Origin of the sequence: Paenibacillus sp. 32O-W (assembly GCF_007679495.1) — a bacterium.
In the GTDB taxonomy this organism is placed as follows: domain Bacteria; phylum Bacillota; class Bacilli; order Paenibacillales; family NBRC-103111; genus Paenibacillus_L; species Paenibacillus_L residui.
This window is the reverse complement of the sequence record NZ_VEGP01000050.1, coordinates 1-42,374: the sequence shown is the minus strand read 5'-3', so window position 1 is coordinate 42,374 and position 42,374 is coordinate 1. Positions and strand designations below refer to the sequence as shown.

Annotated in this window: 37 protein-coding genes; 8 read left to right on the top strand and 29 right to left on the bottom strand. The window is 50.0% G+C overall.

Features of this window, described 5'->3' with window-relative positions:
- Positions 1 to 138 precede the first annotated feature (138 nt).
- Positions 139 to 501, top strand: a complete 363-nt coding sequence (locus tag FS806_RS18010; RefSeq protein WP_144939404.1) for a hypothetical protein — start codon at positions 139 to 141, stop codon at positions 499 to 501.
- A gap of 45 nt (positions 502 to 546) precedes the next feature.
- Positions 547 to 705: a hypothetical protein gene (locus FS806_RS25835; RefSeq protein ID WP_186328418.1), complete on the top strand. Its 159-nt coding sequence runs from the start codon at positions 547 to 549 to the stop codon at positions 703 to 705.
- Between the two features lie 491 nt (positions 706 to 1,196).
- On the opposite strand, the gene FS806_RS18005 is transcribed toward FS806_RS25835, so the two are convergent.
- The 11 genes from FS806_RS18005 to FS806_RS17960 all read right to left on the bottom strand — a co-directional run bounded on the left by FS806_RS18005 (position 1,197) and on the right by FS806_RS17960 (position 16,358).
- On the bottom strand, positions 1,197 to 2,405 hold the full coding sequence (locus tag FS806_RS18005; RefSeq protein ID WP_144939402.1) for an MFS transporter: 1,209 nt from the start codon (positions 2,403 to 2,405) through the stop codon (positions 1,197 to 1,199).
- A 327-nt stretch (positions 2,406 to 2,732) separates the two neighbouring features.
- Complete coding sequence (locus FS806_RS18000; RefSeq protein WP_144939410.1) at positions 2,733 to 3,590, bottom strand: MurR/RpiR family transcriptional regulator; 858 nt, start codon at positions 3,588 to 3,590, stop codon at positions 2,733 to 2,735.
- 152 nt (positions 3,591 to 3,742) lie between these two features.
- Complete coding sequence (locus FS806_RS17995; RefSeq protein WP_144939401.1) at positions 3,743 to 5,482, bottom strand: hypothetical protein; 1,740 nt, start codon at positions 5,480 to 5,482, stop codon at positions 3,743 to 3,745.
- 43 nt (positions 5,483 to 5,525) lie between these two features.
- Complete coding sequence (locus FS806_RS17990; protein ID WP_144939399.1) at positions 5,526 to 6,782, bottom strand: efflux RND transporter periplasmic adaptor subunit; 1,257 nt, start codon at positions 6,780 to 6,782, stop codon at positions 5,526 to 5,528.
- A 28-nt stretch (positions 6,783 to 6,810) separates the two neighbouring features.
- A complete protein-coding gene (locus tag FS806_RS17985; protein WP_144939397.1) occupies positions 6,811 to 9,912 on the bottom strand; it encodes an efflux RND transporter permease subunit in 3,102 nt (1,033 codons plus the stop codon).
- Between the two features lie 273 nt (positions 9,913 to 10,185).
- Entirely contained in the window at positions 10,186 to 10,917 is a 732-nt protein-coding gene (locus FS806_RS17980; RefSeq protein WP_144939395.1) for a glycerophosphodiester phosphodiesterase, read from the bottom strand.
- 257 nt (positions 10,918 to 11,174) lie between these two features.
- A complete protein-coding gene (locus FS806_RS26285; protein ID WP_222126708.1) occupies positions 11,175 to 11,384 on the bottom strand; it encodes a hypothetical protein in 210 nt (69 codons plus the stop codon).
- Positions 11,385 to 11,763: 379 nt separating this feature from the next.
- Positions 11,764 to 13,689, bottom strand: coding sequence for an FtsX-like permease family protein (locus FS806_RS17975; RefSeq protein WP_144939393.1), 1,926 nt, complete (start codon positions 13,687 to 13,689; stop codon positions 11,764 to 11,766).
- Positions 13,664 to 14,443 (bottom strand): ABC transporter ATP-binding protein, encoded by a 780-nt coding sequence (locus FS806_RS17970; protein WP_144939391.1) that lies wholly within the window; start codon positions 14,441 to 14,443, stop codon positions 13,664 to 13,666. Before FS806_RS17970 ends, FS806_RS17975 begins: the two co-directional genes overlap by 26 nt.
- 102 nt (positions 14,444 to 14,545) lie before the next feature.
- Entirely contained in the window at positions 14,546 to 15,649 is a 1,104-nt protein-coding gene (locus FS806_RS17965) for a sensor histidine kinase (RefSeq protein WP_144939389.1), read from the bottom strand.
- The gene (locus FS806_RS17960; protein ID WP_144939387.1) at positions 15,642 to 16,358 is read right to left on the bottom strand and encodes a response regulator transcription factor; all 717 of its coding nucleotides are present in this window, start codon (positions 16,356 to 16,358) and stop codon (positions 15,642 to 15,644) included. Before FS806_RS17960 ends, FS806_RS17965 begins: the two co-directional genes overlap by 8 nt.
- A gap of 170 nt (positions 16,359 to 16,528) precedes the next feature.
- Between FS806_RS17960 and FS806_RS17955 the strand changes: the two genes are divergently transcribed.
- A complete protein-coding gene (locus tag FS806_RS17955; protein WP_144939385.1) occupies positions 16,529 to 16,846 on the top strand; it encodes a hypothetical protein in 318 nt (105 codons plus the stop codon).
- Between the two features lie 227 nt (positions 16,847 to 17,073).
- Here the strand turns inward: FS806_RS17955 and FS806_RS17950 are convergent, their stop codons facing one another.
- Positions 17,074 to 17,643: a DNA-3-methyladenine glycosylase I gene (locus tag FS806_RS17950; protein ID WP_144939383.1), complete on the bottom strand. Its 570-nt coding sequence runs from the start codon at positions 17,641 to 17,643 to the stop codon at positions 17,074 to 17,076.
- A 116-nt stretch (positions 17,644 to 17,759) separates the two neighbouring features.
- Here FS806_RS17950 and FS806_RS17945 point away from each other — a divergent pair, with 116 nt between their 5' ends.
- Positions 17,760 to 18,329, top strand: a complete 570-nt coding sequence (locus FS806_RS17945) for a Gmad2 immunoglobulin-like domain-containing protein (RefSeq protein WP_186328417.1) — start codon at positions 17,760 to 17,762, stop codon at positions 18,327 to 18,329.
- 154 nt (positions 18,330 to 18,483) lie between these two features.
- Here the strand turns inward: FS806_RS17945 and FS806_RS26280 are convergent, their stop codons facing one another.
- The 6 genes from FS806_RS26280 to FS806_RS17915 form a co-directional block, all read right to left on the bottom strand.
- Entirely contained in the window at positions 18,484 to 18,639 is a 156-nt protein-coding gene (locus FS806_RS26280) for a hypothetical protein (protein WP_397347762.1), read from the bottom strand.
- Between the two features lie 158 nt (positions 18,640 to 18,797).
- Positions 18,798 to 19,100, bottom strand: a complete 303-nt coding sequence (locus FS806_RS17935; protein WP_144939380.1) for a hypothetical protein — start codon at positions 19,098 to 19,100, stop codon at positions 18,798 to 18,800.
- Between the two features lie 79 nt (positions 19,101 to 19,179).
- Entirely contained in the window at positions 19,180 to 20,622 is a 1,443-nt protein-coding gene (locus FS806_RS17930; RefSeq protein ID WP_144939378.1) for an MATE family efflux transporter, read from the bottom strand.
- 335 nt (positions 20,623 to 20,957) lie between these two features.
- The gene (locus FS806_RS17925; protein WP_260982154.1) at positions 20,958 to 22,280 is read right to left on the bottom strand and encodes a DUF4129 domain-containing protein; all 1,323 of its coding nucleotides are present in this window, start codon (positions 22,278 to 22,280) and stop codon (positions 20,958 to 20,960) included.
- Position 22,281: 1 nt separating this feature from the next.
- The gene (locus FS806_RS17920; protein ID WP_144939373.1) at positions 22,282 to 23,385 is read right to left on the bottom strand and encodes a DUF58 domain-containing protein; all 1,104 of its coding nucleotides are present in this window, start codon (positions 23,383 to 23,385) and stop codon (positions 22,282 to 22,284) included.
- Positions 23,386 to 23,388: 3 nt separating this feature from the next.
- On the bottom strand, positions 23,389 to 24,351 hold the full coding sequence (locus FS806_RS17915; protein WP_144939371.1) for an AAA family ATPase: 963 nt from the start codon (positions 24,349 to 24,351) through the stop codon (positions 23,389 to 23,391).
- Between the two features lie 304 nt (positions 24,352 to 24,655).
- Here FS806_RS17915 and FS806_RS17910 point away from each other — a divergent pair, with 304 nt between their 5' ends.
- Together FS806_RS17910 and FS806_RS17905 are read left to right on the top strand one after the other, a co-directional pair.
- A complete protein-coding gene (locus FS806_RS17910; RefSeq protein ID WP_144939369.1) occupies positions 24,656 to 25,192 on the top strand; it encodes an FxLYD domain-containing protein in 537 nt (178 codons plus the stop codon).
- Positions 25,193 to 25,306: 114 nt separating this feature from the next.
- Entirely contained in the window at positions 25,307 to 26,653 is a 1,347-nt protein-coding gene (locus FS806_RS17905) for a hypothetical protein (RefSeq protein ID WP_144939367.1), read from the top strand.
- Between the two features lie 170 nt (positions 26,654 to 26,823).
- Here FS806_RS17905 and FS806_RS17900 read toward each other — a convergent pair whose 3' ends face one another.
- From FS806_RS17900 to FS806_RS17885, 4 genes are all read right to left on the bottom strand, one after another.
- Positions 26,824 to 29,985: an MMPL family transporter gene (locus tag FS806_RS17900; RefSeq protein ID WP_144939408.1), complete on the bottom strand. Its 3,162-nt coding sequence runs from the start codon at positions 29,983 to 29,985 to the stop codon at positions 26,824 to 26,826.
- On the bottom strand, positions 29,985 to 30,449 hold the full coding sequence (locus FS806_RS17895) for a MarR family winged helix-turn-helix transcriptional regulator (RefSeq protein WP_144939365.1): 465 nt from the start codon (positions 30,447 to 30,449) through the stop codon (positions 29,985 to 29,987). The genes FS806_RS17900 and FS806_RS17895 overlap by 1 nt, the downstream gene beginning before the upstream one ends.
- A 442-nt stretch (positions 30,450 to 30,891) precedes the next feature.
- Positions 30,892 to 31,719, bottom strand: a complete 828-nt coding sequence (locus FS806_RS17890) for an aldo/keto reductase (RefSeq protein WP_144939363.1) — start codon at positions 31,717 to 31,719, stop codon at positions 30,892 to 30,894.
- Positions 31,720 to 31,874: 155 nt separating this feature from the next.
- On the bottom strand, positions 31,875 to 32,573 hold the full coding sequence (locus FS806_RS17885) for a hypothetical protein (protein ID WP_144939361.1): 699 nt from the start codon (positions 32,571 to 32,573) through the stop codon (positions 31,875 to 31,877).
- A gap of 356 nt (positions 32,574 to 32,929) precedes the next feature.
- Here FS806_RS17885 and FS806_RS17880 point away from each other — a divergent pair, with 356 nt between their 5' ends.
- Entirely contained in the window at positions 32,930 to 33,985 is a 1,056-nt protein-coding gene (locus FS806_RS17880; protein WP_313960600.1) for a CotH kinase family protein, read from the top strand.
- Positions 33,986 to 34,049: 64 nt separating this feature from the next.
- On the opposite strand, the gene FS806_RS17875 is transcribed toward FS806_RS17880, so the two are convergent.
- Together FS806_RS17875 and FS806_RS25830 are read right to left on the bottom strand one after the other, a co-directional pair.
- A complete protein-coding gene (locus FS806_RS17875) occupies positions 34,050 to 34,487 on the bottom strand; it encodes a hypothetical protein (RefSeq protein WP_144939357.1) in 438 nt (145 codons plus the stop codon).
- Positions 34,488 to 34,720: 233 nt separating this feature from the next.
- Entirely contained in the window at positions 34,721 to 34,894 is a 174-nt protein-coding gene (locus FS806_RS25830; RefSeq protein ID WP_186328416.1) for a hypothetical protein, read from the bottom strand.
- A gap of 340 nt (positions 34,895 to 35,234) precedes the next feature.
- Here FS806_RS25830 and FS806_RS17870 point away from each other — a divergent pair, with 340 nt between their 5' ends.
- Positions 35,235 to 35,909 (top strand): DUF2642 domain-containing protein, encoded by a 675-nt coding sequence (locus tag FS806_RS17870; RefSeq protein ID WP_144939355.1) that lies wholly within the window; start codon positions 35,235 to 35,237, stop codon positions 35,907 to 35,909.
- A gap of 65 nt (positions 35,910 to 35,974) precedes the next feature.
- On the opposite strand, the gene FS806_RS17865 is transcribed toward FS806_RS17870, so the two are convergent.
- From FS806_RS17865 to FS806_RS17845, 5 genes are all read right to left on the bottom strand, one after another.
- Positions 35,975 to 37,351 carry an ABC transporter substrate-binding protein gene (locus FS806_RS17865; RefSeq protein ID WP_222126707.1) on the bottom strand — a complete coding sequence of 459 codons (1,377 nt, stop codon included), beginning with the start codon at positions 37,349 to 37,351 and terminating at the stop codon, positions 35,975 to 35,977.
- A 116-nt stretch (positions 37,352 to 37,467) separates the two neighbouring features.
- Entirely contained in the window at positions 37,468 to 39,405 is a 1,938-nt protein-coding gene (locus tag FS806_RS17860) for an FAD-dependent oxidoreductase (RefSeq protein ID WP_144939351.1), read from the bottom strand.
- 78 nt (positions 39,406 to 39,483) lie between these two features.
- On the bottom strand, positions 39,484 to 39,867 hold the full coding sequence (locus FS806_RS17855; RefSeq protein ID WP_144939349.1) for a DUF2304 domain-containing protein: 384 nt from the start codon (positions 39,865 to 39,867) through the stop codon (positions 39,484 to 39,486).
- Complete coding sequence (locus tag FS806_RS17850) at positions 39,864 to 40,595, bottom strand: glycosyltransferase family 2 protein (protein ID WP_222126706.1); 732 nt, start codon at positions 40,593 to 40,595, stop codon at positions 39,864 to 39,866. The genes FS806_RS17855 and FS806_RS17850 overlap by 4 nt, the downstream gene beginning before the upstream one ends.
- Before the next feature lie 15 nt (positions 40,596 to 40,610).
- Entirely contained in the window at positions 40,611 to 41,825 is a 1,215-nt protein-coding gene (locus tag FS806_RS17845; protein WP_144939347.1) for an ArnT family glycosyltransferase, read from the bottom strand.
- Positions 41,826 to 42,374: the final 549 nt, after the last annotated feature.

The window sequence follows — 42,374 nt, the reverse complement described above, 5'->3', positions numbered from 1 at the left end:
CAACTCCAACAATGGTTTGCTGGTTTACCCAGCTACATCAAGGCCTATCTGCCGAATTTAAGCTGCGAAAGTTGAGTTATAAAGCATTACAAAAAAAGGAGACTTTTAATCATACTATGTCTAACACTTGCCCCCATATTGCTATTCAAAGCATATATATATTTATTTGTTCATGATGTACGCGCTTTATACTACAATCAAAAAAATAGTTTTTGTGAAATAGGTGTAAATAAAAAGGACGGCCATACTGGATATTGTCAATTTCAAATTACAAATCGCTCAAACAAAGAGATTCGTTTCAAAATCACTATAAGCGACAAGAATTTTATTGATAAAGATTTGAGAGAAATAGTGAGAGAAAGAGAAGAAGAAATCCATACCGCTGGTGCCAATACCACAAAAGTTTTTGAATTAGTATTTCGGAAAGAAGCTGGCTCCGCATCGGATGTATTATCTAAGAAATATTCGGGGATTAACATTGATGTCACAAACGCCCCTTAGAGAGAGATAGATTCAGGTACTTTAACATTTTGACATGGAAGCTAAATGAACTCAACAAGAAAAAGCGTGCTGGTTAAAATTACGGTTTGCTTGTCGATTATCCTGCTGGCTGTGGCCGCTTTTGTGTCGTTCTATAACTTCCCCAAGACGATAGAACTTGAATATCCTGCAGTTTATGTGTTTTACCGGAAATCTCCTCCATAAACAATCTTTTCATTTCCGCACCGGCAACACTTACGAAGAAGCCAGAATTGTGGAATCGAAAACCAACAAATTTACACAACACTTATTCCAAGGATTTTCCTTATTCCATACCACTACATTTCTCCCCAACGTAGTGTTTTGGAATTTTTTTATTCTTTCGCACGCTCCCCGGTCGGCTCGTTAACTCTCCAATATATGCGAATGTATTCCTTTTGTGGACATCCGACATCCTATATAGGTGTTGCTTTCAAAACGAGCAAAAGTGCACGTCTTTTTGCGAATATTCGGTAAATCTCGCAGAAGACGTGCGAATCCGCAGGTCTATCCCCACCCCATTCGGAAAAAACTGTACTTTCGCTGGTCATTCGCCGACTTTGGCTAAAATCCTTCTGAAGACCTGCATTTCTGTCGGTCCTTACGTGGTAACGAGCAACGGTTCACCGGCCTTTTAACCGCCGATCTTACGGCAAATTCGTCCACAGCCTAACAAGCTATACTTTTGCAACGGAGGTCTCCTGCGGCGGAAGCTCCGGGGTCATCTCCAGCTTTTTCTGAAAGTATGGAATGGAAAACAAGGTGCCTATAGCAACGGAGATCAATAGGACAAAGACTACTCCCGAGAAATCTTTAACGAACAAGATAAGTACCAGCATTACACAGCGCGTTAAGCAGATCAAGCATTCCCGCCATACCAGCAGTGAGGACTGCCTCTCGGGAGGATGGTGGCTGATGGCTCTGAACTGCTGGGCATTCCAGGTCGTACCGAAGTAGAACAAGCCAACGGTCGTCATGACATTAGACAATATGAGCACCACGGGCACCGGGTACAGCATCAGCAGAAAACCGCCGGCCAGCAGCAGAATGGCCGCATGGAGCCAGTTCCGTTCTCCAAGCTTGAGCTTGCGATACAGAAACAGGGCAAATAATGAGGAAGAGGTGTACAGCGTATTCAACAGAGCTATGATCGTCTTGTCTTCCGTTATGCTGAATGTAAAGAGGAGAGCAAACAAGCCTTGAAACTGCAGGAACAGTCCAGCGGCCAGACAGGACGGAATAAGCCATTTCAGCCTGGGCTCCATGAAGACCTGCCGGTATTTCATCGTTTCCCCCCAGTTCTGCTGGCGGAGGTCCTTGGACTTTAATGATATTCGGGGAAGCGTTAGCGCGGTTATAAGCATGCCGGTCACAAACAGCAGCATCAAGGTGAAGGAGCCGGAATAGCCGAACCAGCCGATCACTTGAGCCGCAACGATAGGAACCGACATATTGGTAATCTGGGAAATAGTGTTCGAGGCGGCAAAAAAATTGCCGAATTCCTGCCCTTTGCCGGAAGTGGAGATACTTAAATTTTGGGCACAGGAAAAGAAGCCCCACATTATGCCTACCGGCATTCCGATGATGGATATCCACAGCATCCGATTATCGAGATGCAGAAAGGAAAGCAGGAGGAAGGCGGTCCCACCGGATAAAGCGGACAGCCCGAATAACAGCCGGATCGACCAGCGCTTCAAGAGCCATGCTCCAAGCGAAAAGGATAGCGCCCAAGTAAGAAACAGGAATAAATTAAACCAGGCTACATCAGCGATTCGATGCCCCTGCTCCCAAATATAAAGGTTCACAAAAATCCCGATGTAGATAAAAATAATGAATGACATGGCATTCATTAAGAGCAGCCTGCGGAACTCTTTGGGCAATCCCACGGACGATCCTCTACTTTCATTGATGTCATTAACCGCGTTACCCTTAACTTAGCACGTCCGTTATCTTTTTCCGAGGCTCAAATATCGTCTAAAATCGCCGCTTGGAGGCAAATTGGAAGGATTCAGCCAATAAATGCCGCGTCCTCGAATCGTGTAGTTTTATTTAGCGTCTTTTAAGCTGTTTTGGAGTTGCGATGAATACAGCCCTTATTTAAGACCGGTTTCCTCAAACTTGAAAAAATAGCTGCACTATTACTTTTAATCGGCACATTTTTCCATAAACGTGCAAAATTAAGTGTACTTATGCTCTTATTATCGGCAGGAAGCTTAGCCGTTTCTTTTGGAAAACCGAACGGCATTCCTTGTTTTCTCAAGAGCGAGAATATTCTCGTCGTAATTCTGGCTGGCAATGCCGACATATAAAATGTCAATGACATTAAGCTGCGCAATTCGGGAAGCCATCGCTCCGCTGCGGATGCTTTTTTCCAAGGAGCTGGTAAAAAGCCTTATTCCCGCCAATTCCATGACCGGGTTATTGCCGAATTTGGTCAAGGAGATGATCGAGGCCCCGCTCTCCCGGGCTACCGTCAACGCCTGGATGATATCCTCAGTCTGACCGGAATAGGATATCCCGAAGGCGACATCGGTTTCCATCAGATTAGCGGCAAGAGTTGCCATCGAATTGAAATCGTAGGCCGCCTCGCACCAGCGGTTAATTCGGGTCAGCTTCTGCTTGAAATCCTCGGCGATAACTGCGGACGCACCGACTCCGAATACCGTGATCTTACGGGCCGAGCTCATCGTTTGGATCGCGTTCTCCACATCGGCTACCCTCAGCACCGACATCGTATCCTGAATCGACTGAATATTGTTATGGGATATCGATTCGATGAGGGAGCTGGTCGAACCGTCCATCTGTATTTCTTGATAGGAATTGATTTCCCGTGTGTTCTGTGCCAAATCGGCAGCTATCTTGATCTTGAGCTCCTGAAACCCTTTGAGCTGCAGGGACCGGGATAACCGGACAATCGTAGCCACGCTCACGCCGGCCAGTTCGGCCAGCTTCTGTACGGACAAATTGACCACCTTGTCCGGGTGCTCCAGGATGTACTTGGCCGCCTTCTGCTCCATCGGCTTCAACGAGCTTAACGCTTCCCGCAAACTTACTAATCCGCCACTTATCATATTCAATCACTCTTTCCCCACAGTCTACTCCTATATCCTCTCAAAAACCGTTACTCAAATTATAATGAATATAATTTCCCTAATCAAATATTACCTTGAAATTTTATTCCTTAACAAAAAAAGCCCCCGCCGAAAAGACAGGGGCCTTGGGATTAATGCTGTTTCAATGTTTTGACAAGCCGTTTGGCTTCTCCCTGCGGAGTTTCAATCGCTTCGTAGATTCGAATGGTTAATGGGTATTCGTACTGATCCGTTCGCAAATCTTTAAACTCTACCGTTTGCACCCCACTGATCAACCGGTTCATTCCCGTGAACGAGAAATGCTCTTGAGCAATAGTCCGTCCGAGTGTATCGATCAGTTCGACCTTCATGGTGGAGAAGCTCTGATCGAGAACCACTCTGTCCTTCCGTTGAATGTCCAGATCCAATTGAAGTTTATACGAGTAAGTGACATAGCCCGGCATCGGGTTCGTGCTGGTCAGGAGCGTCCAATCCTTCAGTTCGACATCGAACGGATAGAAGGACAAGCGCGAGCTCGTTTCGTCCTGCTTCATGATCTCCGTCTGATAGGCGCTGATCGTCGTACGATAAGGCTTTGCAGTCTGGCTGTCCACCAGGAATAACCCCAGCTTCTCCTCGTTCTCCGATTCCGGGATGGCAAATGAATAGCTGACGGTATAGCTTAAATTGGGCATCAGCTTCTCCGTGGAAGAGATTTGGCGGACCCCGCTGTACGTATATCCTCCGCTATTCTTCAAATCGACATCGAATACGGGCACGGGCACGGGCTGCTCGCCCTTGTTGCGAAGCTTGAATTTGGCAATCGCCGTCTTATAGCCTTCCCCTTGGTTCTCATGCATGTAAAGCTCGACCAGCGATACGTCCACATCCGGATGAATTAACGAATTCACGTCGTCCACCTTCATCGGGGTGTCCATCACATACCGGTTTAACCCGTGCAAGGAAAAGCCCGTCTTTCCCGGCAGAACCACGTTCAATCGTCCTATCTCGTACGGAATGGGAGTCAGCTTGCCGGTCGGATCGGCGACCATGAAATTTTCCTGAGTGAGCAGGTTGAAGCTTTCCAGGTCCACATTATTTTTGACCGGGATGGCGTAATGGATATACTCCCGTTCCCCCGGCTCCAGCGTAATGGGCTCCGTCTCTGCCCGTTGTCCCTTGAACACGGACTTCCCCGACTTGCCTTCCAGCATAAAGTCGGGAACGGTCTCCATCGTCGTGCCCGGATTCTCGACAAGCAGCGTTATCAGCTTAACCGGACCGGTTGGCGTATTCTCTTCCTCCACTTTGGAAGGGGTATACCGCAGCGGGGAAGTCAGCGATGGAATCGTGAACGATTCTCCCCATTTCAGTACCGCGCCCTGCCGGTTAATTTCATCCCCGCTGCCCGTCCATTCCAACTGCTGAACCGGTACGGTCAGCATTTCGGTCTCCACCTTGGGGTATACATACATATCAATATCGACCCAACTGATTTCCGAAACGTTGAACCCGGTACGGTCGACCGAGGTCATATAACTGAGCTCAATCTTCTCCTTGGGCTGCACCGTCCTTGCATTCGTTGCGCTTGGCTGCAGCGTATATTGCAAGCCGTCCGACGTGCGCACCCTGACTTCATAATCCGGCACCCGCGCGTTGCGGCCGCTGTTATTCTCCATCTTGACCACAATTCCTATGCGCGAACCGGTATCGTTACGTTCGTTAAGGACGCTCTTCACTTCGACGGACAGAGCTTCCGTCAATGAATAGACCGCGCTCGTCTGCTCGGCTGCAACCGGAAGGTCACCCGCCGCATAAGCACTGTATCCGGAAGACAGCAGGGAGGCGGTCAGAACGACCGCCGACAATGTTTTTTTCCAACGTACTACCATAGTTTCTCCTCCCCAGGACGTTCTTCTTGCTATTTCAACGTTTTTAGTCGGCTACTTTAACGGTTTCCTGATCCACCAGTTGATGCTGTCCCGATATGACCAGCCGCTCCCCTTCTTCAACGCCCGACAGAATTTCTTGATTCAATCCGTCCAGCCGGCCCAATTCCACTTTCCGTCTCTCCACATGGTCCTGCTTGAGGATAAAGACGTAGCTGTCGGAGCCTTCCCGAACAATGCTGGAGGTCGGCACGGCTAAGACAAGCTGCTCCTCCTCGGTAAGCATCAGTTGAACACGAGTTCCCGGCTTCAATTTATGCTCCTCGTTGGGCACCTCCACATTCAACTCGTAGGTTTTCGTATCTACATTCATGACATCCGCCAGGTAGGTTATGGTTCCCTGCATCTTCTCTCCGCTGTCCGGCACATAGAAGGATACCTGTTCTTGGCCACGCAGGTAGGAAGCCGCCTCCTCCGTAAGTCTGGCCGTTATTTTGGCGGGATTCAATTGCTCGATTCTTCCAACCTGTACCCCTGGAGACAGGGTGGTCTTCTCGACAACGGACAATTCGGTCAGAATGCCGCTCACCGGCGCTTTAACTTCATAATACTGCAGGCTCCGGTCAATCTCCTGCAAGTTTAGCTGCGAGGACTCCAATTGAACCTCCAGGGCAGCCATCGAATTGGACGATTCCATCGTGGCAAGCTTCTTGCGCATAATATCCAGGTCCATTCGCTGGTTGTTCAGTTGGGTTTCCATCTGCTCCAGCTCCATCTTGGTGGCCTGCCCGAGATCATAATCGTTGCGCAGCTTGTTGTAGTTTTTCTCCATTTCGGCAATGGCCTGCTCCTGCTTCTGAATCGAATTCTTCATCTCGGTCAAGCCGTTGACGTAGTCTCGCTGCGCACGCTCCAGCTCAGCCTGGGCGCTCTTCACGCTGAGCAGCCCTTTCTGCCGCTGTACCTGGACATCATGCTTATCGATCTTAAGGATGACATCCCCTTCGTTGACATAGTCCCCGCGTTTCTTTACCAACTGAACCACATCGCCGTTTGCTTTGGCAAAGACGTCCATCCTAAGAGACGGAACGACTTCAGCGACTTGCTCCAGCGGCTCTCCGATTTTCTGTTTTTCTATATTTATCGTCTTAACCGTCTTCACCTGCTGTTCTTGCTCCACAGACGGGTTTGCAGAGGTCACCGGATCGGCACTGCAGCCGGAGATTAGGGCCGCGCTGATAACAACCGCTCCAAGCACTGCGGAAACCTTAGTCCGTTTGTTCATTCGTTCCATGTGCTTCATTATGCCTGATTCTCCTTTACTCTTACGATTATTGGGCTGCGGAAGTTGCCGTTGCTTGGGACGCTTTCGGCGATCTGCGGAAGATCCGTGCCAGCCTTCTATTCACAGAATGAATTAAGTCATAGACGATCGGTACAATAACCAGCGTCAATATAGTGGAGGTAATTAATCCTCCAATGACGACGACGGCCAACCCTTTGGAAATCAAGGCTCCTTTGGAGAAGCCCATCGCCAGTGGCATGAGAGCAAATATGGTGGCTCCTGCGGTCATCAGAATGGGGCGCAAGCGCTCCATAGCTCCTTCGATAAGCGCGTCGCGAACCGGAAGGTTCTCTTCCCGCAGCTGCTGCACGCGGTCTATCATGACGATCGCGTTCGTTACCACAATCCCGATTAACATCATGAATCCGATCAAGGAAGTGACGTTCAGTGATTCCGAGGTAATCAACAAGCCCAGCAATCCGCCGATTACAGCCAATGGCAGAGAGAACAGAATGGCGAATGGCGCACTGGCATTTCCGAAGGTGAGAACCATGATCAAATAAACAATGAAGATGGCAGCTCCCATCGCGACGAACAAGTCACCAAATCCTTCGCTGATGTTATCCGATACACCGGACACTTCCCGGGTGACACCGGACGGAAGCTCCAATTGATCCAGGGCGGCAGCCACTCTGGCGCTTACTCCGCCTTTGTCCTTGCTGTCGATAGCAGCCGTTACCCGAAGCGTCTGACTCTGATTATCTCTGGCGATGGACACCGGAGCGTCAATCTGCCGGAGCTTGGCGATTTCGTTCAGCTGCACCTTGGCACCGGTAGGTGAAGTCAATTGGATTTTTCCTAATGCCTCCAATGAATCTTTGTATTTATCGTCTAGTTCAACTACAGTTTTGTACAGGACATTGTCAAATTTCAGATCTCCCAGCTTTTCCTTGCCGATCCAACCGGCCACCGTCTGCATGACTTCCGCTGAAGTCAGACCGTATACTCTCGCCTTGTTCTGGTCCACCATCACTTCAACTTCGGTCTTCAATTCACTCAGACTGTCCTTGATCGACGTCATCTCCGGGAATTCCTTCAGCTTCTCCTTAACAAGAGCAGCCGCCTGCTGCAGGACCAATGTATCCTCGCCTTTAAGCAGATAGGAGAAGTCCACTCCCCCGCCGCCGTCTCCGCCGAACGAAATCAATGAGCCGGAAACCTGAGAGCCTTTGGGAAGCTCGTACAAGACTTGCTCTTTCAATTCATTCAATGCCTTCTTGGCATTCGTAGCTTCAGAGGCCGCGGTAAACAGGGTGGCCTTATAAGGAACCACATCTTCACTGAAATCATAGCCTACCAGCGATTCGATATAAGTGAATTTAGGCTGTCCGTTAACGTCCTTCTGTTCCCGAATCATATCTTCGATTTCCTTCATCTTCGCATCCATCATTTCCATGGACGTTTCCCTCGGCATGTTAACCGACAGATACATGTGCTTGTCTGATTCACTCTCCGGCATGAAGGAGATGGCCAGGTTGGGAACGATCAGAACAATGGACAGGATGAACATCAGCCCGGACAACAGCAAAGTTTTGATCCGATGCTTTAAGCTCCACTCCAAAGCGCTCTTGTAACGCAGAGTAACTTTGCCTACGGTATGTTCCTTCGCTATACTCTTGCTTCTCATGACCATCAATTTGGCCAGCATCGGAATGACCGTAAGTGCGACCAACAGAGAAGACATCAGCGCTACACCTAACGTAATGGCAAAAGGTCGGAATATCTCCCCGATCATGCCGCCTATGAAACCAAGCGGCCCAAACACTCCCACGGTGGTTATCGTAGAAGAAGTGATGGCGGCAGCCACCTGCTTGGTAGCCATCAATATAACCGATTCGTTGCGCTCATGCGCCTTCTGCAACTGGCTGTAAATATTCTCGATAACAACAATGGAGTCGTCCACGACCCGCCCGACCGCTATGGCCATTCCGCCTAACGTCATAATGTTAAGAGAGATGCCAAGCGGCGCCATGACCATTAGAGTGATCAATATCGATAGCGGAATGGAGACCAGCACGATCAAGGTCATTCGTACATTCCTCAGGAACAGCAGGATCATGATGGAAGCCAGCAGCGCACCGAGCGCTCCTTCTTGAACCATGCCATGGATCGAATTCTCTATATCGGTTGCGGAATTGTAAATCGTCTGGAAGGCGATGTTCGGATGAGTCTGCTTCCAGACTTCGATCATCCGGTCTACTTCGTTGCCGAATTGGACGGCGTTGGCGCTCTTGGTCTTGTATAAATGAACCCCAATAGCCGGCTTATCATCCAGCCGCCCGATAAATTTCGATTCGCTGATCGCCTCTATAGAAGCTATGTCCCTAAGGGTTAAGGTTTCTCCTGTCGGCGCGGTGAGCTTCATATTCTCCAAGCTGTAGATGGAATTAAACTCTCCCGTGATCCGAACCATCTGGTTATTTCCACGAAATTCAACGGTTCCCGCCGGACTGGACATAATGGAAGACTGGATATAACCGGCTACCTGTGCCGGTGTGAACCCGTAACGGCTAATCGCCGTCGCGTCCAGCTTAATGGTCAGCGCCGTCTCCTGATTCCCTATCGAATCGACGTGGTCCAGCCCGCTAACGGAGTTGAAGCCAGGCAAAATAACGTCCCGATAGATCTTGTCAAGCTCTGCCTGATTCATGCCCTCCTCACCATAGATGGCCATGTAATAGACCGGCGACGAAGCAAATCCGAATGTCTGTACTTTGGGCTTCTCCGCTCCCAGCGGCAGCCGAACGTTAGCGACCAGGCTTTCAATCTCTCTCTTCGCCTTGTCGAGATCGGCACCCTGCTTCAGCTCGACCATAATATTGGAGTAATTATCGCTCGAGGTTGAAGTCAGGTTTTTCAAGCCTTCCATGCCGGATATCGTCTTTTCCAACGGTTTAGTTACATGCTCAAGCACATCACTGGGCGGTGCCATATATTGCGTGTTGACCATAACCATGGGTAAGGAGATATCGGGCATACTTTCCACTTTCAATATAGATGAGGCATACATTCCCCCGCCAACGAGCATTATCATCATGATGATTAATGCCGCTACGTTTTTCATGGAAAATTTCGTAATACTCTCCATATTGGCTTGCTCCCCCCACTCCTGTTATTGGAACGGCCTTGGTCGGCCGAACCTTTCTAATTTTATTCACAAATAAGTATATCGATTGTCCCTATGGGTGACAGGTGGAAAAAGTCATAAAATGGCTATGATGCCGGTCATATTTTCCATATGACCCTTGTAATAAACCGATATGACCTATGATGCATTAATAAACTTTGCGTAAAAGAAAAGCAGCCCAAGGGGCTCCCCTGGACTGCTCATGCGAAGGATATAGATTATGAAATATCCGGGTTATTTCCCGGTCAGCAGCTTCTGCAGCTTAGCCGGGCAATCGGTAATAATCCCCGTTACTCCGGCCTCAATCATCTTCCTCATATCATCCTCATTATTTACAGTATATACATAGACCTCATAGCCGCCTTCCCGCAAATCGCGGATATCCTCGGCCTGGATATAACGGAAGTGAGGATGAACCGAGTATAAAGGCGCCGGGCTTAAATCGGCATAGCCTCTGTGGCTGTACAGCTCATCGTAAAGAATCCCGATCTTCAAGTCCGGCTCCAGAGCCTTAAGACGGGCAAGACATTGATGGCGGAAGGAGGAAACCACGACGGAATCCAACCGGTCCGAGCTCCGAATCAGATCGACCAGTTTACCTTCGACAGCTCCATCATAAGTATTCTTCAGCTCGATGTTAATCATAATATGCTTCGGAACCAGTTCAAAAACCTCTGACAATAGAGGGATTCGCTCCCCGCGGAACGATTCGTCAAAACGGATTCCGGCGTCCAGCTTTTTCAGCTCTGCCACCGTCATGGAGCGGATGGCCCCTGTTCCATCCGTCGTCCGGTTGACCGTCGAATCGTGACAAACGACAATCTCCCCGTCCGCAGTCAGATGAATGTCCAGCTCCAATCCGTCTGCCCCTTGCTCCAGAGCCTTCTGGAAGGCGATCAGCGTATTCTCGGGTGCTTCTGAAGCTGCTCCCCGGTGACCGATATTCATTGTCCTGTTTGTGTTCATAACAATCTCCTTTGAATGGTTGGTGAGTACTTGCCAAGCCGCACAGCCGCATGACAAAAAAGACGCGATAAAACCACAAGCCCTTCGCTCTCGCAAAGCCTTGAATGCTTGCAGGTTTTCTCAGCGTCTCCACCTGAATTATTTGACTATCCCTATTATGTCAAGCTCATTCTGATCCGTCAATAGATTTCCTGGGCAAGCCGGCCCCGAATAAGACGCTTCGTACGGGTCTGCCTCGTCCAGACACTTATATTCTTCTATTTCTTGCGCCGTTTCGGGTTGATTTCTCCCTTTATCTTATTCGTTCTTGCATCCACAATCTGTATACTAAGCCCGGTGAAAGCACGGTTCAGCTCGAAGAGTTCGGCTATGGCTTCTTCTTTCGTCATTGGTCCCCAGAGTCTTCTTCCCTTATAACAAATATAATAATGCAGCATCGATTGCTCCATTTCGACGGCCCGCATCATTGGGTCAGAACGTTAATGGACAGTACATATTCTCGATGAAGAAACTTTGCTTAAGGAGGGCTCCCGTTCCAGGGAACCGCCCTCAAAATCTATGGTCCATTATATCATATCCGCTGTTGATTCCTGCCGAACGATTGGAAGGGGCAGAGCATCTAGCAACGCTGTCACGTCGAGCCAACGGGCGTGTGAATTTGTCAAGCAATCGAGTAAAAAAGATGCAATGTGCAGGTTCATACCTTTATACCGCTACTCTCACGATATGTGGGCAAACGGCAATAGACCGAATGAAAAAATGCCGAAATCGCAGTCCGGCTCGATCCCCGCGGAGAAGAAAAAAAAGAACACCCCGGTTTCCGGGGCATCCTGGACGAGTATCGATTTATTTCAAAATACGCCTCATGTATGCATAACGAGTAAGGATAAAATAGAGGTACTGCATAAAGAAGAACAGGCCGATGACGACTAATCCATACTTCCAGACACTGACGGCAAGCAGATTCCCAAGCGCTTTGAACGCGAAGCAGGCATGGACCGTACCGACCATAAAAGGAATGAAGAAAACAAGCCCGATCTGGGTAGTAACCACTCTCTTCAATTCCGCCGGCGTCATGCCGATCTTTCGCAGGGACCTGTAGACGGCCTGATCCTCCTGCAGCTCTGTGAACCATTTAAAATATATCATGCTGCCCGCCGCTATAAAAAACAGCACGCTTATGAAAATTCCAATAAACAGCGTTAACGAATTCGCCTGGGTCATGTCCAAGTAATCCTGAACCCGCGAGGTAAAATACGGCATTTGCTCCTGATCTATTTCTCTGATCACCCGGTTCACCGTATCATTCGTCCGCTCCCAGTTCTTCAGTTCAAAGCCGTAATATCTTATTTTGAGAGTATCCGGGGTGGAGCCCATCAACTGTCTATAATGCTCATCATTAATAATGAGGAAGGATCTTTCCCGATAGCCCGTATTCCCTAATCCTTTATTGATCTGCCCATCCATTTCAAAGGTCACCTTATGCTCGCCTATCGATGTTTCCAGCAGGTCCCCCTTGGCGAAAAAATCATGTCCCAATATATTTCGGTACGGAAATACGAACAGCGCATGCCCCTCCTTCACCTTCACCGGCTTCCAGGACTTCCGCTCAGCGAGCTCATTATATTTGCTTGCCGGTATAATGAGCGCCGAAGTTTCCGTCGTGTTTATATATTTAATTTGAAAGGGGACAATAACCCCCGTCATTTCGAATTCATATTCGATCTGCACCTTTTCCTGCCGCATAATGTCTCTAATTCTCTGCGGGTCCATAACCGGGTGGCCTTCCATCCCTTGCTCTTCGTATCCTATCGTTTGTGGATACCGCTCCAGCAATTGGCTTCGGGAATCATGGTAGAACACATAGATGGTACCGGATGCGGTCAGAACGACCGCACTGAGAATGGAAACCGCAAATAGCAGCCGGGCATTATCTTTCATCTTGAAGACGAGTTGGGAAATCGTGATCAAGTGAGTTTGCTTGTAATAGACGGATTTCATTCTTTGCAGCTTGCGGAATATGGCCGTACTTCCTTGTGTATACAGAAAATACGTTCCTGTTATGACAAGGAACAGCACGACAAAGAAGGTTTTGACAATGTTTGACATGTTGGAAATACACGCCAGATAGTACCCTGTCCCAAGACATATCAGCGACAGGAGGACGAGAAACCATGAGAAGGCCGGCACATTCTTCGGTTTTTTGGCCGCTTGGAGCAGATCGATAATCTTGCTGCGCCTAAGCCGGAACAGGTTGAACAAGGTAATGACCTGGAACAGCAGGAAGAACCCTCCTGCCGTGATCCCTACCGCCTTGGGAACAAACCGGAACGGAATCGGATCATTGGTTTTTAACAATTCGGCCAAGGTCATAAAGAACAGCTTCGCAAACAAAGAACCGAACGCCATCCCAACGGCAATGGAAACAAGCGCGATAATCGAGCTCTCATACCAGACCATTCTCTTCAATTGCCAGTGGTTCATCCCGAGCAGCGTGAACAAGCCGAATTCCTTCTTGCGCGATTTAATAAATGCAGAATTGGAATACAGCACGAAAAAAAACGAGAAGATGAAAATGATATACTCACATGCGATAAGCCCGTTGCGGACCTTGTCAGCGGCCCGGATCGTCCCGTTCACGACACCCGGATGGAAAATAAACTCGGCATAGATGAAGAAGATCATGACGGAAAATACGCTGCTCAGAAAAAAAGCTATATACTGATGCCAATTCCCGGCAACATTCTTAATGGCGAGCTGCCGGTATTTCATCGAAGGTGCCTCCCAATACGCTCAACGAGTCCAAGATTTGCTGAAAAAAAGCCTGTCGGTTGGAGCCTCTGCGGATTTCCGAGAAAGGCTTGCCGTCCTTGATAAAGATGATTCGCCCGCAGAAGCTTGCGACGAACGGATCGTGCGTCACCATCATGATTGTCGCGTTCTGCCGTTCATTCACTTCTTTAAGGGAAAGCATGACATCGTTGGCCGATTTGGAATCCAGATTGCCCGTCAACTCATCGGCAAACAGAATGGAAGGCCGGTGAATCATGGCTCTGGCAATGGCCGTCCGCTGCTGCTGCCCTCCGGATACTTCGAAGGTCCGCTTGTTCAAGATGGATTGGATGCCGAGAATATCCGCGATCTCCTGTAGTCGTTCTTCCATCACCTTAACGGGCGTGTTGTCCAGGACGAGAGGGAGAATAATGTTCTCCTTGATAGATAGTGTATCCAGCAAATTAAAGTCCTGGAAGACAAATCCGAGCTGCCTTCTCCGAAACAGGGCCAGTTTATTCTTCCTGAGCCGGGAAGGGTCCGTCCCGTTAATTTCTACATGACCGGATGTAGGAGTATCGATCGTGGCCAATATATTAAGCAGTGTGGTTTTGCCGCTGCCCGACGGTCCCATGACCCCCACGAATTCGCCCTCCGCAATTTCCAAATGGAAGTTGTCGAGCGCTTTGTAAGTCATGCTGCTTTTGGGGGAGCCGTATATTTTCGTCAGCGCATTGGCTTTTAACACGGTCATTCCGCTTCCTCCGTTCTTTTTCTCCGATGCCGACAGAGGGCCTTCCGTTAAAATTTGTAGGTAACCTCCGTTCGCGGGAATATCTTGCCGTCATTCTTCATCCTATGAGAAGTCATACATGGACGACGGTTTCGGGAAGAGGATGGTTACCGTCGTTCCCTGGCCTTCCTGAGAGGTAACCGACAGACGGTGTCCGAGCTTTCCGCATACTTGCTGGGCCAGGAACAACCCCATCCCCGTAGACTCTGCCGTTGTTCTTCCGTTGGACCCGGTGAAGAAAGGGTCGAATACGCGCGGAAGATCCTGCTCGGGGATGCCGATCCCTTCGTCCTGGATGGCAAGGCTCCACCCCTTCTCCTTCTCTTCGATCGTAATCTTCAATTGCATGGCCTTTATCTCCCCGCTGTCCTTATCGTGCGAAGAAGTTGTCTTGCGTTTAGCCACAGAATATTTAATCGCGTTGGTCAGAATCTGGCGAAGGATGAACTCCATCCACTTGCGGTCCGTCTCTACATAAACCTCCTGCTTCTCCGCAGTTAACTTAGGGTAGAGGGAACGAGCGATCCATACCGATTTATATTCGTTAATAACCCCTCTTACCAAAGAAACGAGCTCTATCCGATCCGCCTTCAAATCCAGTTCGAATTTCTCCAGCCTGGCCGTGTGGAGCATCATGCTTAACCCATGGCTCAGCCGATCCGTTTCCTCCCTGATGCTTTGAAAGAGCGGCTTCCATTGGCCGGAAGGGTCATCTTTAGACGCTTGCTGGACCAACAGATCGATGACCGAGACCGGGGTTTTCATTTGATGAACCCATTGATTGGTGAAGTTCAGGTGCTGTTCCTGCTTAGCACGGTACTCATGAAGCTCTTTGGCATAGAGCCTGTAACAGGTATGCAGCAATTCCTGCACACGCAACTGCTCCTGTGTCACCGCAGACTCGAGGCTCAGGATCTGGTCCGGTTTAATCCCGTCTTCCGATATAAGAGCCAATTGGCGATAGAAGGTTCGCTGACGCACATAATCGATGAACAGAAAGCAGGTCAATCCGGCCAGTGATAAAATAAAAATGTAGAATAGATTGCCCCAGGGGAGCAGAACTCCTTCATGCGAATAGCTTAAATAAACAACCAGCACGATGAGAACCACGTTGATTAAATAAACAAACATGTACATCAAGCGGTCTTTGAGAAAGGATTTAAGCATCTGCCGACTCCCTCTTCCATACCGGCTCCAACCGGTATCCTTGTCCCCGCACCGTCTCAATGGCACCCTTAATGCCCAGCTCCTCCAGCTTCTTGCGCACCCGGGTCACGTTTACCGTCAAAGTATTGTCATCGACGAAATCGGCATCATCCCATAATTCCTCCAGCAGCTCTTCGCGGGTAATAATTTGGCCGACCTGCTGAATAAGGCAATTTAAGAGCCTGAATTCATTATGGCTTAAGATGATTTTGTCGCCGTTCCACAGAACTTGGTTCTTGGACCGGTCCAGACCCAATCCGTAAACTTCATACAAATCGCCGGAGCCCGCAGACACTGAGGCATATTCGCCATACGCCCTGCGGAGCGCTCCTTTAATTTTGGCCACTACGACATCCAGGTTGAACGGCTTGGTTAAATAATCATCTCCCCCGTTCTCTATGGCCATAACTTGATCCATCTCCCCTACGCGGGCCGAGATGAAAATAATCGGGACATTGGATATCGTACGAATCTGCCTGCACCAATAAAATCCGTCGTATTGAGGCAGGTTGATATCCAACAGAACCAAATGAGGACGGTTCTCGACAAACTCATTCCTAATATCGTCGAAACGTGCGGCACGAACCACCTCATAATTATATTTGCGAATATAACCGCTCAATATTTCAGCGATTTTGTCATCATCTTCCACAATCATAATCCGATACACATTTATCCCCTCCGTGTAGGTCACACCCATTGCTTTGGACCGCTGCAAAACGCGACTTCTTCGTAACGCGAGCCCATGGATGGAATTTCCTTGGCCTGCGCATGCTAATGACAACAGATCCGTCCACCCGGATCTCATTATTCCCGATGCCTAGGAAAGGAGAACCTACGTTGACTCAACAAAAACAGCATCAGCAATCGCTGGAAAACGCCATTCAAAACGCTCATCATGCCCTTAATAGCTCTCAGGACGCAGAGCAGGCGGTAGAACAGGCTATGACCAGCTCTGATCCTGAGCAAATGCAGCGGGCCCGCCAGATCGTCGGCCAGGCTAACCGCGCAGTATACGATGCCGAGGAAAGACTGCGGGCCGAAGCGAACGAATCCCAGGAGCAGCAGACCGTTCAAGTTCTGGAGCAGCTTGAACAGGCGAAGCAGGATCTGTCCGAGGCCTCTGAGCGGACAGAGCAGCCGAAGCAAATGCGTTAGAGCTTCTCTAATGGCTCATTGGCGCAGACGCTGGAGCGTTACCCGCCCAGGACATCGCTCGGACGCAGCAGTTGCATTCCGCTTAATCTCGCAGTCTCTATCATCTGCGACGCATGGAGCCGGCCGTGAAACCAGCACTTGCCCCATATTCCCGCCGCTTCTTCAATGGCGGGAACTTGGAGGCTTGTCTTTCATACAACCATCTATCCTATATATCCGTTGTAGATTTACCGGCCGGCTCGGCCTGCATACAGAAAGCAATCCGCTGTATGGTCATTGACCATGCCGGCGGCCTGCATATAGGCATAGCAAATAGTGCTCCCCACGAATTTGAAGCCCCGGCTTTTCAAGTCTTTGCTCATTCTGTCGGACTCTGCCGTAGAGGCAGGGACCTCCTGTATGGCGTTCCAATGGTTAATGATTGGTTCTCCGCCGACAAAGCCCCAAATATACCGGTCGAAGCTGCCGAATTCCACCTGTACCTTAAGAAATGCCCGGGCGTTGGCAATGGTCGCCTCCAGCTTCAATCGGTTGCGAACGATGCCCGGGTTATTCAGTAGCCTTTCTATATCTGCCTGCCCGTATTCGGCTATCCGCTCCGGGTTGAACCCGTCCAGAGCCTGGCGAAAGTTTTCCCTCTTCTTCAATATTGTCAGCCAGCTAAGGCCGGCCTGCATTCCTTCCAGAAGCAGCATTTCAAACAGCTTGCGGTCATCATGAACGGGAACTCCCCACTCGTTGTCATGGTATTGGATATACAGCGGGTCGTCCGTAGTCCAAGCACATCTTTTCATCATGAGCGCCTCCGTGCTTTTATCAATTATTATACCTTTCGAAATTACCTGTTCCAAACATTGATTTTTAGAACATGGCATGGCAAACTGAAACAAAAGAGGAGAAAGGTGGGAAAAGTTTGAAGAAACTGTTTGCCGGTATAGTCATAGGCTGTTCCCTGACGTTGTCGACGACTGTTTTTGCCCAGATGGTTAAAGAGTACAAACTGGTTGAAGCCACTTATCCCGTCCTTATGAACGGAGCCAATTACAGCAATGAGGAATGGCCGATTCTGAATTACGATGGGACGACTTACATTCCTTTGAAGGAGTTGGCGGAAGGCCTTCAAGCAAAGGTTCGTTGGAATGAAGAGCTGAAGCGGGTCGAAGTTCGGGGAGAGCAATCGAATCAAGCGTTTGTTATTCATGAAATAGATGGCGATAACGGCAGCTATACCATTACAGGAGAAGCCAGGGTGTTTGAAGGAGTTTTCCAGTATGCCATCAGTGACGGTCATGATTACCTGTTGACGGATCACCTTCAACTCGAGGCCGGAGCCCCCGAGTGGGCCCCATTTACGATAAAGGTTTCGCTGCCCCAGAGCAAGCTTCCGGGGAATGGCACCCTGATGCTGGAAATCTACGAAGAGAGCGCCAAGGACGACTCCCGGATGAACGAACTGTTCGTTCCGCTGCAGAGCTTCCGGTGATCGAGTCAACTTTCGCAAGGAACGCTACGAACTACTAATGTGCCTTTTTAGAATAGAAATAACCTATTAAAAAATGGTTCCGACCATCATACGGATGATCGGAACCATTTTGGCCACCGGATTCCGGTTACTTTCTATAACGAATCGTAATCCATTAGCTGCGAACCGATTTTAATGCGGCAGGCCAGCTAATCACCTGATTCAGCATTTCGTTCACATGTGGAATGTGTAATTCTGCAGGCTTAAAAATCGTATATTGCTCGAAATCGGTAAATAAATTTAATGCGGAGTGTGTGCGAACATCTGCCACTTGTAATTCTGCCAGAATTCCGCGCCCTCTTTCTTATCTTTTTCCCCAAAAAAACTGCCGACAAAAGTCATTTCGTCGGCAGTACAAGCTGTCCTCATTATATATCCAGATCTTGTCTCACGTTGATCGCCGGGCTGCCCATCTCGCTCATCGCTAAACTACATAGCCCTTCTGATCTTGGAGATATTGTATAACGAAACTATAATCGCGACAATACGAAACAGATAACCGACAATGGGAATAAAGCTGAGAACCGCCATCAAAATATTCAGCCCTGTCGAGAACATCGTATCGTTCTTCAGGAACAAAGAAAAGATGAAGCTGATAATGACAAGCGGAAATACCCAACCGGACGACCATAAATACAAAAACGGAATAAGGGCGAACACAAATCCGATAATGATAGCTATCTCGATTATTATTTGAATCGCACCCAGCAAACGCGCAGTATCCCGGTTCATAGTTCTTTTCCTCCTCACAACTTATTCGACTATATTATATTTTACGTGACTGCAAGCTATACGTTTCAGGCAAATCGGGCTACATGTTCATCGTTTTCCACTTTCCACCCTTATACCGCCGGTAGATAAGAACAGACCGGATGATCTGATCCGCCGCAATTCCCAGCCAAGCCCCCAGTATTCCCCATTCCAACCATAGCACGAACAGCAGGCTGAGAATGACACGGAAGCCCCATACTCCGATGAAAGTGGAATATAGAGGAAACTTCGTATCCCCGGCTCCGCGCAGCGCCCCCGCCAATATAAACTGAGTCGCTTGGGAGACCTGAACAAAACCGACTACTCTCAGGGCTATGCTCCCCTGCTTGATAATCTCCGGATCATTCGTATACGGCATCATAATGTATGGAGCGAACAGAATAAAGACCACGCCCAGCGAAGCAGCTACGATGACCCCCAGCTTACGAATCTCCCAGCCGAATTTATCCGCCAGCTCCGGCTTGCCTGCTCCGAGCGATTGGCCTACCATCGTAGTAGCTACAAGCGCGAAGGCCATTCCGGGCATAAACGTCAGTCCGAGAATGCTGAAAGCAATCTGATTGGCGGCAAAGGTGACCGTCCCCAATCCGGCGACGACCTTGCTGAAAATAAGCTGGCCCCCTCGCATGGCGAATTGTTCGCCGGCTGCGGGCAGCCCGATTTTTAATATTTTCCGAATCAGTCCGACATCGAAGCGGAAGATCGATTTTAACGTCAGCCGGACGGTCGATTGGCCGCTGAACAGAACATATACAACCCAGGTCATAGCGGTAAAGTTAGCTATCATCGTAGAAATCGCCGCTCCTACCACCCCAAGCCGCGGGAAACCAAACAGTCCATAGATCAGCGGAAAGCCGATGAGGACGACCAGTGCATTGGACAAGACATTGATTTTCATAGGAGTCTTCGTATTGCCCGAGCCCCGTAATATGGCCGACAAGCTCATGGAGACCGTCGTGAATCCGATGGACAGGAAAATAATTTTGGCGTATGCCACCCCTTCCACCAGTACTTCGGGGGAGGCCCCCATTAATATGAGCATATCTTCGGCATATATATAGCTGAACAGAATGACGACTACGGCAAGGATGATGTTCAACAGGAAGGCCTGGCCGGCGGCACGATTGGCTTCTTCCACATCGCCCGAGCCGATGGAACGGGCCACAATGACCGTAGTCCCTACGTTCAAGGTCATAAATAGGGCCAACAGAAGAAAAAAGGGCTGATTCGTCAGCCCAACCGCAGCCACAGCCTCCGCTCCTACCCGCCCTACCATGATCATATTCAACATCTGCACCATATTAAGCAGCAGCATCTCTACGAGGGACGGTCCGGCTAATTGAAGAATGCGCTTTCGGACGGCTTTTCGGTCATCAATATCGACTTCGGTAAAGGAGTCCGACAACTGACCGGCATCAGGACGAGCTTTCCTCTTGCCTGGTTCCGGGTTAGGACTCGCTAGCTCTCCCTTAATTTCGTTCACCTTCGCTTCTGCAACTTGGCATTTTTCCTATATTATACTAGACCCCGCCTGATAACGCATTCGCAGCCAGCAGTTGCCTGAACCCCAATTCCTCCAAATGTTCCATAAATTCACTGACTTTCAGGAAGAATCAGCCATTTTGCGGTAGGTTCGGTGCTCTGCCGTTCCCCTTCGTGCAAATGGCGAGAAAAGCCGAACCCCCAAGGCCCGGCTTTTCTTGTAAATGAAGTTGGCAGAGAGAGAGGAGATTCTCTTAATAATAATTTATGCTATTCCGTTCCGATAGCTTGGATGATAGATAGAGAGAATCCGCCCTTTTCTTAATTATGCGGGGCTCACTTGATTCTAAGCCGCTGCTTGAGCCGTTCCAGATCGCCATTCGGTTCCTGCTCCCCGTATCTTGCCTGCTCATAAGCTTCTATAAGCGGCTCGATGGAATCGCCGTCGGTGATCCCCTTCCCGCTCCATTCACGCATAGCCTCCTTGGGAGTCCATGACGCGTCGAAGGGGCGCCCTTGCTCCACCTGCTTCCAGATATAATGCCGATACAGATAGCGGGCCTTATCCCGATCGCTGCGCAAGGCTTCCCACTTCGGCTCCCGGTTTCGCCATTGCTCGAACCAGGCTTGAAGACGGTCTGCGGTGCTTCTGCGCCAATGACCGAGCCCGCCCTCCAGCTTCTCCTCCTCATCGGTATACCCGCTGCTCTCGGATAAATCCAGGCCCTGCCTGTTCATTCTCGCGGCCAGCCACCGGTTAAGCCAGCGGGCAGCAGCGGCCGCTTTCTTGGCGAGCCAATAAAGAAGCGCCAGGGAAGCAAGCAGTATAACGATGTAAAAGACGAACAAGGCCGCCTTCTCCAGCCAAACGAAGAATGCGGACGGCTCTCCCCTCTCGAGCCCGGGAGGCGCGGACAGGTTTGGAGCCGAGGGAGACTCAGGCGGCGGAAGCTCGGCTTCTTCGGAGGAGAACAACGTGCTAAGCCAGCCGATCAGCCGTGCATACAGCCAGGCAATGCCGTCCTTCATCTGCTTCCAGAGACTGACAAGCATGATCAGAACCAACAGGAAGAGAAGAAGGAAGCGATTCTGCCACAGAAGGCCCGCCCCCAGCTTCTGCTCTTCTTCCGCCTTCTGATTCTTGTTGCGGGACAGTGCCGCCCATTGCAGATGAACGTGATTGGACATGAGCATGCTGACGACCAGGGAGGCCAGTCCGAACCAAAACATCAAAGGAATATAAGGGGTCAGCCTCTCCAGCTTGAAGTAAAAGATGGAGGTGACGAAATAAATAATCGGCCCGAGCCAGTAGAACATCTCCGGGTAAACATCGACCGCATTCCGGAAGGCCATATACGCCCCCCTATAGAAGGCGAGCAAGCCGATGGCCCAGGTGACCCAGCCGGCCACTTCGTTGCCAAAGACGGCTATGGAAAGCAGCCCGGTAACAGCCAGAGCATACAGCAGCAGCCAAAACCTCCTCGTTATCCGTAGAAGGACAATAGAGGTAGTACCCGCCAGATAGAATACCGCCAGCAGAACAAGCCATAGCGGGAGCTTGCCTTCTAGGGAGAGGAAAATGCCGGGCAGGATAACTAGCGGCATAAACAACAGCATCTCGATGCAGCCATGCATCCAGCCCTTTAACGATAGGATCATTCTACGCACTGGCCTGTTCCCCCCCTTCACTGCGGTTCAGCGGGATGATTTCCACCCTGTTTCCGTTTGATTCCAACCGATGGATTTTATCCTGCATTTTAGCGCTTACATAAGGAGTGATTAACAGGTAGACCGTGTTCTGGTTTCCGTTCCAGGCTTCCGCCTCGAGGAATGCCGACATCTCGCAGCTGCACTCTATAACCAGCTTGGCCATGATCTCATAGAGCAGCGTCAGATGCTCCTGTCCGCTGACCGGCTCGATGCGCACGGCCTCATTCGGCTGATCGACGGTATAACCGTTGCATCCGAACCCGACCTCCATCCCTTGCCGGATACCGTCCTCCGCCAAGGTCGCCGCATAGGAGATTCCCCGTTCGATCAATTCGGGGTCGGTGACTGCGTTCCACATTTCCTCAGACACTTCGAAATTAACGCAGATCATCAACCGGTGATCGGCCGTAAACCCCCGGTTATGAACCTGGAGCGTGCCGACCCGGGCCGTTGCCTTCCAGTTCACATCCTTCATGGAATCCCCATAGCGGTATTCCCGGACGCCATTGATCATGAACGGGTCCTCCATGATCCAGCGACGTACGAGCAAGTCTCCCTGCCAGCTGCGGTAAGGAAGGGGAATCTCTTCCATAGGGACGGTCTTCGGGTAGACCAGCAGCTGGGCCGAAACGGGGACGGTCTTGAAGACCGACTGCATTCCGAGCAGATCTCCGCAAGTGAGGGTGGCGGTATCCAGCGAATAGGCCCCTCTCTTCATGCAGCGGATATAATGCCGGCGGGTGATCTGGGTGTAGGGCATCAAGCTGAACAGACTGGAGTGATTCTGGAACATCTGGCCCCCGCTGATATTCAGATTATACTGCTTCTGAAACTGCAGATTGGCATGGATCAGCGACTCCAGCTTCAACCAGGGAACAGGCAGCCACTTGCGGTTGGCGATCCTCTCCACCAGCTGGACCTCTTCCCCTTCGAAGACGGCAGCCTTGTTGAAGCTTCGCCCGACGGACAGATGCTTGAGAGCTTTTCTTTTATATAGAAAGCTCTGGGCAAGTACGACAATAAAACTGACAAATAAAATCCAGTGTATGCCCATTTCTTACCTCTTAAGCAATGACTCTTCGGAGGGAGTCTCGGTCTCTCCCAATATTTTATCGATCACCTGCTCGTCCATCCGATCCTTGTATCGCATGGCGTTCCTCAACAGGATTCGATGAGCCAGCACCGGCTTGGCCATCGCCTTCACATCATCGGGAGTGACATAGTCTCTTCCTTGCAGGATTGCGTAAACTTGAACCGCTTTCAATAAAGCTTGGCTTCCCCGCGGACTGACGCCCATGGCCACCTCGCTATGCGCTCTCGTTTTCTCAACGATGGCAATCATATATCGCAATATATCTTCGCTTACCTTGATCTGCGAATACCGGTCCTGCGCCGCTACGATATCCCGGGCAGATGCGACGGCTTCGATCCGGTCGAGCGGATTTTCTTCCTTAAACCGTCTGAGAATATCGACCGCTTCCTCCGATGTCGGGTATCCCATCTTAACTTTGATCAGGAAACGGTCCAACTGGGCCTCCGGCAAAGGAAAAGTCCCCTGATTCTCGACCGGATTCTGCGTAGCGATAACCAGGAATGGCCGGTCCAGGCGGCGTGTCTCGCCATCCACCGTAATCTGCCGTTCCTCCATACATTCCAGCAAGCTGGATTGGGTTCGCGGAGTAGCGCGGTTAATCTCGTCGGCCAGGACAATTTGCGAGAAAATGGGCCCCTCTCTGAACTCGAAGTCACCCGTTTTCTGATTGTAATAATTAATCCCGCTCAAATCGGAAGGCAGAAGATCAGGGGTAAACTGAATTCTTCTGAAGGTGCATCCCAATGATTTGGCCATCGCCTTGGCCAGCAGTGTCTTCCCGGTTCCCGGAACGTCCTCCAGTAGGACATGACCGGAAGAGACAAGCGCAACCAGCAGCAAATCCACAACTTCATCCTTACCGACAATCACCTGGTGAACGTTATGCCTGATTCTGTCCGCCAACGTTCTGATCTGTTCAAAATCCATTGTTCCACCGCCTATCCTGTAAATGTTTATGCTTCCATCTTATTCTACTATACCTTGGATGACGGGAGTTTCCCATCTGTTTTCAATAAAAAATGCTTTCCGCTAAACTTCGCTCCGAAAATGAAACGGTCCACCGGCCTTCCCCGTATATGATTATCTAAATGCGGTATAAGCAGACTCCTGCTTCATCCCTGCGACATTCGCCCTATTTTTCAGGCAGATGGTTTTCTTTTCGCTCGGGACCGTTTATGATTTACAAGGTGTTGTGCCCTATTTCTTGAGGTAATCGGAGGTGGTTGTTCGCGTGAATATTACATCGATTTTTATTACTCCCTGGGCTTCCATTGCATTAGTGCTCACTGTCGTTGCGGCAGTCTCGCTCATTCTCGGCAAATATGACCGGAAGACCATTCTTTCGGGAACCTTGAAAGCTTTCTTGTCCTTCTATGCCATTACGGTATTTGTAAACGGTGTGATTCAATATGAGAGCTTCTCCGCAGAGCAGCATATGAATGAAATTCTGGACCGCCAATTCGAAACCATTCAACAGCAAAAGTCGAAGCTCTCCACCGCCGATCAATTGGTGATAGCCGTCAGCTCCGGGAATGATGATGGCGATTATATCAGCGAAGTTTATGTCGGTAACTATAGTCAGCAGCACTTGGCCAGCGGCAAGCTTAACCTGATGCTGTACAACAAGGACGGCAACAAGGTCATCTCGGAAACTATCGAGGTTACCGATCTGAAGCCGGGTGAACGCAGGAAGCTGAAACGCATTTATACGGATGATAAAATCGAACAATTCCGATACCGGTGGATGACCTACAAGACAGCGAGCTAAGCAGCAGAATCCAAACTTAATAGAAGTAAGCCTCGTAATAAGACTTTTAACGAACTTAAAGATTCTTATGTGAATAAAAGATATTCCGCAGCTTGCCAAGAGAGGGGATGACTTATGGAAACATGGAATACGGATAAACCTGTCCTCTACGAACGTCAGGAAGTAAAAATGCAGCCCTTCTATTGGATTCTTACTTTCGAAGCTCTGTTCTTCCTGTTGGCGTTAGGCTTAGGCTTGGTCGCCCTGCCTTTCTATCTTGTTCAATTTAGCACAGTCTGGGCCGTCATTTGCTTTATCGCCGGACTGCCGCTCGGAGGGTATCTCATCTGGGTAGCCGTGAGAGCAGGACGTCAAAGAATATGGGAAAATGACCACCTGGACCGCTATCGGTTGTTCGAGGACGGGTTCGAGTTCGAGCAATATGATAAGAAGTTGAAAAGCAAAAAGAGCGCATTCGTCCCTTTCTCCAAGGTGGAAGAAGCCGTGGGCTCGAAATTTATTGCGAAATACCATTATGCGTATAAAAAGTCCGGCTTTTTCGAGAGACAGCCTTACGCCCATATCTTTCCCGTCCTGTTCTTTATCTATCGGGAGGCGGGCGAAAGGAAGCTGGCCCGGATCTATTTCAAAGATGACCACAGCATCAATCAATGGCTGAAGGAAACCGGCAAGAACGGTATTCCGATTCGGATCTGTATTCATCTCTTGGATATTCTTCCCGACGAACAACTGCTGGAGGTTTACGGCAAAGAAAGGGAAGAGTGGCCTCTGTCGGACTTCGGAGACGAGGATGCGGCCATTAAATCGGCAGACGGGGCCGTTGATCCATCCGGCCACATAGACCAACAAGACAGCATGGCCGAAACCGATGAGGGGGCCGGCGGCAGAGGCGATGCACGGCATATGGAGGGTCCCGGCCGTTATACCGGGGCCCAAGGCGCCCCTCGTCAAGCCCGGGGGTGGACGGGAGTCGGCAGGCCCGCGGATTTCCACCTCCGCTTTGAGCAATTGGCGACTGCGGCCTCACGCGAGCAGGCTAATCAGCAAAGGGAGGTAAAACTGAAGGAAGCCAAAGCCAAGGCCGCAATCCCGTTCTGGCTTCCCTATATTCTGCTGGCACTCGGGCTGGCTTTGCTGTACGGAGCGGCTGACCGCGGAATAATCTCCACAGGCAACTGGTGGATCGGCTTGGTCGTATACCTTCCGGCTTATGCGGGTTCCGTCTATCTTCTGAGGAAAGCGACGATCTGGAAGGCTCTCCTGCTTATCCTGCTATCCTTCGTCGTCCTGTTCGTGACCATGATGTTCGTCATGGAGACGGGGGCTAAAGAAACCGAGGTTTTCTTCGAGAGCTTGCTGACCGCGTACTTTGTTTCGGTTCTGCTCAGCATCGCCCTATATCCTGTTCTCTTAATCTTGCGGAAGAAACGCCCTTTGAAGCATCATGACAATCCTTCCTGATGCTGTAAGAACATAAAGATTCCTATGTAGTAAATAGAGAGGCGCATGCAGAGCATGCGCCTCGTTTTTGTTCAAATATAAGAAAGTATAAGTTTCGCCTTATACTTGTTCTCATATTTCATCGGTAAACGCGCCTGTCCCAAGGACGGCGATAGCCGTTTATCCTTGTATTACATGGACAGATCCTTGCCCAGGCTTTCTTTGTCCTTGGGGGCGAATGGCCACCAGTTGGCGGAGCCGAACGTCCTGATCATCACCGGGACAAAGAATGGCATGAAGGCAAAAGCATACAGGAAGAGCCCGGTAATGGCTATCGTGGCGATCTGCAGAAGCGACAGAACGCCGGATGGCAGCATCGCCGCGAATGTTCCTCCCAAAATTACCGCTGCCGAAACAATGACTGTCCCCATATTTTTCATTGAATGGAGCATGGCTTCTTTGACCGGCAAATGTTTGTACTCGTTGAAGCGGTCCATCAGGAATATACTGTAATCGACGCCCAATGCGACCAGAATCACAAAGGCGAAGAATGGCACAGGCCAACTGATTCCCGCATAGCCCATAATATCGACGAACACCACTTCAGCTACCGCGACGGATGTGAAGTAAGTCAGAATAAGCGACAAGATCAGATAGAGCGGCATAATAATCGATCTGAGCAGCAGAATCAGAATAATCGCTATTCCGATAAGCATCAGCACTACGGTTCTGGAATAATCCGCCGCCGAAATTTCGTTCAGGTCGGCGTACATTCCGGTCACACCGCTGATACCGTAGGTGGAATCGGACAATACCGTGCCCTTGACGGCTCTGTCCACGGCCGCTTTGATTTCATCGATCTTGGCAATGGTCTCCGTACTGTAAGGATTGCCTGTAAATACGACATCCAGGGTAGCTACTCTGCGGTCGGGAGACATGTAAGTGTCGAATACCTGTTTGAAATCTTCATTCTCCAGCACTTCCGCCGGAATATGCCATCCCGCCATCGTTTCATCGGAGGAGTCCGCCAGTCCGTTCAAATATTGCTGGGCGGATTCCAGTCCGCTGGATAGCTCGGACAGGCCTTCCACGCTTTGCTCCAGTCCTTCGGTAAGCTGAGCAAGCTGATCATCCAGCTGAGTGAAGCCTTGCTGGATCTCCTTCTGGCCGGCGGCAATTTGCTCCAGCCCCTGAATCACTCCGGGCACTTTGGCCACAATCTGTCCTTGGCCGTCCGCCGCCTGCTCCATGCCGGTCCGCAGCTGCTCGATGCCGGATACTAATTTGTCCAGACCCCCTGCTAACAAGGTCTGCCCTTCCACGGATTGTGCCAGGCCGAGGTTCGCTTGTTCCAGCGAAGCTCCGACTTTGGCCAACTCCGCATTAAGCTGTGTCAAGCCTTCGGCCAGCGGCCCGATGCTTTGGCGCACTTGGGACACCGCTGCCTGAATGGCCATAAAATCCTGATCCTGCTTCAGTTCCGGATAGCGTTCCGCCAAGTTCTGAACACTGTGTTCCATTCCTCCAAGCCCTTCGCTTATTCCGCTCAGGCCCTTCTCGATCTCCCCGTATTTCCCGGCGAACACAGTGATGCCGCTCTCGATCTGCTTGTAGCCGTCGAGCAGTTCCCGGCCTCCCGCGGCAAGCTGCTCCGCAGACTGCTTGGCCTGCTCCAGTCCTTGCTTCAAATCATTCGCACCGGATGAGCCTTGACGGATCCCTTGCTCGATTTGCTTCAACCCTTGATTTAGCTCCGTCATGCCGAATTTAAGCTGATCGGTGCCTTGCATCAGACTGCCGACTCCTTCGGCTGCTTTGGAAAGCTCAGGTCCCGATTTGCTTAGCTCGGCGCTGGCTGTTGCCAGGCCATCACGGATTTGACTCAATCCGTCTGTGCCTTCTCCCAGGCCCTCATCCAGCTTCTTCACCTGCTCGGTGACCAGGAGATCCTTCAATTCCTCGCCGACAGGCCGTGTCGCGCTGCGAATGGACTCTACTCCCTCTACCTTCTCAATCTCCCGGCTGATCTTCTCAATGGCCGCCAATGCTTCCGAAGTATCCATCGGCTGGTCATTCTTCAGCACGATCTTGGCCGGCATCGACTGACCGGGGCCGAAGCTGTCGGCGATAATGTTGAACGCTTTGACCGAGTTATAATCATCTCCGATTTCATCGAGCGAGTTGTACGATTTAACTCCGTCATAGGACAATAATAGCGGAACGACCAGCACTGCCATAAGCAATAAGGTCATCAACGGGCGCTTCCAGGAAAAGCGTCCGGCCGCCTCCCACATCCGGCTCGGTTTATGCTCGAGAGCTCCCTTCGACGGCCAGAACAGCTTGCTGCCGAGCACCGCCATAAAGAAAGGAACCAAGGTAAGCAGAGCGATCAGCAGCACACCTACCCCGACCGCTACCGCAGCCGCGGATTGATATAGAATGAAGGTCGAGAACCCGATGGAGGCAAATCCGACCATAACGGCCAGACCGGAGAAAAATACAGTCTTGCCCGCCGTCCGATAGGTTTCGACTATGGCGGACCATACGTCATCCGGCTGCTTGACCAGCTCTTCCTTAAACCGGCTTATCAGCAGAATACAGTAATCGGTCCCGATACCGAACATAACGGCAACCATGAAGATTTGAGTAAAATTGGATAGCGGGAAGTTCACCCCGTCTACCAGGAAGGCGACGATCGATTGCGCCGCCAGATAGCTTATGCCTACGGCCAGCAGTGGAACGAACGGCGCGACAGCCGAGCGGAATACGATAAACAAGATCACCAGAATAAAGATGACCGTGATCACTTCGGTTCGCTTCAAGCCTGCCTCGGAGCTGGCCACCACATCTTCATCGATAAAATGGCTGCTTGTCAAATAATGCTCTACCTGCACATCTTCAAGAGCTCTGTAGAGGGAATCGCTGACCTCCGCCGTCGAACGTCCCTCCCAATCTCCTCCGAGCAGCACCATGATCGTCTTTCCATCCCCGGATACAAGCTGCTCCTTCAATTCCTTCTGTTCGAAATGGCTCGTCACGGAAGTAAGCGCCAGCTGCTCTTTCCTGCTGTCGAGCATCTGCACGGCTCTCTCGATTTCCGCAAGGTTGTCGGCGGTCAATCCGTCCTTGTTATGAAATACAAGGACCGTATCGCCAACCTCATTTCCGCTTCCCTGCTTGTCTACATCCTTCAGAATATTGTTCGCAAGCGAGGAAGAATATCCGTCCGGAACCGTTATCTGTCCCTTCTCCCGAACCAGATCGGCCATATTGGGCGCCGTTACGAACAAGACTGCCACCGCGGCTATCCAGACAGCCAGAATAAACCATCTTGCCTTTAGGATTCCTCTTATCATTGGGCCTCTCCCCCTTCTCCGTTATTCTGCATAAGATCGGCCAGCATCTCGTAACAATGAATAAAGGTTTCAATTTCTTCCTCACTGAAATACTGCAGATACGAGCCGATTTGCTTCTCTATCTTGCTAACAGCCAACCGGCGAACCCGTTCCCCTTCCGCGGTCAACGACAAGTAGACCATTCTCCGGTCCTTATCATCCCGAACACGCTCAATCAGCCCTTTATCCTCCAACCGGGTAACAATGGCCGTAATCGCACTCTTGCCTACCCCGAAAACATCGGCCAGCTCCGTAGGAGTACAGAGCTTCGAACCGTGAAGGTAACATAGGATAGCGTGCTGCTCAATCGTCTGGCCATCCTCAATACTATCCCGAATGATGAGACTGATCCGCTTATTGACGACAAAATGAGCCTCTTCATACCGCTGAATCCACTCCTTCAGCTTCTGCTCCTTGCTCAAGACCGATCCCCCCTCCCCTTGCAGACTATTTAGTTCTATCAGTGAATAGTTCTATCATTGAACTATTAGACGTTATAAACTATACCAACTTTCACCGTGCAAAGTCAAACCATTTCCTTGTGAATCCACAAGTTCCAGTTCCGTGGCTGATTTTCTAAACGGCCTGATAATTTTAAGCTAAATCGTCTTTACCAACGGTTTTTATTAGTGCAGCATTATACCCCTTATACTTCGCGAGTATCGAACCTCCGGGTCAATTTTCACTAGGGTTCGTAAGCTTAAGCACGACAAAAAACCCGGTCCAAGACCGGGTTGTAGAAATATGTATAACCCAGGGCAGCTCCGCCCCGATATTATAACCCGCCCTAGAAGGCGGAATCCGAATCAACCGAATAATGCTGCCCTGATGTTCAACCGTGCTTAGGCGAGTTCACACCTTGTCTTAGAACAAAAATTCATCCGGATTGCTGCCGAATCTTTTGTTCTCATTCATGCCGTCGATTTTCTCCATTTCCTCAGCAGACAGCTCGAAGTCGAAAATTTCCGAGTTCTCCTTAATCCTGTGCTCATTAATGGATTTCGGAATAACGACAACTCCATTCTGCAGATCCCAACGCAGCACAATCTGAGCCGGAGACTTCCCGTGGGCCGCGGCGATCTCCTTCAATACCGGATGATCGAGGTTGCCCTGCATTAGCGGGCTCCAGGCCTCCATCTGAATCCGATGCTCCTTACAATATTGCAGAAGCTCTTTCTGCGATAGCAGCGGGTGAGTTTCCACCTGATTCACCATCGGCACCACTTCCGCATCCGCCAACAGATTATCCAAATGATGGATGTGGAAATTACTTACGCCTATCGCCCGGACGAGACCTTCTTTATAAAGCTTCTCCAGCGCCTTCCAGGTGTCCTTGTACTTGTCCTTGCCCGGCCAGTGAATTAAATACAAATCTACATATTCCAAGCCGAGCTTCCTGCGGCTCTCTTCAAAAGCCTTCAGGGTCTTATCATATCCTTGATCTTCATTCCACACTTTAGTCGTAATGAATAGTTCTTCCCGGGAGATGCCGGATTCCGCGACTGCTTTGCCCACTCCCTGCTCGTTGCCATAAATGGCGGCCGTATCGATGCTCCGGTAACCTATCTTAAGAGCGGACCGGACAGCATTCTCCACTACTTGGCCCTCCTCGACTCTCCAAACTCCAAGTCCCAGCCAAGGCATCTTAACTCCATTGCTTAATTCCGTACTTTCCGCCAAACGATTGACCATTACCTTTCCCTCCTAATCGATACTTGTCCTTCATTTGTCTACATAATAATCATATCACGTTTTGTTAAATCACACCAAATCGGAGCAAATTATGTATAAAAGACCGAAGCCGGCTCTTTCCGAACCGGCCCCGGCCGTTGGCTATCCTTAGATAATTACCAGGCTTTTCTCCGCAAGCCGCTTTGTCTCCGTTGTACTCTGCTTCTAACGCGGCTTCCAACTCTGCTTCTAACACGGCTTCCACGGGAATCATCCCGTCTATGGCCGCTTCCCCGGGTGCTTTTTTGACCGCTTCTATGACCGCTTCCGTGACTTACGTTCTGTCCGCTCCTATGGCCGCTTTTGCTGCCGCTTCTATTTCCGCTCCTATGACCGCTTCTTTGTCCGCTTTTGTTACCCCCGCTCCTATTGCCGCCACTCGAGCTTCCTTGACTCTTATTCTTCTCTTTCACACAAATGCTGCGAATATGGAAGATCGGAACACGAATCACTTCTTGTTTTACGACTAGAAGCAGATGGGTGGAGGTTACGTCAACGATGAAGCCTTCCAGCTTCTCTGGACCGCCTCCGTTAATTTGTACGAAGCGGTGCTTTAAATTTTCCAGAACGTCATGGAAGCTGTCCCCTTCATAATACCGGGGGGCCTCATCGTAAGTGGAGCTCTTGTTTTCCCTATTTTCCGTTATGCTTTTGACATGACTGTTTTGAACATATACGGCTCCGTCGCTGCAGTGCAGAATCAAGTAGTCGGATTGAACCGCCAAGAGCTTACCCAAGACCGTATCCGGTCCTCCACGGTTAATTTTTACTTCCTTGCCTATTAACGACGCGAGATAATTGGATTCGTTACTCATAAATCATAACTCCTCTCCCTTTGATTTGAAGCGCAAGAGCATCTTCTCTCTCAATCTCCAAACGAAACGACTCGAGATAAAACTTTAGCAGCAACCCCGGTCGATCCCCCCTTTCAACTATCATTAATGTTTATTTCTACTTCAAGTATATGTACCCCGTAGATTGAAGGGACTAGTTGTAAATCCCGATTCTCTATAATTCCACCAATATCTATCAACTAATGGAAGGGTTGAGAGATTTCACGGATGGCAGAACCGGGACAAATGCCGTGACCACTGGGGGAACGCCTGCATAAGGTAAGGTAATTGCCTATGCATAAGGGCATCTGTTTAACATGTGGAAGGTGGATATGTTCATGAGTTTGCCTATTCGACATGTAGTCATTCGAGGCCATCAATTGGATCAGCTTCAGGAAGACGTATGGAGCAAAAAGTTTGTGGATGCCTATATCGTTAACAATGGCACCCGGGAACCGATAAAAATAAGATATCGTGGAGGGCATACCCGGGAATATCCCAAAAGATCGTTTGAAATAGTAAAGGACAAACAAACCTATCACTGGAATGCCGAGTATGATGATCCTTCCATGATCCGCAATGCTCTTTCCTTCCAGTTCTTCCAATGGATCGGGGTCCCCAGTCCGCAAACCAGGCATATTCGGCTTTATATGAACGAACGAAGCTTGGGAGTTTATTTAGAAATTGAAGCCGTGGACCGATCTTTCTTCAATAGAAGAAAGATTCCTATACAATCGATCTTCTACGCCATAAATGATAACGCCAACTTTCATTTAAACGATCCGGAAACCAAACGCAGGAAAGATTCATTGTTTGACGGTTACGAATTAGTGATGGGGGGCGACAAGAGCCGCCGGCAGCTGCAAACCTTCATTGCCAGACTGAATTCATTAAGCGGCAAGAAGTTATACTCCTTCCTGTCAGGTAATCTGGATATAGACAATTACTTGAAATGGCTGGCTGGGGCCGTATATACCGGAAATTATGACGGCTTCGATCACAATTACGCCTTATATCGCCATAGGGTGCGCAAGGTCTATCGCATCGTTCCCTGGGACTACGAAGGAACCTGGGGAAGAAATTGTTACGGAAAGCCATGCGGCAGCAATCTGGTTAGAATTACCGGGTATAACCATCTGACCAAGAAGCTGTTGGAATATTCCAAAGTGCGTAAACGCTATAAAACGATTCTTGAAAATATATGGCGCAATACCTTTACTACAAAACGAATTATGCCAGTAGTTGATCAGCTCCACTCCAACATTTCCCCCTATATTTACAGGGATTATGAACGAAAATGGTCCTATTCCACTTTTCAGGGGGAACCCGACTTTATTCGCAACTATATTGTAGAAAGAAGGCGGTTGGTGGCGAGTGAATTGACCAAGCTATAGCGAAGAATACCCGTCGCCTGCTTAAGCTTGGCAGCATGACGAAAAAGAAGGGTTAGGACAACGCCTAACCCTTCCGTCTTCCATTAGCCGTATTGCTAATGACTGCTGTGGTGTCCGTGATGCCCACTCCGGTGATCGTCCCGATGTCTGCTGCGGTGTCCGCGGTGACCGCTCCGGTGATCGTCCCGATGTTTGCTGCGGTGTCCGCGGTGACCGCTCCGGTGATCGTCCCGATGTTTGCTGCGGTGTCCGCGGCGCCCACTCCGGTGATCGTCCCGATGTCCGCTGCGGTGATCGCGGTGATCGCTCCGGTGATCGTCCCGATGACAGCTTCGGCCGCTGCGGTGATCGCGGTGATCACTCCGGTGATCTTTCCGATGACAGCTTCGGCTGCTGCGGTGATCACTGCGTTGAACGCTGCGCTGACAGCTTCCGCAGCCTCCGCTGCCCTGACTTCTTTCTCCCCGCTTGCGGCAAGAATCGCATCGCTTACAGCAGTCACTGCTCCGGCGTTTTCCACCCCATGTCAAACTTGAGCCGGTTCGTTCTACGCTGCTTTTTCTTTTGCCACATGAACAGCCCCAGTGCTTTTTCTTTCGGTTCTTGCCACTTGCTTTTTTCTTGCTTCCCCAGCAAATTTTGGACATAGACATACTCCCCCTACGGTTTAATAATGTAGATTAATCAAACGATAGCTTGCATGGAATCAATGGGATTGGCCGCTATCGCTCGAATCTACTTCTCGTATGCAGGCTGCGGGTGTGCAGCTATGACGGGTGTTTCCAAATAGAACGACTCGGGTTGAGAAGGCGGCGGGTAAGGCTCCGCTTGCCATTCCGCGACTCCGGATGGCTTCAATAAATAATAGATTGAAACCCCTGCCGCCGTAATTATTATTAATAGAATCAACTTATTTTCCCCCTTTGCTCCTTAATCCCTGGCTGTCTTAAAATCAGGGGACATCGGTTCTTCTTCTCTATCTACCGCCTTCCACATATCATTAGAGGTTAATCATACTCCATGTTTATGTATAGGATTTATCCCTTGCTTGAGCGTTACGCCCGATGATAGAGAAAATCCACTTCTATCTACTAACGTGTCCGCCTCTTTCAGCGCATCTACCACTTCTATGGATCGAAGCGGATTTTATAGAAAGAATAGTTGGACATCCAGTCCTTCTACTCTATGAGATACATATACTTGTAGTAGAAATAAACACTAGTGATATTCGGAAGGAGGTTGTTACTTGATGGGTCACCTTCGTTCTCTTGTCGGTCAAACGGTTGAGCTGGAAATCTCGGGAAGACACAGCCCAATCCAGGGGACCCTGGTGGATTTGGGAGATGATATCCTCGTCATTCATAACCGTTCATTGCAATTTCTATATATTCCCCTTCTTCATCTTAAGACTATCCGGCAGGTTTTGCTTACGGGAGAGGACATGATCCCTGTTCCAGGGGAAGCCCCTTTTGACAAACAAGCAGAAACCATTTCTTACCGTAAAATACTGATGAACGCCAAGGGTGTTTTCTCAGAGCTCTATATTACCGGGAGCCAATCTATCCACGGTTACTTGACCAGCATTATGAATGACTACTTTGTCTTCTATTCTCCAGTGTTTCATACAATTTACATTCCCTTGCACCATGTCAAATACTTGATTCCTTATACGACCAGTTCCACCCCTTACTCCCTTCATCACGAGCGTTTTCCGGTTAAGCCGGCAAGCCTGACATTATCCCGTACTTTCGACCAGCAATTGAAGAAGCTGGAGGGGGAATTCGTGGTTCTGGATCTCGGGGAGAATCCCAGCAAGATCGGGCTGCTTCGGTCGGTGGATGCCCCGACATTGGATCTGGTCACGGCCAAAGGGGAAACCGTTGTTCTTCATATGGACCATATCAAAACCATCCATCTGCCTTAACGAAAAAAAGAAAACCGGCCTCATCCATTGCTGGAGAGGCCGGTTTTCTTCGTGATAAAACTACCTTACTCTTTGGCTTGATTCAGCTCCGCCTGACCTTTCTCTTGAATATCATTCAGGGCTTCGTCCACGCTCTTCTCGTTCTTCATTACCAACTCCAACTCCTCACGTATCATTTGGTTCAGGGAGGATAGGAAGGCTGCCGGCAGCTTATCATAGTTGCTATACAAGGAAGTCTCTTCCGGCTTCAGCTTGTAGAAGGCCTGGATATTCCGGTCCTCCGGATCTTTAATATATTCGGTCCGGACCGGCAGACCATTATTACCCAGCGATCTGGATATGACCCGCGCATATTCATCTCCGCTAAGGTATTTAATAAATTCCCATGCTGCACGGGGGTTCGATGTTTTAGCATTGATGGCAAAAATTTGATTAAGCGAGAAGAAACTGCTTGAATCAGGGTTGCTTGGATCTACAGGGACCGTCACGATGCCCCAATCCGGAATCTTGTCCTGCAGCACATCTTTCGCGCGCTGAAGATTTCCAAGCGCATAGAAATAGTCCACCGACATGGCAGCCCGGCCGCCAATAAATACCTGCTCCTTAAAATAGTCTTCCATCGTATAGAATGATCGCGGACCGGATTCCATCTCTTCCTGATGCAAAGCCCCCGATTGATAGGCATCAAGCACCATCTGGAAGATTTGCCTCCAGCTGTCCGTATTTACGGTTACGGCCATACTGTCGGGATTAACATAGGTCTGCCTCATCGTTTCGCCAACCATTCTTATTGCGTAGTCCGGAGTCGTGTAATTCCCCAGGCTCAACCCGTAAATTTTCTGACCATCCTCATTGGTTCCCGAAAAACGCCCGGCCAAATCAAATACTTCCTGCCAGCTCATCTGGTCCCGCGGCAAGGGAACTCCTACTTGTTGGAACAAATTCTTGTTGTAGAACAAGGCTTGTCCGTTGAAGGTCGGGGACATTCCATACAGCTTCCCGTCACCTCTAGACTTTAGATAGTCAATAACGCCCGGCAGAATGCCGTCCAGATCAAAATTGCTTTGTTTAATCAAGCTATCCAGGTCGGTTAAATATCCTTCGGCTGCGTACTTCTCATATTCATCGGCTGACAGCATAAGAATATCGGGCTGCTTCTCTTCAATAAATTTTCTGAATTCCTCTCTGTAATCGGTATCCGGCTTATAAATCTCTTGTGTGGAAACGACCTCTAGGTTGATATTTGGATATTTCGCATAGAACAGGTTGCCGTAGGTCTGGAAGAAAGATTGCTCATCATAGTACATCACTTTGATGGTAGCCGTTTCTTCTTCCCCCCACTCTTCGGTTTGCTTCCCGCCCCCCAATGTACAGCCTGACAATAGGATTGCGGATAATAGAACAAGCCATCCGCCTCTCACCCAGCGCCTCAAATTTCTCACTCCTCCCAAGGAAAGTTCCATATACAAGTAATAATAACATAATGTCCCATTTTAACTGCTTAATATTATCTTAATTCTCTCTCATTCTCTTATCCGAGCCGCGGTCATTGAGCTGATCACAACTGTACATCGGTCAGGCTTTCTATCGTATCTTTAAGCAGCATGAAGGCTTCCCCATCCGTTATCTGCTCCGGATCGGCGACAAGATCCACTGTGGCCTGCGTAATGATTGACTTGTTCAACAAATCATTGACGGCCTGTTCCCGAGTGGTTTCCAATCCGGCAGCTTCGGCTATCGTCAAGCACGCCTGCTGCAGACTAAGAGGCTTCTTGGCAGGCTCCTCCACGCCCTTCAAGGCCGTATAAGGGTCACCTGGCAATTGCTTGGGGAACATCCGTCTGGCCCCATTCATCTGATTAACCATGCGCTGGGCATTGGAGGCCCGATCCAGATCGAACGCTTGGTTGCCGTAAGAACCATAAGCCAATCCCATATAAACAGCAGCTTTAAGTCCGGCATAATTCTTATGCTTCATGTATGGCTGAGGCTCCAAGGTATAAGGCTCCAGCTCCATTCCTTGTTCATTCAGCCGCTTCTGGAGCACTTCAATCAGCGGTTTGGATGCGGCCATCTCACGGAAGGTGACGCCGTGCTCCTCCGCTAATTTCGCTGCAGCTCCGGCCGCCTGGCCTTCGGCCATTCCGGTCGGGATGACTCTCGCACTCCCATGGGCCAGAGTGTCATAGCTGGCGGACCGCCCGACCACCAGCAATCCGTCGATATCCTGCGGAACAATGCTGCGGAACGGGACGGCATACTTCATCGGATGTACAACAATGGCGCCGTCATCCGAAGGCGAGGTCCGCTGAATATCCGCCGGATAAGAACCGAAGGCTATGCGATCCCATTGGTCGCGGTTTTCCAATAAATCAATAATACTGAGCCGGTATAATCCGACCATATGTCTTGTCTCGCGAACGTACAGCTCCGGGGCAATGGCATCCAGTTCCGCATTCTCAAATTCTTTGTACTGCTTGAGGTATTCGACCACATTCGGAATTTCCTGTTTCGCCAATTCCAATCCTTCCTCGCGAGATTCCGGATCCAGCCCGTCAATGTTGAAGATGTGCAGCGCGTTGATCAAAATCGTACCGTCCCGCTGCCGGCCTATGTTCAGACCGCGCATTTTGGTCCGTTCGTTATCCAGCGGCAGATAGCCGCTCATTTCCTTCCCATATCCCCATGCGGACATTTTGCTGACGCCGGTATTGCTGTCTCCGTCACCGTTCAAGCGATCGGCAATCAGCTTCCAGGCTTTGTCATCCATATTCTTCAGGCGGAAAATAGCCGTCACCGCCATCCGCGAATTCGGGTCCCCTATATCCTCGCGGCCCATCGTGAACTCCACCCCGGCAGCCGCGGCAATGTCCGCATCCTGCGTCGCATCGATGACCGACTTCGCCAGAATGTCCTGTGTCGATCCGTCCGCTTTCGTCACCGTGATTCCCTCCACGGCCTTCGCGCTTCCTTCGGAAACGATCGGCTTGACGTCTTGTGCAGACATGTAGAGATCGATATTGCTCTCCTTGCTCACCAAATCGTAGAAGGCGTTGGCCGCAGTCGTCACATCAAAGGAATGGCCTTCTGTTTTTTTGTACCATTCTCTAAAAATCCCTTTGTTAAAATAATCCTGCTCCTGGCCGGGCAAGGACTTGCTGGTCCGGTCCCAATTCATGTCGATACTGTTCAGCCATCCGACCGTCATCAGGCCTCCCAATATTTCACGCTGCCGATTTTCGATCAGCAAAGTCTTAGCACCGTTGCGCGCGGCTGAAACGGCCGCACTGATTCCTTCCGGGTCGGTGCCGACGACGATGACGTCATACTTATCCTGAAGCTGTTCCACCGAAACCACCTGCTTGAGCTCCCTGCCCGCCGGCCCGGCTGCCGGAGCCGGAGTTTCTGCTTTTCCTTTAAAATAAAACCAACCCGCACATGCTCCCAGAAGGACAACTAGGGCAGCGGCAACTGTAAATAATCGTTTCTTAGACATAGTGCACCTCTTATTTTCTGTAAGTTTAAACAACTAAACGCGTCGTGTGCCTGACGTGATGTCTTCTCTATTTGTTCGTCAACGGCCAGAATGTATATTCTGATCCTGAACCCGGCCTTCTTCCAATTGTCGCAGCCTCTCCTCATAGAGCGCCGCCGACTGGGCCAGCCTGGTCGTCCGTTCGGTTAAGCGGGATACCGCTACGGTTAAATGCAGCAAGATGAACAATATCCCGAGAACGGCCAACACATACAGCAGCGAAGGAGGGTACGAAACGTTAAGCCGGACAGCCAGCCAGTCCAGCCCGTACGGAAACAGGGAGAGGACCATCATGACGCCGCTTAATGCCAGCCATAAGAAGGAATACTGCTCCTTCAGCTTTTTTAACCGGACCAGCCGAAGGATGGCGATCAGGAAAGCGAAGCTCAGTCCGAAACAAAGATAGAAGATATAAGCGGTCATGATGGCTGCTCCCGCCCGGCCTTCCACGAATGCGAAAGGAAGATTGCCAGCGTTACTTTAATCATGTAGTACATCGACTTGAGCGCTGTGATGCTCGATTTTCCAAATGCCCGGCGGCGCATCGTAACCGGGGTTTCAATAAACCGGAGCCCGTGATTGTTCAACAGGATGAGGGACTCCACCTCGGGATAATCCGTCGGATATAATTGCGCAAACAGGGAGATCGCCCTTCTCCCGCATACGCGAAATCCCGACGTGGTATCCGTTGCCTGATGTCCGGTTAGCCTGGAGACAAGAGTCGAGAGGAGGCGAATACCGATCTTCCTCAACCAGGTCGATTGATACCCTGCCTTGTCCAGAAAACGGGAACCGATCACCATATCCGCCCCGCTGTTGACCAGGTCGCTCAACAATTGACGTAAGTCCGCCGGATCATGCTGACCATCGCCGTCGATTTGCACGGCTATATCGTAGCCTCCATTCATAGCGTGCAAATACCCCGTCTGAACAGCGCCTCCTATGCCCAGGTTATAGGGCAGATTCAAGACGGCTGCTCCGGTAAGCAGAGCCTGCTGCAAAGTGTCGTCCCCGGAGCCGTCGTTAACTACGACAATATCCGCGTATGGGGCATGGACCCGGATATCTTCTATGACGGCTTTGATTTGTTTCGCTTCGTTGTAGGCCGGCACAATAATCAGCACTTTCAAATTAAGAGAAGAGAATGACATGGAGCATCCCATCCTTTATCCTTCGATTTTGGACACTTGAAGCCTCCGCCTGGCAGACAGCCATTGCCAAGCCTTCACGCCGACAATGCAGTCGATCATAATAATCAGAGGCATCGTCATGACGTTATACCGGTATTCCGGTACAAAACCGAGCCGAATCAGCGTCATCGCCGCTATGATAACGACCAGCAGAGTCGGCATCTGCCTCCAGCGGAGGAGAATGGCAACCGCAGCCAGCACTCCCGGAAAAAGCAGGGCATGATGAACCCGATCCGGATGGACCCCGGGAATGACATTGTAGAAAGGCTCGTGGCCTCCGCCGTAATAAACATGCTCATAGAGGTACTGCAGCTTGCCGGCGGTGTACCATTTAACGAACAGCCACGGTTGGGTCGAAAATCCGGTCTTCAACCTTTCCCAGGCCACTTCCATCTCCGTTTTTCCGGCTTCATCCACCAGTCCGTCATCATAGTTTTTGTACGGGTAGGTTCCGGCTTTGAACGGATTGGCTTGGGTGGCGGTAAGAACCCATTCGTCCAGCGTCACCGCATTGCGTATCCACCAGGGCATAAGGACAAGCACCAGGCCGATTAAGGATAAAGCAAACAGCTTCAGAACCTCTCTCGTATTCTTCTTCCAGAGCCAGTAGAATAAGTAATTAACGGCAATCAGGGGCAGATATTCCGGCCGGACCAGAACCGTCAGACCCAACAGGATACCCGAGGCCAGAGCCATTGACACCGTTGGAGTGCGAAATACCCGGATCTGTGCCCATATGTGTGAAAGCAGCAGGAAGATACCGAGAACTTCCGTAAGGATGGCTCCGTTCGCCCATACGAAGGGCGGATAGATGGCGGCCAGGAATGCTGCGGCCAGACCGCCTGCCGCATTGGATAACTGGCGGGCGATACTGTACATCAGCCATACGGACAACAGGCTGAGCACAACCTGGGCCATCCGGATCCAGGGCAGCGGATCGTTCAATTGGTAGACGGCCAGCCAGTAGATCGCCGCCATGAATAGGGGATACCCCGGTGTTACCTGAGCATTCGGGCTGGTATCGTTATAAGCGTAGACTCCTTGCTCCAGAAGCAGCCGGACCATGAGATCATAGTTGATAGAGTCATGGGGCATTTCATGCGCGACCGACCGCAGGAAGTCAACCCGCAAATAAGCAGCCAGCAGAAGAATGGCTATTAACGCCATCAGAATGATTTTGGATCGGTTCATGGATTCATCTCCTACAGGAAGACTTGATGGCATTAGTATACAAGCTACTTATTAATGACTCGTTTGCTCCCTCTTATCGGGCGCTTAAGTAATCCTTAACAAAAATTAATAATTGATGGCACCCGAAAATGATTCGAATATCCCTTCGAGGCTCCATCCCTCACCGTAACGGAACTCAGCAGCCTTATTTCTTTGATCCGGCGTCTTCACTAAAATGTAGCGGAACTCAGCACCTCTATTTGAGAAATCAGAGGCAAAATCCTCGCAATTTGAAGGCAATAACGTCACTCAGTTCCGCAAGAATTCGAACTCGACCCTTTTTTTCGCCCAATAACGTCTCTCAGTTCCGTAAGCCCCGTCTATGCTTTGCAGGATAGGCTCGATATCGTCTATTTCCTCCCACAAAAATTCTATTCCTGTAACAAGGTTAAACGGCTATCGCCGTCCTTAGGACGGGCGCGTTTACCGATGAAATCATAACCACCCGTCCAACGGGTGGTTTGCTCTTGGGGTATAACCCCCTGTTGCCAAACTGCGCCTAAAGACGCT

Coding starts and splice junctions, on each gene's coding strand:
- FS806_RS25835 (WP_186328418.1), top strand. CDS start 547: ATGAACTCAACAAGAAAAAGCGTGCTGGTTAAAATTACGGTTTGCTTG.
- FS806_RS18000 (WP_144939410.1), bottom strand. CDS start 3,590: ATGATAAGTGGCGGATTAGTAAGTTTGCGGGAAGCGTTAAGCTCGTTG.
- FS806_RS17995 (WP_144939401.1), bottom strand. CDS start 5,482: ATGGTAGTACGTTGGAAAAAAACATTGTCGGCGGTCGTTCTGACCGCC.
- FS806_RS17990 (WP_144939399.1), bottom strand. CDS start 6,782: ATGAAGCACATGGAACGAATGAACAAACGGACTAAGGTTTCCGCAGTG.
- FS806_RS17985 (WP_144939397.1), bottom strand. CDS start 9,912: ATGGAGAGTATTACGAAATTTTCCATGAAAAACGTAGCGGCATTAATC.
- FS806_RS17980 (WP_144939395.1), bottom strand. CDS start 10,917: ATGAACACAAACAGGACAATGAATATCGGTCACCGGGGAGCAGCTTCA.
- FS806_RS26285 (WP_222126708.1), bottom strand. CDS start 11,384: ATGATGCGGGCCGTCGAAATGGAGCAATCGATGCTGCATTATTATATT.
- FS806_RS17975 (WP_144939393.1), bottom strand. CDS start 13,689: ATGAAATACCGGCAGCTCGCCATTAAGAATGTTGCCGGGAATTGGCAT.
- FS806_RS17970 (WP_144939391.1), bottom strand. CDS start 14,443: ATGACCGTGTTAAAAGCCAATGCGCTGACGAAAATATACGGCTCCCCC.
- FS806_RS17965 (WP_144939389.1), bottom strand. CDS start 15,649: ATGCTTAAATCCTTTCTCAAAGACCGCTTGATGTACATGTTTGTTTAT.
- FS806_RS17950 (WP_144939383.1), bottom strand. CDS start 17,643: ATGATGAAAAGATGTGCTTGGACTACGGACGACCCGCTGTATATCCAA.
- FS806_RS17935 (WP_144939380.1), bottom strand. CDS start 19,100: ATGAACCGGGATACTGCGCGTTTGCTGGGTGCGATTCAAATAATAATC.
- FS806_RS17925 (WP_260982154.1), bottom strand. CDS start 22,280: ATGATCCTATCGTTAAAGGGCTGGATGCATGGCTGCATCGAGATGCTG.
- FS806_RS17920 (WP_144939373.1), bottom strand. CDS start 23,385: ATGGGCATACACTGGATTTTATTTGTCAGTTTTATTGTCGTACTTGCC.
- FS806_RS17915 (WP_144939371.1), bottom strand. CDS start 24,351: ATGGATTTTGAACAGATCAGAACGTTGGCGGACAGAATCAGGCATAAC.
- FS806_RS17905 (WP_144939367.1), top strand. CDS start 25,307: ATGGAAACATGGAATACGGATAAACCTGTCCTCTACGAACGTCAGGAA.
- FS806_RS17890 (WP_144939363.1), bottom strand. CDS start 31,719: ATGGTCAATCGTTTGGCGGAAAGTACGGAATTAAGCAATGGAGTTAAG.
- FS806_RS17885 (WP_144939361.1), bottom strand. CDS start 32,573: ATGAGTAACGAATCCAATTATCTCGCGTCGTTAATAGGCAAGGAAGTA.
- FS806_RS17880 (WP_313960600.1), top strand. CDS start 32,930: ATGAGTTTGCCTATTCGACATGTAGTCATTCGAGGCCATCAATTGGAT.
- FS806_RS17870 (WP_144939355.1), top strand. CDS start 35,235: ATGGGTCACCTTCGTTCTCTTGTCGGTCAAACGGTTGAGCTGGAAATC.
- FS806_RS17860 (WP_144939351.1), bottom strand. CDS start 39,405: ATGTCTAAGAAACGATTATTTACAGTTGCCGCTGCCCTAGTTGTCCTT.
- FS806_RS17855 (WP_144939349.1), bottom strand. CDS start 39,867: ATGACCGCTTATATCTTCTATCTTTGTTTCGGACTGAGCTTCGCTTTC.
- FS806_RS17850 (WP_222126706.1), bottom strand. CDS start 40,595: ATGTCATTCTCTTCTCTTAATTTGAAAGTGCTGATTATTGTGCCGGCC.
- FS806_RS17845 (WP_144939347.1), bottom strand. CDS start 41,825: ATGAACCGATCCAAAATCATTCTGATGGCGTTAATAGCCATTCTTCTG.